The organism is Paenibacillus tritici (assembly GCF_013204885.1).
GTDB classification, from domain to species: domain Bacteria; phylum Bacillota; class Bacilli; order Paenibacillales; family Paenibacillaceae; genus Paenibacillus_AQ; species Paenibacillus_AQ tritici.
Map to the genome: position 1 here is coordinate 1 of NZ_JABMKX010000011.1, position 57,074 is coordinate 57,074.

Consider the following 57,074-nt stretch of genomic DNA (forward strand, 5'->3'; position numbering starts at 1 on the left):
CCTATCCAATAGTCTCCCCTTTTTCAAAAAAAACGAAACGTAATTTTGGGGCGGTGGGTCTTTTTTTGTCAAAATCCAGTCTGCGGCGCATTTTCCGATACTTTTATTTTCGTATTAAACCGAACACAATTGGAATGGGTACGCCACGTAAGCCAAATGTAATCGAAAAACCGAACACAATTGGACTGGGAGTGCCACGTAGGCCGAATGTAATCGAAAAACCGAACACAATTTGAATGGGTACGCCACGTAAGCTAAATGTAATCGAAAAACCGAACACAATTGGACTGGACGCGCCACGTAGGTCAAATGTAATCGAAAAACCGAACACAATGGGACCGGGAGCGCTACGTAAGCCAAATATAATCGAAAAACCGAATACATTGGGCTGGTGCGAGGTACATGGTTCAAATGTAATCTAAAAACCGAATACAACGGGCTGATGCGACGATAGGCGCTAACTCTATTTGGCTCCAGCTGAAATTATGGGATGACTGAAGCTAATAGGTTACGTCAGCCATCAGCTGCACAGGTAGTATAAAATGTATAACCAAAGTTAGTTAACATAATTAATATTATGTTAACTAACACACGCGGATAAATTCTAACATCAGCAATAACATCAGCAACGGCAAAAACATCACCATCGCCAAAAAATCCCCAAACCCAGCTCCTTCGCTTGGTTTGGGGATTTTAAATTTCAAAGGCTAAGATTACGCTGTTCACTCGCTTCGGCAAGCTCCCGGATACGGAGCCTTTTGTGCGCTGTAATCAGGAAAGGCAGGCCAAGTGCGGTAGTCAGCGCCAGCGGAACGAACACTGCAGGTCCATTCACAGCCCCGAACTGATCCAGCAGCAGGCCCCCAAGAATAGGTGCCATAACACTGCCCAGATTATTGAAGCCGATGGTGCCGAAATAGGTGCCTTTCCACTCCGGCTTGGCAATCCGGTCGATCAGCATATCCATCATCGTGAAGAGCAGAACCTCACCGATTGTGAATATCACCACGCTGAACATCAAGAGAGCGACCCCGCCGGACAGACCGAACAGCAGCAGACTGAGCGCAACGCAGATATTGCCCAGGATCAGCGGAATAATCGGCGGGAATTTGCTGGCTGTCCGTACGATCGGATACTGCACCACCAGGACCGTTACCGCATTCAGCGACAGCATGTAGGAGAAGATCTGACTGCCATTGCTGAAATGGGTATTCATCGCCAGATACTGGGCCAGGGTCGAACTGAAGTGGCCGTAACCGAGCACACAGAAGATCGTCCCGAGCAGCACAGGCAGGAATACCTTGTCGCGTCCGGTGGTAGCAAGTGCTTCGAGCAGCTTCGGCGTCCGGACTTCCCCATGAACCGGCAGGCTGGTACGGTGTACAGAGAATTGCAGGAACAGGACAAGTCCATAGGCGATATAGACGATTCCGGCGATCATGAACGGGAAGGTCGATTTGGCCGAACCGAGCTGCAGGCCGATAATAGGCCCAAAGACCACACCCAGGTTCACCGCTGCATACCGCAGATTGAAGACCAGCAGCTTGTGCTCCGGCGGGGTAATATCCGACAATAACGCCCGTGAGGTCGGTTCAAATACGGCGCGGCATAGCCCATTGAGCGTATTTACGAGGAAAAAGACCCATAAATGCTGTGCCGCAGCGAATCCGAAGAATACACAAGCCCAGCCGAACACGGAGACCAGCATTACGATCCGCCGCCCGATGATATCGGAAATATAGCCGCCATAGAAGCTGACCATTACCCCGGCCAGCGAGCTGACAGCTACTGTGAATCCCGTCTGGGTGGCGGAAGCGCCAAGAACCTGCGTCAGATAGATGGATAGAAAAGGAATGCTCATGGAAGTGACCAGCCGGCCAAACATCGTTCCGATGATGATGGTCCAGGCCAGAGGATGAATGTGGCGCAGATGTTGTTTCATACGAATCCGTCGTCTCCTAGTCAGATGTTTTGAATTTGTGAATGCTTCTTGTGACTTTATTAAGTATAATTGTACAGATAAAAGGGGGAAGTAAAAGTGTAAGGATTTCATCTGACTTTTCACCTTTAAAGGAGCATGGATATATGGACACCAGCAGCACGCATTATCTCTGTTTGGCCGCAGCGTTGGCCCCGGCCTCTAACCTCCAGCAGCCGATTCCGGTAACGATTGAGCAGTTGACCGGCATCTTGTGCTGCACGCCGCGTAACGTGAAGTTTATCCTGCGGAAGCTGGAGGAACAGCATTTCATTACCTGGGTACCCGGCAGAGGGAGAGGACACCGCTCGCTGTTGACCTTTTCACGCCATGTGGATGAGGTACTGGAAGAGAGCTTTCAGGAGCTGGTCAGCAAAGGCCGGATTAAGCCTGCCATTGACCTGATAGGCCAATATCAAGTGAATGAGCCGCTTAAAGAACGCCTGCTGGCGGTTCTCGACAAGCAAATGGGCTTCTGGAGTGAACCGGGGTCCACATCCGGGCAGGAGGTGCTGCGGATTTCCCGTAACCGTTCGATGGAGAAGCTCGACCCGGCTATCGTGTATACGGCTTTTGAAACTTATCTGCTGGGTCATATTTGCAGCACCTTAATCACCTATGATGCTGAAGCAGGAGTATTCCTGCCGGGCCTCGCCCACACCTGGGAGGTGAATGAGAGCAGTACGAGCTATCTGTTCTATTTGCGCAAGGGGGTGAGGTTCCACCACGGACGAATGATGACTTCACGGGACGTCCAAGGAACCTTACAGCGCCTGAATGATCTTGCCAGCCCGGTGATCGGCCATTTCAAGGATATCTGTCATGTCGAGCTGGAAAGTGATTACCGTATCCGCTTTGATCTGGTGCAGCCCAATCTCTTCTTTCTGCATCTGTTCAGCTCGATTTATATGTCGATTCTACCCTTTGATGTGGATTTCACCCAGCATCCGGTGGGCACAGGGCCGTACCAGGTGCTGAATCTGAGTAAAGATGAGCTGGTACTCGGGGCCTATGACCTCTATTACGGCATCCGCCCGCTGCTCGACCGGGTCGAAATCTGGTATCTGCCTCATTTGGCGTCGAGTGTACGTCAATATCAGCTTACGGATGCCAGTACAAGCCCTGGTAACACGCCGATAACAGAAGAGGATCAGAGCCATAGTATTGATTATCCGGCTGTCGGCTGCCGCTATATTCTGTTTAATTTCCAAAGAGAAGGCGTGCATCATCATCCGGCTGTCCGTCAGGCTTTGCGGATACTATATCATCCGCCTGCTATGATCCGGGAGCTTGGGGGCAACCGGATTATGCCGGCCAGCAGCTTCCTGCCCTGGTGGAGCAGCCGGCATCCATTCCCGGAGGGGCTGCCGCAGGAGGCACAGGCGCTGCTCCAGGCGGCCGGTTACAAGGGAGAGGTGCTGAAGCTTGCCTTCCGGGTCCAAAAAGAGGATCAAGAGGAAGCCCTATGGCTGCAGGAACGCTGCCGGAGGATTGGCCTACAGCTTGAACTGTATGCTTTTACCGACTATGATCGCCCGGATATTATGAGTCACGCAGATTTGCTGATCGCTGAGGAAGTACTGGAGGATGACTGGCAGTGGGGGATGATCAATTATTTCCGCAATGAATCGAACTATCTGCATGGTCTGCTGCAGGATAGTCAGAAGTTGACGCTGACATGGTTGCTGGAGCCGTTCGCCCGGCTGGCTGCTGAGGAGAGGGCGGCGCTGCTGGATCTGGGCGAAAGTAAGCTGCGTGATAATTGCTGGGTACTGTACGGCTGCCATCTGAACAAAAAAGCGCAACTGAGCCAGAACCTGCTCGGACTCCAGCCCGGCTCCTTCGGATTTCTGGATATCTCCAAGCTATGGGTGAAATCGGGGTTTCAGTAATTCCACCGCCAGCACACTGCAAGCTGATAGAAATTCGCCGCACGGGGTATATAGAAACATAGACCACGGCGGAAGCCGTACGAAATCAGCTACGGAGGCGTTTGCCGGATTTCGGTATATGAGCTTAAGGAGGCTGCCGGAGAATGGAGCAGACAAGCGAGAGTATAAGAAGTTTGATTAAAAAAGGTAATAAATCCTCAGGATCGGCGGCGATTGGCAATACAGGGATTGCTATTGTCAAGGGAATCGCTTTTGCCCTGACAGGGAGCGGGTCCATGTTCGCCACGATGATGCATTCCATTGCCGATGCCGTCAATCAGATGTTTGTGTTCACAGGCAGTGTGCTGGCTGAGAAAAAACCGACCAGGCGTTTCCCCGACGGATTCGGACGGGTGATTAACCTGTTCTGTATGGTGGCTGTAATTGTGGTTACTATTATGGCGTATGAGACCATGCATGAAGGCTTCCACCTGCTGAGACACCCGGCAACCGATTCGCAAGGGTACTGGATTAATGTGCTTGTCCTTGTATTATCCATCGCGGCTGACGGATTTGTCTGGGTGAAGGCAATGAATGAGGTGCTGCACGAATCGCGGGTAGAGGCCAGGGGATTACGGAAATTCACGGCATCGCTGAAAAATGTGAAAAGAGCCGCCCCGCCTACCCGGCTTGTCTACTACGAGGATCTGGTTGCAACCAGCGGCGGACTGCTTGCTATGATTGCCATTCTGGTCACCGCTTTTACAAACTTCAAGCTGCTGGATGGGGTGAGCAGTATTCTGATTGCGTTCATGATGATCGGCGTAGCCTTCCGGGTCGGGTACGACAATATGGTCGGATTGATCGGTGTGGCAGCACCGCCGGAGATTGAAGAGCGGGTAGCACGAATTATTCTGGACGACCCGTGGGTGACGGATATTTATCAGATGCGGATTCTGCAGGAAGGGCGTTATTATCATGTGGAGGGTCTGATCGAGCTGAAACGGGGATTGACGCTGGCGGATGCCGACGATATTAAGTTCAAGGTAAGGGACAAGCTGCTTGCCGACCCGCATATATCCGATGTAACGCTAGGTATTCTTGAAGATAACGGTATTCAGGACTGGGTGCCGCAGCATGATCTGCAATGAGCCTGAATCCAAGGCTGCGCATTCAAAAGAGAGTAGATTGTGAAACGGCTGCTGCCCCGCTTGGGACTGGCAAGCCGTTTCTTTGTGCTGGAGGAGCTGTGATTAACTCACACCGCCGCCTGCTGCTTGCCGTCACATTTCTTGCAGACCGTCAGCTTTTCGCCTGCCGGACCTTTGCCGAGATACAATAGCTTGATCCGTGTGCTCCCGCAGATCGGGCAGGTGCCCCTTGCTTTGGCTGGAGTGTTCCAGAGTGCTTTGCCGCGCTTGTTCTTGGACATGAGCGTTCCCACCTTTGTGATGTATACCCCTATCCTATGCCTAGAGAGGGGCAGCGGTTCCCTCTGAATTTGTTAATTTACTCCATTGTATTAATCTGGTAGACTGATTTTATATAATAATGATTTGGAGGAAATCTAGTGGTAAAAGCATTGAAATGGATCGCTTACATAACTATTGCTGCTGCCTTTATTGGGGGTATTGTGGCAGGTAACATTTTCGGACCCGAGCCAGAATTTTCATATGATGATAAGGGCTTCGCCTGGGGACTCATGATAATGACCTGGGTAGCCGGGGGAATCTCCAGCATTTTCGTTTTGGGATTCGCAGCCTTACTTCAGCACATTGAATACATGTCTGAACGGCTTTACAATATGGAAGAGTTAATGCGGCGGCAGAAGGAAGTAACCGAACATGGGTTTTCCCAGTTCTCTCAATCTTCATGAATCCATATAAATGCCTTGCCTGGTATGGTCCGGGCAGGGCATTTTACTATTTGGGTAGCTCTGTTTGGAGATAATCGCAAATAGGGCAATGAAGCAAGCCGCCGGATGCTATGGATAGTGGAGAAAGTAGAAGCAGTTGGATTTTCTCCACTTGCTGAGGAACAAATGAACCCCGGTAGAACAGCAAGTGGATAAACAACACTTAAATAATCGCATTTCACCCCAAGCAGCTGAAACCACCCGTAGTAGTTGGAGTTTTTCCACTTGCTTACCCGTAATCCTCCGAAATCCACAAACTAAGATACATTATTCGACTTGCTTGTTGCACCAGTGTAGCCGGCGTTCCCGGTGTCCCGTTATCCCCTGGCGTCAGGATAATACGAATTTCAGTCCTCAAAACACCCCAAAAAAACAGCGTATAACATAAATTATACGCTGTTTCAGTTCTGATGGATTTTTATATGAGTTCTCGCACTAGTGATTGGCTTAAATAGAGCAATTTTAGTAGAATAATAATACAAAAAACTAATGTGGAGGTATTCCGTTGATACATAACAGCAAGCAGCATAAATGGAGATCGGATAAGCTGTCTCATCTGGGATCATCCATCTTCGCCGAGGTAGCGGCGTGGAAGTCGGAAGCGCGTCAATCCGGAATTGAGGTGATTGATCTTGGAATTGGCAGTCCGGACCGGGCGCCTCTGCCCGAGATCCGTCAGGCTTTGAGTGAAGCAGTGCTTCGGGAGAATAGCTATTCCTATCCCTCCTCCAAGGGAAGTACGGCCTTCCGCAATCAGGCGGCGGGATGGATGAAGTGGCGGTTCGGCGTAGATGTTGACCCGGAGGACGAAATTGTGTCCTTGATGGGTTCACAGGATGGATTGGCGCATCTGGCACTCGCTGTCTGTAATCCCGGTGATCTGGCGATTGTACCGGACCCCGGCTATCCGATCTATTCGGGGGCACTTGCTATAGCCGGTGTTAGAGCCTGGCCGTTGCCCCTGCTTGAGGAGCATTCGTTCCGGCCTGATCTGGAGAGCATTCCTGAAGAGGTATGGCGTGAAGCTTCATTTATACTGCTCGGTTTTCCTGGCAATCCGATCTCGGTTACCGTGGACCTGGCTTATATGGAGAGAGTCGTAGAACTGGCCCGCAAATGGGATGTGCTGGTCGTACATGACCTGGCCTATTCAGAGATGGGGTTCGACGGCTACCGGCCGATCAGTATTCTCCAGGTACCCGGCGCACTGGATACGGCCGTTGAATTTCATTCCTTCTCCAAAAGCTTCAACATGGCCGGATGCCGCATCGGCTTCATGACGGGCAACGCCCAGGCCGTCGGGGCGCTGCGGGAACTTAAGAGCAATGTGGACTACGGCGTTTTCGAGCCGATTCAGGAGGCGGCGGTTATTGCGCTGGAACGGGCGATGGCCTCAGGGCCGGATCAGGGAGTGGCCGCTCTGTATGAACGGCGGCGCAATGTGCTGGTAGAAGCCCTGGCCCGTGAAGGCTGGAAGGTTCCTTTACCGGCAGCAACCATGTTTATCTGGGCGAAGCTGCCGGAAACCTATGGTTCTGCGGGAGCAGGCGGAAGATCGCGAAGTTTCGCCCGTGACCTGCTGCTGTCAAGCGGAGTAGCGGTTATACCGGGAGATGCTTTTGGCAATCAAGGAGAAGGTTATGTACGGATAGCGCTGGTAGAGGATGAAGTGCGGCTTCTGGAAGCCGCCCGTAGAATCGGGGAGTTCCTGCGTACGAACACCTAGGCTATAGAAGAAGTACTAAAGAAATTAACGAAAAGCAAAAGAGAAGCGGAGGGGGAATTTGGAACTGTAGGAGCGGTAGCGACCGCCTGAAAGCTTTCCGTAGGAAAGCTAGCTTCGGAAGCATTAGCAGTCACCGGATTTCATCCGCGAAGAGCGGATGAAATCAAGAAATCTGGTGACAACAGCGGCCGGAAGTCCAAATGTTCACCGCAGCGACGACCAAGCTTAGAGTTCAAAACTTAAGTACGTCTTGTATAGGCGATTATTGATATTCTTCAGGCAGGGGAACGGCTATTATGCGGTGTTCCATTGGAATCAGTGCCGTTCCGTTCACGATAGTAATCCTGCCGAAGCTGGGCGATGTGGCCCCGCTCTTGATCATTCCCAGCAATGCGCCAGTATCGGAATGGTTAACCGAGATCGTACCGTTTCTGTAAATGGCGAATACGGCGTGCCCGGCGCGCTGCAGATGTTCAACCGGTTCAGCGGCGTGATCGAACGCAACCACACTGTCGTCTGCAAGCTTGACACCGCTAATTAGCGTCTCATGCTGAAAGAAGGCCATTCCATCCGCAGGGCCGGACAGCCATTTGCCGTAGCTCGCATAGCTTTTGACGGTTGCTTCGGTATCCGCTCCCCGTGTTAAGCGCGTAAGGACAGGTTCACCTTGCTCGGGGATTCTGTCAACCGAATAGATATAGGAATTCTGGAAAGTAGTCGCATAGCTGCCCATGTTGGAGGTGTCTTTGAGCAGGTTATAATTTTCCTTGTCCGAAAGCTTCCCTGTAGTAGGGTTCAACTTCACCAGGGTCAACTGATATCCCGGCACAGCTTCAGTAGTATTGCCCTTTACGGCTGCGGCCTGCTCCCGCAATACTAATTGTCCTTGTTCAGAAGCCACATAGTTGTACAGACCTTCAGTTCTCCAGAGACGTTTGCCGGTGAACGGATCCAGACCGAAGAATTGCGTGCGGATATTATCGACGGTGCTGGAAACTACGAGCGCACCGGGATATTCACCATAAATGGAGCCGGCGTACATAGGGATATCCTTGTTGACCCACAGCCTTTTACCGGTAACGGGGTTATAAGCTGCTACACCGCCGCTCTCATTGGCAAAATAGATCATACCATTGATCAGACGGGCTTGTCCGCCAACCTCCATCGGGTGCTCTGATACCTTAACCTTCCAGATCAGCTTGCCGGTGGCGGCGGATAATTTGACCAGCTGTTCTTGATTGTCGATGAAAAATATGGAGTTAGCTGTGACGATCTCGGGATGCGCACCCTGTTTGTAAGACCACTGAGTTTTGCCGGTAGCTATATTTTTGGCATAAAGCGTATTCTTGTGTGAGTAGTAGAGGATTCCGTTGATAACCGGCAGCTTGCTGGCATACATCCCGGCGCCATCCGTAGATACTTGCCACTTCAGCGGAAGCAGTTGAGCAGCGGAGGGTGCAGTGGTTGAAGGTGAAAGGGAGGCTGCTGCGTGAGCTGTACCAGACATGAAGTTTGGTGAAGAGACAGGGCTGGATGCGGCCAGCAGCGAAAGTGTGAGTAAGCTGGTGAAGATAGGTTTGACGGACAACAATAGATTCAGCTCCTTGTAGTAGGTTGTTCTGATTATTAAGACGCCTGCGCGCGGGAATGGTTGCTAAATTAAGGAAGACAATAATGTAACCATTGCGAAAATAAAAGTTAACATAATAATTATTATGTTAACTAAGTAGTGCCCTGCCCTAACCATGAAGCGAACAAGCCCGCTCGGAGATTCCTCCAGAACGGGCTTGCTTCCATTTCATTAATATAGTGATCTCACAAGAGGACTTTATTGCTTAAGCCAGGCCGTTGCCAGCAGCAAGGCTCCTTTATTGGCATGGGTATCCGCCAAGGCGTTAAGCATCACGAAGTCGTGGATGATGCCCTGGAACCGCACTGCCGTAACAGGCACTCCCGCTTCGCGAAGCTTGTCCGCATAAGCCTCACCTTCATCCCGCAGTACATCGGCTTCTCCGGTGATGATCAGGGCTTCCGGCAGACCGCTTAGCTGCTCCAGACTGGCCCGCAGCGGTGAAGCGGTAATCTGGGCGCGCTGATCAGGATCGGTAGTATATTGATCCCAGAACCACTTCATCCCGTCCCGCTGCAGGAAATATCCTTCAGCGAACTGGTGATAGGATTCTGTATCGAAGGACGCATCGGTTACCGGATAGAAAAGCAACTGTTTGGAAATGGCCGGACCGCTGCGTTCCTTGGCCATCAGGGTAATGGCAGCAGTCATGTTGCCGCCGACACTGTCTCCGGCAACTATAAGCCTGGACGCATCGAGCCCGTATGTGGCGCCTTCCCCGGCGATCCATTCCAGAACCGCGTAAATTTCTTCAATGGCGGTTGGGTACTTGGCTTCCGGGGACAGGCTGTATTCCGGAAATACAACGGCATATCCAGTACCTGCTGTCAGCTCGCGGATTAGGCGGTCGTGGGTGTGGCTGTTGCCGAATACCCACCCGGCTCCATGAATATAGAGAATGACCGGGAGAGAAGTACCGGAAGTGCCCACCGGCCGGACAATACGAACCTTCACTTCGCCGCCGGGACCGCCTGGGACGGTCAGATCCTGAAGATCTGCTTCGGGCTTCTCAATGTCGCCGGACTGGACGGTATTCACCGTTTCCCGGCCCTTTTCCGGACCGAGGTCGGGCAGAAAGGGAGGCTTGGCATTATCATCAGCAAATTTCTGGGCTGCGGGTTCGAGAACAATTTTCTTGTTATCTGGCATAGGTTACAGTCTCCTTCTTCTATCTGAGTTAGGTCAAGCTCTCCTTCATCCATAACCACCTGACACTTTTCTGAAACTTAAGAGCGAATGGTTCGCCCGGTTACAGCGCCTTCCGGGAATTCTATACCGGTTCTTGTATTTGATTATAGAGTATCAGATAATAGATCCATTGGAAAAACGGAATTATCGAATAGTATCTATGGTGTATTTCCTGATCCGAATCTGGAAATCTGGAGTATCGAAGCGATTAAGCAGAGAAACATGCTGCGCAGTGGAGAGCATCCGAAGCGGAGGGATACAGAGCATGAACGAGCTGGAATCATTTTACGAAGAAGAACTCGATGCCTTTCTCATCTGGATGAAGGACGCCGGGTATACAGCATACACCCAGAAATCGTACCTGGCCGATGTGCGGGAATTCCTGTCCAGCCTGAAGGGCAGAGAACTCGCTAGTGTCAAAAAGCTGCATGTGGTCTCCTACCTGACCTCGGTCCGGGAACGTGGGGTCAGCGATGCTACCCGTAACCGCAAGCATGCTTCGGTGAACTGTCTGTTCAAGGCATTGTCGGAGCTGGAGCTGCTCACAATCAACCCGGCTGCAGGCATCAAGAAATCCAAAACCGAAAAAAACCGTGAGCCGGTCTATCTGGATGAACAGGATCTGCAGCGGTTTTTGTCTGCGGTAGACGGCAAATACAGAAGCCGCAATCTGGCGGTCTTCTTGCTGATGTCTTACATGGGACTGCGGGTAGGGGAAGTACACACACTGAATCTCAGTGATTATAATGTAGACAGGCGTTCCCTCCGGGTCTTCGGCAAAGGCCGCAAGTGGCGTAACATTCCGGTTCCGGAGGATATTGCTCCTTATCTTGACCAGGCGCTGAAGGACCGGCTGGCCCCGTGGCGCAGCAAGGAAGAGGCCATGTTCATCTCACAAAAAGGCCGTAGGTTATCGATTCGCGGAATTCAAGGGATCGCTGCGGATACCTTCAGCCGTTTCCAGAGTGAAGTGCCTTCGTCCCAGCAACGGGCGTATTCCAGCCATAAGCTGCGGCACTCTTTTGCCACCATGCTGCTGCGCAAGGGAGCGGATCTGCGGACCGTACAGGAGCTGCTGGGCCATTCTTCCATTCAGACGACTACGGTATATACGCATATTACCAGCCGGGAGAAGGAAGAAGCGATGTCCAGACTGCAAATCAGCAGCCCTGATAAGCTGACCGGAAGTCTGTAATCAACTGTCCAGTATACTTCGCACTTCAACTATGAACTTTTGTTCAAAATATCACACATAAACGACATGAAATGTGCGATTTTATAATGACAACTCCGCTATGTCTTGCTAACATGATATTTAGCCCGTTAACGCGTCTTCGCGGTTTGTGTGTAATGGCAATGCGAAATAGCCGCCAATCCTCAGGGATTGGCGGCTGGCTTGTTCTGTCCGGAATTATAGCTCCAGCTTGGAGATTTCACCCTTGAGCTTGTCAGCGGATTGCTGGAACAAGCTCTGTTCTTCTTCGCTGAGCGGAAGATCCAGGACTTCACGTACACCGGAGCGGTCCACAACACATGGCGCGCCGAGGAACACATCGGAGACACCATTATAGTTGTTCAGCAAGGTGGATACATTAAGAACGGAACCTTCATTGTTCAGGATAGAGGAGACAATGCGGTCCAGGGCCAGAGCAATGGCATAGGATGTTGATCCTTTGGCGTCAATGATCTCGTAAGCGGCGTTCTTCGTGTCCTCGAAGATTTCTTTGCGTTCGGCTTCATCGAAGCCCAGATCAATCCCCGCAACATTGGAGAGACTCCAGACCGGCAACTCGGAATCGCCATGCTCCCCGATGATCTGTCCATGGATGCTGCGCGGGTCAATTTCCTTGTGCTTGCCGATCAGGTAACGGAAACGGGCACTGTCCAGCACGGTTCCTGAACCGATAACGCGTCTGCGGTCGAAGCCGCTGATCTTCAGGGTGGCATATGACAGGATATCGACCGGGTTGGTGGCAATCAGCAGGATGGCATGATGATTGTATTTCGTGATTTTTTGGATGATATCTTTGAAGATCGAGATGTTCTTGCGAAGCAGGTCGATCCGGGTTTCTCCGGGTTTCTGAGAGGCACCGGCTGTGACTATAATGATGTCGGCATCGCGGCAATCCTCATAGGTACCGGCCCATAGCTTCACGCCCCCGACAAAGGGCATGCCATGGTTCATGTCCAGCGCTTCACCCAGCGCCTTCTGATGGTTCACATCGATCAGTACAAGCTCAGGCATACGCTTACGCAGCAGCAGGGTATAGGCTGTAGTGGTTCCGACTGCGCCGGTACCGATCACCACAACACGATTGGGCTTAAATGGGGCCATTGTTAAATCTCCTCCAGCAATTGTATTTTGAAATTTCGTCCAATCTTATCCATCATAATCTCTAGGGATAGTGTTTTCAAGCTGTCCGCTTTTAATCCATTACCCCAAAAGGGACAAGTTAACAAAGCTTTTCGTATTATCCACTTAACCACTTGACAGGAGCGAACTGAAGTATGGATTTATTTCGCAAAAAACCGCTGGCCATTCCCCAGAATGCCGGAGCGGAGAAGCTTAGCAAAACACTGGGCGCACTCGATTTGACTATGCTCGGTGTAGGTGCCATAATCGGCACCGGGATCTTTGTAATGACGGGAGTGGCTGCTGCTGAGCATGCCGGCCCGGGCCTTGTCCTTTCCTTCATCATAGCGGGGATTGCCTGTGTGCTGTCCGCTTTGTGTTATTCTGAATTCGCATCTACCCTGCCTGTGTCCGGCAGCGCCTACGCCTACAGCTATGTGGCATTTGGCGAATTACTCGCCTGGGTGCTCGGCTGGGACCTTGTCCTGGAATACGGGGTTGCCGCAGCAGCGGTAAGCAGCGGGTGGTCCGGTTATTTCCAGGGCCTGCTGGAAGGCTTCGGGATACATTTGCCCACAGCTTTGTCTGGAGCGTATAATGCGGATAAGGGAACGTTCATTAATCTGCCTGCTGTCATCATTATTCTGCTGATCTCCTATCTGCTGACACGCGGGGTTAAGGAGACCGCCCGCTTCAACGCAGTGATGGTTGCCATTAAGCTCTCCGTGGTGCTCCTGTTTATTATCACAGGCATATTCTATGTGAAGCCCGAGAATTGGACTCCATTCCTGCCGTTTGGGATTCATGGCGTGATGAATGGCGCGGCCACTGTATTTTTTGCCTATATCGGCTTTGATGCTATCTCGACGGCCGCAGAAGAGGTGAAGCGTCCCCAGCGTGACCTCCCCATCGGGATTATCTCATCGCTAGCTATTTGTACAGTCCTCTATATCGCGGTTTCCCTGGTCCTGACTGGCATTGTGCCTTATCAGAGCCTGAATGTCACTGATCCGGTGTCCTTTGCTCTGCGTTTTGTTGGCCAGAATATGGTTGCCGGACTGATCTCCATCGGGGCTATTGCAGGGATGACTACCGTGCTGCTGGTCATGCTGTTCGGCCAGACCCGGCTGCTGTTCGCCATCTCGCGTGACGGGCTGCTGCCGCAGAGCTTGTCCAAGGTCAGCCCCAAGACGCATACACCGGTTCGCAGTACCTGGATGGTAGGCAGCCTTATTGCCGTGCTTACCGGCTTTGTCCCACTGGACCGGCTGGCTAACCTGACCAGTATCGGTACCTTATTTGCCTTCCTGGTTGTATCACTCGGTGTGATTATGCTTCGCCGTACGAAGACAGATCTCAGAAGAGGCTTCCGTGTTCCTTGGGTTCCTCTGGTTCCAATCCTAAGTGCGGCGGCCTGTGGTTACTTGATGTATAATCTCGGAACAGAAACCTGGATCGGCTTCGCAATCTGGGTTGCGATAGGACTGGTAATCTACGCCCTGTACGGATACAAGCGAAGTAATTTGAATACGAAGAAATAATAACGGAAGAGGAGAGAGGGCATTGTCATCCCAAGCTTCAGGTTCCAAGGTTCTAAGAATGGCATTGATGCTTCTTATGACACTGTTAGTGCTCTCGGCATGCTCATCCGCCCCTCCGCCGGAGCCGACCCGTCCCCCTCAGCCAACGGAAGCGCCGGAAGAGGGGCAGATGATCACGGTCATCACTCCGGATAACAAGAATGTCGATACCGAAAGCGTGCCGAAATACCAGATTCAGACCCGGCTGACGGATTTCAGGCTGCTGAACTCTTCAGCAGGACTGGCCTGGGGAGTTACAAGAAACGAACTGCGTATGTATATGACGCTGGATAATGGAAAGACCTGGGTGAATATCTCGCCTGCTACGAATGTGCAGTTTCTGAATAACCCGGTATACGGCAAGGAGATTTTCTTCACCGATCCCGGACACGGCTGGATTATACGAAGCTCGTTCGGCTCAACCGAGACCGTGGTGCTGCGCACAACGGATGGGGGACACAGCTGGCAAATCTCTGCTTTTCCGGATTCCAACAATCTGTCCGCCATCTATTTCAGCTCACCCTCGCATGGCTGGCTGATGACCAAATGGGATGCCAGTGCGACGAAGGAGAGCAAAGCCCTGTATGCTACTAAGGATGGCGGAGCGACCTGGAGTCTGGTTATGCAGAATGAGCAGTATAATCCGAATCTGCCGAGCACTTCGATTCCGCATGCCGGGGTCACGACCGGGATGATCTTTAATGACGAGAGACATGGTTTTGTTACGCTGCAGACGGGAGCCCTGCCCAAGATCTTTATGACGAGGGACGGGGGGGCGACCTGGGTATCCGGTTCTGAATTCCTGGTCAATGACAGCTTTGTGGGCTGTGACCGGGTGGTGACGGGTGTGCCTGAATTCTTCGGCGAGAATGCTAGTGGAGGATGGATGCCGGTAGGCTGTCAGAAGGAAAAGGAAGGCAGCATGATCTACAACGGCTATTTTACCGCTAACGGGGGAGAGAACTGGAAGTTTAGCGGGTTCGGCCGGCCGGCGTTGTCCGGGATGAACCGGCATATTGCTCCTGACTTTCTGAACTCTAAGGTGGGATGGTCACTGGAAGGTGATCTGATCTATAAGACGGTTGATCAGGGACTGACCTGGACCGCGCTTCCGGCCAGCAGTGTGCTGCAGTCCAAGCTTCTGGAATATCCTGAGGTAGTGAAGCTGCAATTCATCTCCAGCGATGTAGGCTGGCTGCTGATCGCGAAGGAGGAGGACCGCAAATCCATCCTGCTGCAGACGACTAACGGCGGCGTGAGCTGGCGTGTAATGTAGTAAGCTTAGGGGTTGTCCGTTAACGGGCAGCCTCTTTTGACGCTCCTAAAGTGCCCAAATTCACCTCCGCCAACTTTTCCCTGCTCCACTTGCTGATGAATGAATAAACACAGCTACAACCGTAGTTGGAAAAACAACACTTAAATTCGTCCATTCCACCCGTAATAGCGAAACGAACGATATTAGATGCTGTTTTTCCACTTGCTCTGGTCTATCCCTATGAAATGGGCAAATTAAGCTACCTTTTTCCACTTGCTTGCTACCTGGGAGGGCGGTACCCTCCCCGAGCCCTGGGAGCGGCGGCGTGAGCTGGAGTGTAATGTAATATGTGTAATGTAATATGTGTAATGTAATACGTGTAATGTAATATGAAGGGGCTGTCCGGTTAACAGGCAACCCCTTTAATATAAGGAAAAATCTTATTTAAAATTTTCTTTAAAAATGTGAAAAAAATCACATGACAAATTTTAAATCCTGTGATATATTTAACACATAGAGAACAAGTTACTTTTTTCACAAACTTTCACCCCGAATAGGAGAGATTAAAATGACAACTTTTGAAACGGATTATATGACTAGAAACCTGCTGCAATTGTGCTACAACTGTGATGACGCTCACCTGTGTGAAACCGAAGAACAATGCAGAGCCTGCTGGGCAGAGAACGGAATGCTGCCGGAAGAAAGCAATGAAACCAGACAATTGTTAGATCTCGTACATGCTTAAGGTGATCGCCTCGCGGGTATTAATGAAGGCCATTTAGCTTCCTGGTAAGACCGGGTTCTGAATGGTCTTTTTGCTGTGCACCGCTTGGGAATACAGAGAGAAGCTTCTCCCGGTGCTGTCTTGCAGACAAGAGGCATATACATGTAGAGAAGCCTGTAACAGCAGGTAAGCTAACTACTTGGGAATAAGGGGGAAGAGACAATGGGAAGTGATCCATCCTGGATGTTCGATTTTACAGGAACGGTATTGCCGGTCTTTGTCGCTCTGATCGTGGGGATCATCGCTGTATCAGCTGGCAGAGGACTGCTTCAGTGGAGCCGGAACAACAACGCCCCCCTGCAGTCCATTCCCGCCCGTATCGTGAGCAAGCGCACAGAAATGCGCCAGCAGTCTCAGGAGGATAATCTCTCCAGCCGGACCAGCACAACCTACTATCTGACCTATGAAGCTGAGGATGGGGTGCGGCGGGAGTTCAAGGTGGAAGGTCATGAATACGGTATGAGTGCGGAGGGGGATAGAGGCGTGCTAACCTACCAGGGCACACGGTATCATGGCTTTCAGCGGCGTCCTCATTACTCCACGGCGGAGTAGCCGGAGGGTATTCTTATCATAGAAAGTTACGTTTCCCCCTCGTTCCTTCACAGGAGCAAGGGGGTTTTTGGTTTGAAAAAACTTGGGCGCAGACTGTCACCTCTTGGGCGAATGCACATACAATACAGCGAGCAGCTAAAGAACAACGGAGATTTGAGCAGGGCGGCATGGCTGTCGTCACTGTCCATGAAATGAATGCAAGGAGGAGAACGCGTGGCTGTCATCAAAACAAACTCGGAGGACGTAAGGGTACTTGCGCGGCTGATGCGGGCAGAGGCTGAAGAGGACGGGGAGTCAGGTATGCTGATGGTCGGCAATGTCGGCGTGAACCGGATTCTTGGCAATTGCCTGGATTTCAACAACATCCGCAGTGTGAATGACATGGTGTACCAGAGCCCCGGAGGCTTTGAAGCGCCGCAGAAGGGATATTTCTATCAGCGGGCACGGGAAGCCGATATCCGGCTGGCGAAACGTGCCATTAATGGAGAAAGAACCTGGCCTGCCTCGAATGCGCTCTGGTTCTTCCGGCCTGTCGGAGACTGTCCGGCGAACTGGTACAATCAGCAGAATACCGGCCGTTACAAAGCCCACTGCTTCTTCACTCCGACACAGGCAGATTGTCCGGCAGTATTCTAGGCAAGAAAGAGATGGTTAGTACACTTTTAGGAGGTAATCCGTACATGATCGTTCAACCGTACCGCCCAGTTCCTTATATGATGGGCAGCAACCCCGCAGGCAGCATGAACAATATGGATAACATGAGCAATATGAACAACATGAATAACATGAACAATATGGGACACATCGGAAATATGGGGCAAATGGGCCAGATGGGCAAAATGGGAGCCATGCCGCCCCAGGTGAGCAGCGGCAGCCCCATGATGCCTGGCGGAATGGTAGTCTCTACCGCTGCACCTGTGTTTGAGCAGTCCTATATTGAGAATATTTTCCGGCTGAATCTTGGTAAGGTAGGTACCTTCTACTTCACTTATGAGAACAACAAAGACTGGAATGCCAAAGTCTATACAGGCGTGCTTGAAGCTGCCGGCCGTGACCACCTGATCATCAGTGACCGGGCTACAGGACAGCGGGTAGTGCTGCTGATGGTTAACTTCGATTATGCAACCTTTGAAGAGCCGCTTGTCTATCAATATCCGGGAGTTATCGGGAATCCGCTGGGTGTACGTAACTGCTGATAAGCTTTTCTGACCATTTATCCATAGATTAACCCAAAAACGGCTGTCCCCCTTTGTTTAAAGGCGGTCAGCCGTTTCTTTTGCTGCCTTCCTTACATATGCTGTATTTTTCGAGGGGACACGCATGGTTGCTGTTTCACCTAATATATTTATATAATGAAAGTATTATTTATAATTCGTGATTCATTACAGGAGATGAGGGCATTGGGGAGTTGATACGCAAGGAAGCACCTGGCGTTATCCAGTCTGACATTTTGAGCAAACGAAGGAGGTGGGCCTATCCATCCGTACAGGTTACGGTGGATAGGAGTATAAATTGAGCGACCCTTTACCCGGTATATTACATGTAGGACTTATTATTTTGCTTGTGCTGCTTAACGGTTTCTTTGTTTCGGTTGAGTATGCGATGGTGAAGGTGCGCAGCGGGCGCATTGAGTCACTGATTGAAGAAGGCAGTAAGAGAGCGTTAGCTGCAAGAAAAATCGTCCATAATCTGGATGGCTTCCTGTCCGCGTGTCAGCTTGGGGTTACCCTTGCTTCACTCGCACTGGGCTGGCTGGGTGAACCGGCCGTGGCCACGATTGTGGGGCCGCTGATTATGAAGCTGGGCTTTGGCGAGACCTCGGTGTTTGTCATCTCTCTGATTATAGCGTTTATGTTCATCACCGTTCTGCACATCGTACTTGGTGAGCTTGCGCCTAAGACCATTGCTGTGAATAAGGCAGAGGCTGTACTTCTGTTAACCGCGGGACCGATGAACGTGTTCTACCGGATTATGTTTCCTTTCATCTGGGTAGTGAACGGGCTGGCCCGGGGGCTGCTGCGTATCTTCCGTCTGGCACCGGCTTCCGAGCTGGCGACTGCGCATACGGAGGAAGAAATACGCATTCTGATGCAGGAGAGCAACAAAAGCGGTCTGATTGACAACACGGAAATGACGCTGGTCGATAATATTTTTGGATTTGCCGACACGATGGCCCGGGAGATTATGATTCCGCGTACAGAAATGATATGTCTGAACACCCATCTGGAGACGGAAGAGAATCTTGAGATTGCCTTCGACGGGATGAGAACCCGTTATCCGGTCTGTGAAGGAGACAAGGACCATATTCTTGGCTTCATTCATATTAAGGATATGATCCGGGACAATGCTCCGAAATATAATGAATTGATCCGTCCCATCCTGACTGTACCGGAATCCATTCAGATCAGCGCCCTCCTGAAGGTCATGCAGCGTGCCAAGACGCAAATCGCCATTCTAATTGATGAATATGGCGGTACCTCGGGTATGGTTACGCTGGAGGATATTATGGAGGAGATTGTCGGCGAGATTCAGGATGAGTTCGACGAGGAGCGCCCCGGCATTGAGCAGCTGGGAGAGGATGAGTTCTCGGTGGATGGACTGATGCTGATTGAAGAGATCAACGACAAGCTTGGCATCCATATGGAAACCGATGATTACGATACGATAGGCGGATGGCTGTATTCCAAGCTTGAAGTCAACCCGCCGCAAAAAGGCCAGACGATTGAGTTTGACAATCATTTATTTGTCGTAGAAGAAACAGACAACAAGCGGATTTCGCGGATCAAGCTGCTGAAGCTGCAGTTTTTGACAGAGGAAGCCGGAGCATAAGCTGCATAATTTACACTAAGCACGGCGCTATTATGGCGCTGTGCTTTTTTTGCATGCCCAAATGTGGCGATCCTCCGATTCGGGGGGAATGGGGGCGGGTAAGGAGTGTAAATAGATGAAATATATCCGATTCAAGAAAGGGGCGGGAGCGTTGGAGCATCCTCATAACACTTACAATGATCTGCTTGTCCTCTTATCGGTTGCGATAGCTTTTTTGTCCTGCTTCACAGCACTGGATCTCACAGAACGGCTGCTCCGCAGCCAGCGGGGCCCGCGTTATATATTATTAATCTCCCTGGTACTCGGTACCGGAATGTGGAGTATGCATTTCATCGGGATGCGCGCAATGGATATGGGCGTTCCGGTGTCGTATGATCTGCTGCTGCTGGCGTTCTCTCTGATCATTCCTGTGGCAGCTTCTTATATGCTGTTAGTGATGCTTAATAACCAGCGTACCCGCAGCAGGATTTATCTGGGGCTGGGCGGCCTGTTGTTCAGCAGCGGCATTCTGATTATGCATTTCAGCGGCATTCTGTCGATGAAGCTTACAGCAAGCTATGAACAAGGCGCTTTTTCCATGATTCTGTCGGTAATGTTCGCCTTGATCGTCCCTGTTATTACCGCATCCTACGATCCCAAGTGGCTGGAGAAGGACTACAATATGTTCAGCTTCAAAAAACTGCTGCTTGTCATCACCTTGACCGGCGCATTCACAGGCATCCATTATGCCGCCATGGCGGGTGCTTCCTTCCCTATGGTTGAGCCGTCCAATGCTACCCGGCGAATGCTCTTCCTGAATGATTCTGTGCTGGGGCTGCTCCTGGCCGGATCATTCTTGTTCATTGTGTCGATCGTTCTTGCCCTGCTGTACAGGGACCGGCAGCGGGTACTCCAGGCGGCTGCCTTCAATGAGCAGCGGTATACTGCCTTATTCGAGCATAGTCCGGATATGGTGATGTGCATTGATCCGGCCCGCAAGAAGATCATCAGTGTGAACCCTTCCCTGCGGAACACAACCGGATACGGCACAGAAGAGCTGGGGAATTATAAAGCGATACTGTACAGTGAGCGGGATGAAGCAGCCGTCAGGGATGCCGTACTCCGCGCCTCGCGGGGCCAATCCTCCAAGCTGGAGCTTAAGGTCCGGACCAAAGGCGGCGAGCAGCTTATCTGCAGCGTCACCGTGTTTCCTTTGCAGCATCATACGGAACAGCTGGTCTATATCGTAGCCGAGGATGTCACTACCCTGATGAAGTTTCAATATGAGCTGATGGAGGCGCGGGACGCTGCTGAGAGTGCAGTCACGATGAAAAGCGAGTTCCTGGCTACCATGAGCCATGAAATCCGCACACCGCTGAATGGTATTATCGGGATCAATCAGCTATTGGCCGAGGAGATCAGCAATCCTGAACATCTGGAGTTGCTGCAGCTCCAGAGCACCAGCGGCCACGCGTTGCTGAAGGTCATGAGCGATATTCTCGATATCTCCCGTCTGGAGGCGGATAGCCTGGCCCTGACGAAGGATGATTTTCAGCTGAAGGCGCTGTTGCAGGGCTGCATGGATCTGTTCATGGTGAGCACTCAAGACAAGCCGTTATCGCTTGAGCTGGAGATGGAAGAGGGGCTTCCCGACAACTTCGCCGGAGACTCGCAGCGCCTTCGCCAGATTCTGATCAATCTGATTGGCAATGCCGTGAAATTCACTCCATCCGGCACGATAACCGTTAAGGTAGAGTCCTATGGCGTCAGAGAGAGCGCTCAGTCTCTGCAATTTATGGTGCGTGATACCGGGATTGGCATTTCACCGGATAAGCTGCAGCTGCTGTTTCAAACCTTCTCCCAAGTGGACGGGTCACATACCCGCAAATACCCCGGCACGGGTCTGGGGCTTGCGATCTGCAAGAAGCTGGTGGATTTGATGCAGGGAGAGATCTGGGCGGAGCCGGCAGAGGGGGGAGGCACCCAGTTTTTTTTCAGAATTAAGCTGCAGTCGCTGGAGCATTCACCGGAGCTGTTCTTCGGCAAAGAGAAAGAGGATGGGGGAGCGCAGAAGACGACGGAAGCTGTATAATACAGGTTTGCCAAAAAGAGAGCTTTGATTATATACTTTGAAAGTAACTATTCTTTTATCACGACAGTCCAGAGGACGGAAAGGAACTCTCTTTGAGCAAACCAAAAAAGAACAATGTCACGGTTCCCCAGATGAGCAAGCAGGAGAAGCGCAAGGCAGAGCTGGAGCAGCAGAAGCAGAAAACGAGAATTCTGATCGTGAGTACAGTGGCCATCGTCGTTATTATTTTTGTCGGATTATATCTGCTCGCCTCTAAGGACAGCTCAGCCCCGGGCTCCACGGCTGAACCGGTTAATTTCAATTACAGTGAGATGATACGCTTAGGCAAGGAAGATGCCCCGGTCAAAATTGTGGAATTCGGCGATTTCAAATGTCCGGCCTGCGCCCAGTTCACAGGGATCATGAAACCGCAGATCGTGCAGGAGTATGTGAATCAGGATAAAGCGGCCTTTTACTTTGTAAACTTAGCCTTCCTTGCTGCGGATTCCAAAACAGCCTCGCTTGCAGCACTTTCGGTCTATCATCAGAACCAGGAAGCCTTCTGGAAGTACTTCGATGCGATGTATGCCAACCAGGGGAATGAGGACAAAGAATGGGCAACACCGGACTACCTGGTAAGTCTCGCCAAGCAGTTAGAACTGCCGGTGGACTACGATCTGCTGCGCAAAGACATTGAAGACCGTACCTATGCAAGTGAACTGAACCGGGATATTCAGGTCGCAACCGACGCTGGAGTGACAACTACACCTACCGTGTTCGTGAATGGAGTCAAGGTGAAGGAGCCCTTCAATATGGAGGAGATTGATGCTCAGATCCAGGCAGCAACGGAAGCTGCGGCAGCCCAATGACAGCCTTCTCTGCCTTCTGCCGCCGCAACTGTCTCTACTTGGCCTGGTTTGTCTGTGTTATTGCTGTAGCGGGAAGCTTATATCTCAGTGAAGTTCTGGGGTATGAGCCCTGTAAGTTATGCTGGTTCCAGCGGATTTTCATGTACCCGCAGCTCTTCTTGCTTGGAATAGCCACCTACCGGGGGGACAAGCGTATTATCCCTTATGTTCTTCCCCTGAGTCTGATCGGCGGCAGCATCTCTATCTATCATTATGCAGAGCAGAAAATACCGGCACTCAGCAAGGTGCTCCCCTGTACAATCGGCGTGCCGTGCAACAAAGATTATCTGAATCTTTTCGGATTTATAACGATCCCTTTGCTTGCACTTATTGCGTTCACACTCATCGCCATTCTGCTATGGACAGGACGCAAAGAGGAGACTGTAGAGTAGAAGATGTCAGGCAGGCTGAAGCGGTGAACATTCCTTTAAATTAAGCGGAAATTAATGTTCAAAAAGACTGTAAAACCAAGCGATATAGGGATAATGAAAGAGAATGAAAGATCAAGACATACCGGATCATGGATTTGGTGGTTTTGGATGCTTTTCATTCTTTTTTCATTTGTTTCACCGCTTTACGGAAGCCGTATTGTAGCTTAATATTAGTCCTTGTGAGAAGTTGAATATGCGCTGAATTTTCCGGTAGGAAAAACGGGGGAACCAAACTTGGCCCAGTGCCAAAGGGGTGAATCGGAAGCGGGTCAGAAGACTCGTAACCGTAGGGCTACCACAGCCCGAATCCGCCAGCTAACCTCGTAAGCATTAGTGGGATAATGACCATGCACATCAAGGCATGCGGATCATTTCCGTATGCTTATTTTGGTGCCTGCATTTATGAAATCCACTTATGAAAACAGCGCACGGAATTTCCGTTTCAACTTAACAAAGAGAGGAACTGTTACTACAATGGTAAGCAAGGTAAAACGGCTATTGATCGGGCGTCCGATGAAGTCGAACGAACTCGATCATGAAAAGTTATCCAAGGTGAAAGCACTGGCTGTCCTGTCTTCTGATGCGCTCTCGTCTGTAGCCTACGGAACAGAACAAATTCTAATCGTACTTGTGGCCGCCGGGTTCACAGCTATCTGGTACTCATTGCCAATTGCATTAGCCGTCTTGGGCTTGCTGGCCATTCTGATTTTGTCCTACCGGCAGACGATATTTGCTTATCCGCAGGGCGGGGGCGCCTATATTGTTGCCAAGACCAATCTCGGGGTTCACACCGGCCTGCTGGCTGGCGGCTCTCTTCTGGTGGATTACATTCTGACTGTGGCGGTAAGCGCCTCGGCGGGGACGGATGCGATCACCTCAGCCTTTCCAAGTCTTCATAATCACACAGTTCTTATAGCAGTATCTGTAATTCTACTTCTAACGATTGTCAATCTGCGGGGGGTTACCGAATCCGCTTCATTCATTGCCATCCCGGTATATCTGTTCGTAGTCTCGATCTTTGTGCTGATTATCTCGGGTGTCTTCAAGTATATAACCGGCGGCGCCCATGTCCATGTTCCTGAGATTGGGTCGGCGGTATCGAACGTCAGTATGTTCCTGCTGCTGAAGGCGTTCAGCTCCGGCTGTTCTGCCCTTACCGGGGTTGAAGCAGTCTCCAATGCCATCCCTAACTTCCAGGCGCCGGCGGAGAAAAATGCAGCCAAAACGCTGATGCTGATGGGTCTGATTCTGGGTGTAATGTTCACCGGAATTACGCTGCTCGCTTACTGGTATGGCATCATGCCGGATGCGAAGGCAACGGTGGTCTCTCAGATTACGGAATCTACCTTTGGCCGTGGTGGATTATACTTTTTCATCCAGGGGATTACGGCAGTCATCCTGTTCCTGGCGGCGAATACAGCCTATTCGGCCTTTCCGCTGCTGGCGTTCATGTTCGCCAAAGATAAGTATCTGCCCCATGCCTTCATGGTACGCGGCGACCGGCTGGGCTTCTCTAACGGGATTATCTTCCTCGGCGTCATGTCGGCAGTGCTTGTAGCGGCTTTTCACGGAAATACCGAAGGATTGATTCCATTATATGCAGTAGGGGTATTCATTCCCTTCACACTGTCGCAGCTTGGGATGATGGTACAGTGGTACAGAACCAGACCAAAAGGCTGGCAGAGCAAATTCGCCGTGAATACGGTAGGGATGCTTACCACATTGACCATAACCCTGATCTTCATTATTACCAAGTTCTCCAGCGTGTGGATGGCCTTCATCTTCCTGCCGGTAGTCATCATTGTGTTCCACCGGATTCACCGCCATTATATGAATATTGCCGATCAGCTGCGTATTTGTCCGGCTACCGATAAGCCTTGCATCAAAGGCAGTACCGTTGTAGTTCCGGTGGCGGGTGTCACCCGTGCGGTGCTGCATTCGATCAGCTATGCGAAGTCACTAACCAATAATGTGGTCGCGGTCTATGTAGGGTTCGATGAAGAAGAAATTCACAAGATGGAGCAGAAGTGGGAGGAGTGGAACCCCGGAGTGCGCCTGATTGTCCTGCGCTCCCGTTACCGCAGCATTCTCCGCCCGCTGGTGAAATTCATTGATACGGTAGAGTGGAAGACCGCTTCGACGGACCATATCACCGTACTGATTCCGCAGTTCGTGACCAAGCACTGGTGGCAGGCCGTGCTGCATAATCAGACCAGCCTGTTCATCCGCTCTTATCTGATGAATCAGAAGGATATTGTGATTGCAACGGTTCCGTATCATTTGCACAAATAGACTTTTTCTCTACATGTATAACGGCTGTTTCCGTAGCTTACGGGAACAGCCGTTTTTGGTTGGACGGCAGGAAAATATAACAGAAAGGTGACTTTTCAGTTGACATAGAGAATGAGAATCAATATCATCAGTATGTACGATGCTAAGGCAACAGGTACCAGTGCTAAACATAAAGGTACATATCAGGAGGGGTATTCAATGTTTTTGTTCAACCTGCAAGGATCAGGAAGTGTGAAGCTGGCGGTAGCCGGATTTCTGACCACAACATTGCTGCTGTCCGCTTGCGGAAATAACAATAGTAATGCAGGCGGTAACGGTGCTGCGGCAACTACTGCACCTTCCGCAACTGTAGAAGCCACTGCGGCACCTGCAGAGTCAGCCGCACCTGCTGTGGACAAGACCGTCACAGACGCAATGGGACATAAGGTCACCATTCCCGCCAATCCGCAGCGTGTAATTGCTTCTTATCTGGAGGATTATCTGGTTGCACTCGGCGTGACTCCGGTTGCCCAGTGGTCTACTAAGAACGGTACGCAGGATTACCTCGCTGCTGAGCTTAAGGATGTCCCGCCGATCAGCTACGACCTGCCACTCGAAGCGGTTACCGGCTTCGCGCCAGATTTCCACATCGTCCAGTCGGAAGGCACCGTTCAGAATGGGCTCTATGACCAGTTGAACAAAATTGCGCCAACCTATGTACTCGGCGATGAAGTCAGCAGTGACTGGCGCGCAGCCTTGCTCAAGATAGGTGAGCTGCTGAATAAGACTCCGGAAGCGGAGAAGGCTATTGCAGACTATGAACAAAAGGCGGCTTCCGCCAAATCTGCTGTCTCTGCTGCAATCGGCGATGATTCAGTAGCCATTCTGTGGCTGGTGTCGAAGAACTTCTTCATCGTTGACGAGACCCGCAGCAGCGGTGCAGTGATGTATGGCGATCTTGGAGTGAAGCTCCCGAATCTGGTGACCGAGATACCTGCGGAGTCCAGAGCACCTTGGAATCCAATCTCACTTGAGAAATTGTCTGAGCTGACTGCGGAGCATATCATTCTGGTAAACAGTGACAAGGCAGGCGGAGCTGAGATTACAGAGGGCGCAGTCTGGAAGGGGATTCCGGCCGTCAAGGCAGGGAATGTTCACGAATTCAGTGCAGATACCAGCTGGCTGTATAGCGGTCCTATAGCCAATTCCAAAACAATTGATGATATCCTGAGCAGTTTTGTAAAATAAATTTTTTTGTCAGCTGGAGAATAGGGCAGGCCTTTATAACCCCCCGGGTATAAAAGCCTGCTTTTTGTCTATTAACGGGTTGAACAATATTCATATCTTTGCGATAATGAAAATGAGAATGATAATCATTTGTATCCTCTATAATCCTGATAAGGAGACGGCTTATGGCTTCATCTACACATTCTACTCTACAAGCTCCTTCTGATGAAGGGAATACACCTGTCCAGTCAAGGCCGGTTGCCGCAGCTGCTATTCTGGTGCTGGGAATAGCTGCGATCCTCTTCGGCCTGATGGTATCCGTATCGGTTGGCGCGGCGGATATCCGGCTGGCTACCGTATGGGAGGCGGTCTTCCGGTTCAATCCCGAGCTGCCGCAGCATCAGGTTATCCGGGAGCTGCGAATTCCCCGGGCTGCCGCAGGAGCACTGGTCGGCGCATGCTTTGCTGTTGCCGGTGCGATTATGCAGGGGATGACCCGCAACCCGCTGGCGGATTCCGGGCTGCTCGGTCTTAATGCCGGAGCGGGTGTCGGACTGGCCCTGGCCTTTGCCTTTGCGCCTTCGTTGTCCTTCACGTACATCATGATGTATTGCTTCATTGGAGCGGCTGTGGCCTCGCTGCTGGTATTCGGCATCGGCTCACTCTCCCATAGCGGACTAACTCCGCTCCGGCTGACCCTCGCGGGTGCGGCAGTGAGTGCTATGCTGCTTGCGGTCAGCCAAGGCATCGCCATTCTGTATAGCCTCTCCCAGGATATCGCATTCTGGATGGCAGGCGGGATTGGGGGAGCGAGCTGGAAGCAGCTGCGGATTATGTTTCCTTGGGTCGCGGCAGCTCTGATCGGTTCGCTGATCCTTTCACGTTCCATTACGCTATTAAGCCTGGGCCGGGATGTTGCCGCCGGTTTGGGCCAGCGCACCCGTCTGGTACAGACCGCAGGGATGATTATAGTGGTCATCCTCGCCGGAGCGGCGGTCTCCACCGTGGGCCCGATCGCTTTTGTCGGATTAATGGTTCCGCATATCACGCGTTATCTGGTTGGGGTGGACTACCGCTGGATTATTCCCTGCTCCGCGGTCCTTGGAAGTATCCTGGTCCTGTTTGCCGATATTGCTGCCAGAATGATTAATGCACCCTACGAAACACCGATAGGTGCCTTAATTGCGGTACTCGGTGTACCGTTCTTCATCTATCTGGCCGGTAAACGCAAGGGGGAGCTGCAATGAACAGGTTCCTGCCGTTACCTCCGGATAAACCGCGCCGTTCAAGAGATGTCAGTATTCTGATACTGCTTGCTGCGCTTATCGTCATTCTGTTTCTGGTCAGTATGAATACCGGCTTTATGCGGTTATCGCCGCTCGAAGTTCTACATACCCTGTCCGGCAACGGAACCCGGCAGCAGCAGCTGATCCTGTTTGATTTCCGGCTGCCGCGGATAGTGATATCCCTGCTCATCGGTGCGGGCTTCGCGGTAGCCGGTTCCATTCTGCAAGGCTTGTCGCGCAATGCTCTCGCTGAGCCTTCCACACTCGGGATAAACGCCGGAGCCGGATTCGCCGTGCTGATCTTCATCTCATTTGTGCCGGCAACGACAGCCGCCCCCATCTTCGTGCTTCCGCTGCTGGCGCTGGCAGGGGCTTCGCTTACAGCCGCACTGGTCTATTTCCTGTCTTACAGGAGAGCAGACGGGCTCTCACCGACTCGGCTTATCCTGATCGGGATTGCCGTGGGTGCCGGGATTTATGCGTTTCAGCTGATCCTCTCCTTGAGACTGGACCCGCAGAATTATCAGTTCGTGGCCATCTGGCTGGCCGGCAAAATCTGGGGCGGAGACTGGCGCTTCGTGCTGGCCCTGTTACCCTGGATAATGATCTTTGTGCCCTTCGCATGCTACAAAGCCCGGGTACTCAATGTACTGAACCTGGGTGATGAGACCTCCAAAGGACTTGGAATGCCGCTGGAGCGGGAACGTCTGCTGCTCTTGGCTACAGCTGTGGCTCTGGCAGGCGCCTGTGTCTCGGTCAGCGGAGGGATCGGGTTTGTCGGACTGATTGCACCGCATCTTGCCCGCAGACTTGTAGGCCCGCGTCATCAGATCATGCTGCCCGTGGCCGCTTTGAGCGGTGCCCTGCTGCTGCTCACGGCAGACACTATCGGGCGCTGGATTCTGCAGCCTGCAGAGATACCTACAGGTATCGTGGTGGCGATCATCGGAGCCCCGTACTTTTTATATCTGTTGGCAAAGTCGAAGGCTTAACTATAGGTATTGATAAATGAGGTTTGCATAAAAATTAAAAATTCAAGGAGTGAAGATCATGTCGGATCGTTTAAATACGGAACAGCTGAGCATCGGATACGCGGAAGCATTGATTGTAAAGGGGCTGAATCTGTCACTGCCGACCGGGAAGATTACGGCACTCGTCGGGGCGAACGGTTCGGGGAAATCTACGATTCTTAAGACGATGGCCCGGATCATGAAGCCGAAGAGCGGCAGCGTCATGCTTGACGGGAAGTCGATCCACAATCTGTCCACCAAAGAGGTGGCCCGGCAATTGGCGATTCTGCCGCAGAATCCTACCGCCCCGGACGGCTTGACGGTATCGGAGCTGGTGGGCTACGGCCGGTACCCGCATCAGAAGGGCTTCGGCAGCCTGACGCCTGAAGACCGCAGCATTATCGCGGAGGCGATCGCAGTGACCGGAATGAACGAGTTCCATGACCGGCCGATCGACCGGCTGTCCGGCGGACAGCGGCAGCGGGCCTGGATCGCTATGGCGCTGGCGCAGCAGACGGATATTCTGTTCCTTGACGAGCCGACAACGTTCCTGGATATGGCCCATCAGCTTGAGGTTCTGCAGCTGCTGCAGAAGCTGAATGAGAAGGAAGGCCGGACGATTATAATGGTTGTGCATGATCTGAACCACGCCTCCCGGTATGCGCAGCACATGGTAGCGATCAAATCGGGCAATGTAATTAGTGAAGGCCCTCCGGTTGAAGTCATGACACCGGGAGTACTGCGTGAGGTATTCGGCATTGAGGCGGATATTGTACCTGATCCGCGTACCGGTGTGCCGCTGTGTCTACCCTACGAGCTGGCCGCATACAAGGCTGTCGGGCTATAGCTGTAGGCTTGATTAGGCAGAATTACGGAACGGAGCGTGGTCGTCAGCATGAATGAATTCCTGATTCAAGAATACAGCACCAAGTTCGATCTCCATCCTGTAGTACCGGAGGGAGCTATGTATTCCTTCAATGGAGCTGAATTGGTGGGAGCAGAAGGTATGAAGACCTTCATGGAAGCGTATCGTCCGTTAATGAAGGCGCTTGACGATAAAGCTGCCGGGGCGTATTTCGGCGGTTATCTGACCCATATTGCACTGGCCGTCCAGTATTCGGTTACCGGCTTCTTGTGCGTGCCGGACTTCAGTCTGGGCAATCTTAACCTTCATCTCATTCCTGCGGACGGTTACTGCCGTATTGCGTTCTCACTTAGCGAGTGGAAGCTTGAACAAGCCCCGGCAGATGAACAGAGCCGGAAGGCTTGGCGGAATGATGTATATACCGGATTCTATCAAGCAACTGCCGGTCCTCTGATACGCGCGGCTTCAGAGGTGAGTGGTCTTTCGCTTGGGGAAATCTGGGGCCAGCTGCCGACCAAATTCAATTATTATGTGGAGTCCTTCGCCGCAGAGCTTACAGATCCTGTTCTTCTCCACCGGATGGAGGAAGATTACGCTTATCTGAAGGACGGGCTGCCTGCCGCTGTATTCGGGATGCCACGGAATCCGTTTCAGGTCAAGGTACGGAGAATAGAGTCACTCCCAAGCCCGGAGAAGACGGTACAGATGCGCAACCGCTGCTGCATGTATTACCGGACAGAAGGCGGGCGGCTGTGCTACACCTGTCCACGAATGAAGGAAGAAGAGCGGGCCGCGCGGAGGGAAGAATACCGCCGGGAGCAGGCTTCGGCCGGGGGATAGGTTATAATTGGGAATTATGAAACATAATAATGCTGTAAGCAGCTCACAAACCGGCTCCTGTCATTGACAAGGCAGCCTGTTCGTTGTTAAAGTTGGGGTTGCTGAATCATCTTTTTCAATAGAGTTAGGAGCATGAAGAATGAATATTGACAACATATATGAGGAACTGCAGCAGCTGGTCACCGCAGGCTCGCTGAAACGCCACGAGAATCTTAAGGATCTGGTATATACCCGAATGGGCGGCGACGCGGATATTTGGGCTGCTCCGATTACATATGATGAAATTCAGAGAATATCTGCCTATGCACATACTCATAATATCCCGCTTACGGTACTCGGGAATGGTTCGAACGTCATCATCCGTGACGGAGGCATCCGCGGGATCGTCCTTCAGACCTCGGATCTGACCGGGATGGGACTCCGTGACGGCCTGCTCTATGCGGAGTGCGGAGCGAAGATTATTGATGTGTCGAGGTATGCGCTGGCACAGGAGCTGACCGGGCTGGAGTTCGCCTGCGGTATCCCCGGAACAGTAGGCGGGGCACTGTATATGAATGCCGGAGCCTACGGCGGTGAAGTGAAGGATGTGCTGCATAGCGCGCTTGTGATCGACAAGGACGGACAGCTCATTACCATGCAGGGCGACCAGCTTCAGTGGGGGTACCGCAAAAGCATCTTTGCCAGCGGAGAGTATATTGTGCTGGAGGCCCGCTTCGCCCTTCAGCCGGGTGATCCTGCCGCGATTAAGGCCTCCATGGATGAGCTGACCTATCTCCGCGAATCCAAGCAGCCGCTGGAGTATCCCTCCTGCGGCAGTGTCTTCAAGCGGCCGCCGGGCCGTTATGCCGGCCAGCTGATTCAGGAGAGCGGACTCCAGGGAACGCGTATCGGGGGCGCTGAGGTCTCACGCAAGCATGCCGGCTTCATCGTCAATGCCGATAATGCCACAGCCAGCGATTATATCGGACTGATTCAGCATGTTCGTTCTACTGTCAAAGATAAATTCGATGTAGAGCTGGAGACGGAAGTGGAGATTATCGGGGAAGAATTATAATGAAATGAATAGACGTATTGAAGGCCATGGGTACACTCGCCCATGGCCTTATCCTGCCTTCCCGGAGGGTGGGCTGAATCAGCTCAAGGCAATCGAGTATACGGCTCTGTCCGTCTTCAGCTCGGCCTTGTCTTCAGCAACAGCATTCAGCTTAAGTCCGCTCACGGCAATCTCGTAGCTGGGCTGGGGAAGCGGAACCAGCTCTCCGTCCGCATTCAATGTATTTCCTGAGCCCCGGAGGATCAGCGCACTGTCCAGGTATTCATCAATTACATCCTCGGCGTTGCGGTAGTCCACGGACTCCAGAGTAAAGTGGACGGTATCGAGATCGTCCAGCTCCTGCTTGGTAATCACCAGGGTGGCTTGCTTCTGTGCTTCAAGCCAGTCGATAAGCTTTTGAACATTTTGTTCCATATAGGGTCCCATCCTTTGGTTAATAAGAGATTGTTAATTCTAAGTTACCCTTTTCCGGGCAAATGAATCCATATCCCCGGCGCCCGATTGTTTGCCGTTCTTCTATAAGGTGTAAACTACTTCTATGCACTTCTATTCATTATTACATAACCGGGGAAGGTGAACCTGATGTGGAATGCACTAATGTGGGGCGCTATTTCCGGCTCTGCCGTATTGCTCGGGGCACTGCTGGCCTTATTCCTGTCCATTCCGGGCAAGCTGATCGGCTTCATTATGGCCTTCGGGACAGGTGTGCTGATCGGGGCGGCTGCTTATGAGCTGCTGGAGGATTCTGCAAGTGACGGAGGGCTGACTCCGACGATTATCGGTTTTACCGCTGGAGCACTGGTGTTCACGCTGTTTGACTGGCTGATCTCGCGTAAAGGCGGAGCCGGACGCAAACGCTCAGCCAGAGCTTCAGGGAAGACGGAGGCTAAGGGCGGCGGATTGGCTATTTTTGCCGGAACGGTACTGGATGCCATTCCCGAGTCAATTATGATCGGCGCGAGTCTGATTGCCGGCCAGGGAGTAAGTGTGCTGCTGGTCATTGCGATCTTTATCAGTAATATTCCTGAAGGGTTATCCAGCACCGTAGGGCTGAAGCAGGATGGCTACGGCAAAAGCAAAATTATGCTGCTGTGGCTCGGTGTATTAGTAATCTCGACCCTGGCCTCAGGGGCGGGGTATACGTTCATGGATCATGCGAGCGGGTATACGGAAGCGCTGATTGCTTCTTTTGCCGGGGGAGGGATTATTGCGATGGTGTCCTCCAGCATGATGCCGGAAGCCTATGAAGATGGCGGACCTCTAACCGGATTCATCGCTGCCATGGGGCTGCTGTGCTCGCTCATTCTGGATCAGCTGTGAGGGTTGTCAAGTCTCCTTATGTCGTGGTATAGTTCAAGACGCACCATATGTGCAATCCTAAGTATGAAGAAGAAATCTGCGCCCGCCGCGCAGGAGAGGTTCGCAAACTCCCTCTATAAAAAACTAAGACCATCTTAGTAGAGCCAGGTTTCGAAATCTCGTTCTTCTTTCCAGTTCAGGCCTTGAGCCTAGGGAAAAGAGAGGGGTTTTTTGTCATGTCAGAAGGCAGAATGAAAGAGGAAATGCAAGAGGTTACCCTGCTGGGCAACCAAGGTACGCAGTACAAGTTCGGCTATGATCCGGAGATTCTGGAGGCGTTCGATAACAAGCATCCCGGCCGCGATTATTTCGTCAAATTCAACTGCCCGGAGTTCACCAGCCTGTGTCCGGTTACGGGACAGCCGGATTTCGGTGTGATGTACATCTCGTACATTCCCGATATCCGCATGGTGGAATCCAAATCGCTGAAGCTCTATCTGTTCAGCTTCCGCAACCATGGAGATTTCCACGAAGACTGTGTCAACATTATTATGAATGATCTCATCTCGCTGATGGAGCCCCGCTATATTGAAGTCTGGGGCAAGTTCACGCCGCGCGGCGGCATCTCCATTGATCCTTACTGCAACTGGGGGCGTCCGGGAACCAAATATGAGGCTATGGCCGAGCACCGGCTGGTCAACCATGACCTGTATCCCGAGAAAGTGGACAACCGTTAATCCAGTGAAGTTATGCTCACAGAGCAATAGGAGGAGAGAATTTACGATGAATACAAAAGCACTGGTCGTCTTCAGCGGCGGCCAAGACAGCACCACCTGCCTGGCGTGGGCTTTGCAGCAGTTTGAAGAGGTTCAGGTGGTTACTTTTAATTATAATCAGCGTCATGCGGCTGAGATTGAGGTGGCCCAGGCCATTGCCGCGAAGTTCGGCGTGAAGCAGCATATTCTGGATCTGGGGCTGCTGAACCAGCTGGCCCCGAACGCTTTGACCCGCGATGATATTGAGATCACCGCCGGTGAAGGGGAGGAGCTGCCCAGCACGTTCGTGGATGGCCGGAACCTGCTGTTCCTGTCCTTCGCGGCGATTCTCGCCAAGCAGCTGGGGTACGCCAACATCATCACCGGCGTCTGCCAGACAGACTTCAGCGGATATCCGGACTGCCGGGATGTATTTGTGAAATCGCTCAATGTCACCCTCAACCTGTCGATGGATTACGAGTTCGTGATTCACACGCCGCTGATGTGGCTGGACAAGAAACAAACGTGGAAAATGGCCGATGAGCTGGGCCAGTTCGACTATATCCGCGAGCAAACCCTAACCTGCTATAACGGAATCATCGGCAGCGGCTGCGGCACCTGTCCGGCTTGCCTGCTGCGCCAGCGCGGCCTGGAGCAGTATGAGGCGGAGCGCCGGGAGGCGGGATTATAATGCTAAGCGAAGTATCGGTCTGCAAAATTTTCACCTTCGATGCTGCCCATCAGCTCATCGGGCATAAGGGCAAATGCTGCAACGTGCATGGGCATACGTACAAGCTTGAGGTGGTGCTGAAGGGGGTTCCGTCCGCGCTGGCAGGCCAGTCGGATGAGGGGTTCGTCGCTGATTTCAGCGACATCAAGGGGATGGTGAAGCAGACGGTCGTGGACCGGCTGGATCATGCTTTTCTGGCCATGGGCAATGAGACTGTGCTGAAGACTCTTATGGCATCCGGCTCCAAGGTAGCGCTGCTCTCCTTCCGGACGACGGCTGAGAACATGTCTGCCTACATCGCTCATGAGCTGAAGCGGGCTTCCCTGCCGGTCTATTCGGTCAAGCTATGGGAGACTCCAACCTCTTGGGCGGAGGTGCTGGCTGAAGATATTCCTGATGAGGGGCCGGCTTACCGTCTGTATGGAGGCTGCGACGATGAGTAAGATTCCGGTCATTGAAATGTTCGGTCCGACGATTCAGGGCGAAGGGGCGGTCATTGGCGTCAAAACAATGTTCGTCCGCACCTACGGCTGCGACTACCGCTGCGGCTGGTGTGATTCCGCCTTCACCTGGGACGGCTCAGCCAAAGATAAAGTGACGATGCTGGAGCCGCAGGAGATTCTCTCCGGGCTGCTGGAGCTGGCCGGGGAGAACTTCAATTGTGTTACCATCTCCGGGGGCAATCCCGCGCTGATCGGGGAGGCGATGGGTGAATTCATCTCATTGCTCCATGAACGGGGCATCCAGGCGGCTATTGAGACCCAGGGCAGCCGGTGGCAGGATTGGTTCAGCGAGGTTGATGTGCTGACCATCAGTCCGAAACCGCCAAGCTCCGGGATGAAGACCGACTGGGATAAGCTGGACGAGATTATGGGTAGAGTGGCTAACAACGGCAAGGCTGCACATAGTCTGAAGGTGGTTATATTTGACGGGGAGGATTATGAATATGCTCGGAAGGTGCACTTCAAGTACCCGGAGGTTCCGCTGTTTCTTCAGCCGGGCAACGATAATGTCACCGAGGAAGGCGACATATCGGGCCGACTCTTGGGCCGGCTGGAATGGCTGTTCAACCTGGTCATTGCCGACCCGCAGATGAACCGTGCCCGGGTGCTGCCGCAGCTTCATGCGCTGATCTGGCATAATAAGCGGGGGAAATAAGGCTGGCACATGATATATGGAATGAAGACCGAGCTTCCGCAATGCGGAGGTCCGGTCTTTTTCGTATAGTCCCCCGTTCCGCCTGCTCTTCCTTCGGAGTGCTCGCATCCAATTCCTTTATCCTGGTGATCCCGGATACGCTTCCAGAGTGAATTATCAGTTATAATATTAGGGAGTATAAGTGCTTAAATGCCATGATTTCAGCATATGGAGGAGGGAATGTAATGGAATTCAAAAGCCCGCAGATTAATCTGTATGTCACAGATTTAGCCCGTTCAAGAACATTTTATGAAAAGCTAGGGTTTAAGTTGACTTTCACTGCGGAAATAGAGGGTGAAGCCGTGCATCATGAACTTGTGCTGGATGGCTTCAAGCTGGGGCTGGCCAGCAGGACTTCAGCGAATAAGGTGCATGGGCTGACGCCTGGAACCAATACTGGCAGCGAGCTGGCTCTGTGGACAGAGGATACGGATCTGGCGCTTCAATACCTGCTGGAGAACGGCGGTACACTTCTGTCGGCAGCACATGATTTCCTGGATGATCTGCGGTCCGCATGGATAAGTGATCCGGACGGCAATCCGGTCCAGCTGGTATGCAGACGCTTGGCGCCGGAATTGTGATGCTGCGTTCAGAACAGGAGATCGTATTCCCATGAACCAAGTGATTAATGCCATGAAGCCAATCCGCCGGTCCAAGCTGAGGATGTTTGCCGGCAAGCGCTATTTTACCTGGAAAAGATACTGGAAATGGATCACTGCACGCGGCATTCTCGCCAAAGAACAGCTTACAGAAGCACTGCCCTATGAAGCAGCCAGCCACGCGACACCGCTAATGCGGAAACTGCGCAATGTGGATATGCAGCTTCAATACAACAAAGTAACAAACCTGCGCCTCGCGGTCGCAAGACTTGACGGCCTCGTGATTCACCCCGGCGAGACCTTCTCCTATTGGCGCAGGATCGGCAAGCCGACGAGGAGAAAAGGTTACCTGGACGGCATGGTCCTGCATTATGGCGGTTTCCGTTCCGGTACAGGCGGAGGACTCTGCCAGCTCTCCAATCTGATCTATTGGATGACGCTGCATACTCCGCTAACGGTTACCGAACGGCACCGGCACAGCTATGATGTTTTTCCCGACGAGCAGCGGACCCAGCCTTTTGGCAGCGGGGCTACCTGTGCTTATAACTATCTGGATCTCCAGCTTAGAAACGATACACAGTATACGTACCAGCTGAAGCTGTATTTGGATGAGACCCATCTTCATGGAGAATGGCGTTGTGACGGACAGCAGCTCTACAACTACGAAGTGTACGAGGAGGGTCATCGCATCAGTCTGGAGCCTTGGGGCGGTTACATCCGGCGCAATGCGATCCGCCGCCGGGTGCTGACGCATACCGGTGAACTGGCGGACGACGAGGCGGTGGCGGAGAATCATGCGCTGATGATGTATTCACCGCTACTGCGCGGATAAATCTTGAGGATTCGGGGGTATAACATAGTAGAGCGTGGAATTTAGCAGCCTGCTAAATTTATAATCCTACTACCGAAGGAGTGACCCCAACTATGAAGGCAGTAACCTACCAGGGTAAAAAGAAGGTCGAGGTTAAGGAAGTCGCCGATGCGCGGCTGGAGAAGAAGGATGATATCATTGTACGAATTACCTCAACGGCCATTTGCGGATCGGACCTGCATATCTATAATGGAGAAATTCCCGGCATGCATGATGATTACATTATCGGGCATGAGCCGATGGGGATTGTTGAAGAGATCGGTCCGGAGGTGACCAAGGTGAAGAAGGGGGACCGGGTGATTATCCCTTTTAATGTAGCCTGCGGACAGTGTTACTTCTGCCAGCATGAGATGGAGAGCCAGTGTGATCACGCCAATGAGGCCAAGGATACCGGCGGTTATCTGGGCTATTCCGATTCTTATGGCGGTTTCGCGGGAGGACAGGCTGAGCTGCTGCGTGTGCCTTACGGCAATTTCGGGCCTTTTGTCGTCCCGGAGGATGCTGAAATGGAGGATGAGAAGCTGCTGTTCCTCTCGGATATTGTGCCTACCGCCTGGTGGGGCGTCGAGAATGCCGGGGTGAAGCCTGGGGATACGGTGATTGTGCTTGGCTGCGGTCCAGTAGGCCTGCTGACTCAGAAGTTCGCCTGGATGAAGGGCGCCGCCCGTGTCATTGCTGTAGACTATATCCCCTACCGGCTGCAGCACGCGAAGCTGACCAATAATGTGGAGATTGTGAATTTTGAAGAAACGAAGGACGTTGAGCTGTACCTGAAGGAAATCACACGCGGCGGGGCAGATGTGGTCATTGACTGTGTAGGCCTCGATGCCAAGAAGACGGTTGTAGAAAAAGTAGAGACCGCCTTAATGCTACAGGGCGGTTCCCTGGGCGCTTTCCGCATCGCGTCAGAGGTAGTCCGCAAGTTCGGTACCATTCAGCTTGTGGGAGTATATGGGCTGAACTATAACCTGTTCCCGCTCGGTCATCTGTTTGAACGCAATATTACGCTGAAGATGGGACAGGCACCGGTCATTCATTACATGCCTCAGCTGTATAAGATGATTAAGGAGAATAAGTTCGATCCCACAGATATCATCACCCACCGGCTGCCGATCAGCAGAGCGGAGCATGGGTATAAGGTATTTCAGGAGAAGGAAGAGGACTGCATCAAGGTAGTGCTTAAGCCGTAGGCTGGAGCAGCTTACACAGGATATAGACTGATAAAAGGCAAGGAACCTGTCTTTGGGCAGATTCCCTGCCTTTATTCGTGAAAATATGCTGCTTTTTTCGGCAAATTGCGTTAAATTAACATAATGAGTCTTACAACCAATGAAAGGGCGTTCTGCTATGCGTACCAACAAACCGCCCGTTCCTGTTCCTCTGCTGATGGTGATCGGAATTGTGGCTATTTCATTCTCTTCGATCTTCATTAAATGGTCGTCTGCTCCAGTGTCGGTCCAAGGGATGTACCGGCTGCTGTTCACCTCGCTGCTGATGCTGCCGTTCGCCCGTCCTTATAGCGGCGCAGCTTGGGCGCTGCGGCTGAAGGATTGGCTGCTGCTCGGAGTCTCCGGTGTAATGCTGGCCTTTCATTTCCTGCTCTGGATGGGCTCGCTGAATTATACTTCGGTGGCCAGCTCGACGATGATCATGGCCTTGGAGCCGTTATTCATTATGCTCGGTGCATACATACTGTATAAAGAGCGAAACAGCCTCTCTGCCATGCTGGGTATGGCTATTGCCATTTTCGGGGTAGCCTTTATCGGCTGGGGGGATATTGGGCTGTCCGCCGAGAATCTGAAGGGTGACCTGTTATCGGTGGGCGGAACGGTTGCAGTAGCGGCACATCTGCTGATCGGACAGAAGCTGGTGGCACGTATGCCCTCGTATCTGTACAGCCTGATTGTGTTTATCTCTGCGGCTATCGTATTTGCCATCTATAATCTCGTAACCGGCACGCCGTTCTTCGATTATCCGGCCCGGGAATGGGGCATCTTTGTCCTGCTGGCGGTAGTGCCCACTGTCTTCGGCCATATTCTGTTTAACTGGCTGCTGCAATATGCGTCGGCAACGACCGTCTCGATGAATATCCTCGGAGAGCCTGTCGGCGCAAGTATTCTCGCGTTCCTGCTGCTGGGTGAGCAGCTCAGCCGTCTACAGTGGGCGGGAGGCGTGCTGGTAATGGCCGGGCTGGGCGTCTATCTGTATGCCGGGCGCAGGAAGACGGCCAAGCTTCAGGAAAGTCTGCCGAATGCGTCATAAGGGCAGCACCGTGGCTTTGATTAACTAGAACATAACTAAAGGGGTAACGAGCAATGAATGAACAAGATCAGAATGAGAACGAACCCGCAGGACTGGACGGCGGGGCTGCTCCTTCCAGTGAAGAATTGTGGAATGAGGATACTTATGCAGCCTGGACGGCCCGGTTCGGAACCCCTGCCGAGGCAGCGGGGAAGCTGGCCGCAGATCCTGCGGGGAAGCTGTTTCCGCTGAACCGCTATTTCGGTGAAGTGAAGGGCCGCAGGATCATGAATCTGATGGGCTCGAACGGCATGAAGGCCGTGGCGCTCGGGCTGCTTGGGGCGGAAGTCACCGTAGCCGATTTCTCGGAGGCCAATGCCCGGTATGCGAATGAGTTGGCGCAGGCGGCCGGGGTGCAGCTCACCTATATTGTGTCGGATGTGCTGGCCCTGCCTGAAGCTGTGCTCGACAACACCTATGATCTGGTATTTGCGGAGATGGGGATTGTGCATTATTTTACCGACCTGGCTCCGTTCATGGCTACAGTACAGCGTCTGCTTGCCCCGGGCGGGACGTTCGTCCTGCGGGATTTCCATCCGGTAACGACGAAGCTGATCTCCTCCAAGGGTTCAACGGCCAAGGTGCGTAAGCATAAGGTAAGCGGAGATTATTTCGATACGGCGCTTGAAGAGAAGCAGGTGTCTTATTCCAAATACATGCCATCCTCAGGAGCCGCCGCAGAAGCAGACAAGCCGAACACAGTCTACTGGCGGCGCTGGACACTGGGCGAGATTGTTACGGCAGCTGCGGCTGGTGGACTGATCATACAGGAGCTGGCAGAGGAGCCCAACCTGTCGTCGGATGTCTACGATAAGGGAATTCCCAAGACCTTCACCCTGGTAGCAGGAAAAAGATAAGCTTCACTTCCAGACGGTATCTTGGCCGCGCAGTTACATTCCTGCGCGGCGGGGATACCGTTTTGTTTTGTATATCCGCCTGTTGTTGGATCAGTCACCAGCCGCCATCTCCGCAAAAGCCTTCTGCAATGGAGAAAGTGTATAATCCTTGCGCCAAGCCAGCACAAACGCGCCGTCTCCGGGATGAATTCCCGGCAGCCCGGCATAAGCAAGACGCCCCGCAGCAACCTCGGCGGCAATCCCCGATTTAGAGAAGATACCCACCATTCCGCCTGTATACAGCATGCCTTTGACAGCCTCCGGCGAGCCCAGGACTGCGTGATTCCATACTCTCACGTTATTCAGCTGCGCCCATTGGTCTGAGATTCCGCGCAGGTAGGAGGCGGCTTCATGCTGAACCCAAGGCTCGCGCGCTACATCTTGCGCGGTAAGCTCCGGCAGAGCGGCCAACGGATGCTCTGGAGCAAACACCAGCACCGTCTCATCCGGGGCGATCACTTGGGTGTGGAAGGAATCATCCTGGCCTTCTGTACTATGCAGCACCGCGAGCTGGATCTCCCGGCTGCGCAAGCGCTCCCGGATGACGTCATCCGGCAGCACAGACAAGAAGACATCGATCCCGTTATGCTGCGCTGTGAATTGAGACAGCAGTTTGGGCACAAGATAACTGGCAGGGATATCACTGGCCGTAAGCTCCAGATTCCCCGAAGCCAGCGAGGTGAACTGCTTGACGGTCCGCTCCGCTTCTGCGGTCAGCGAGACAATGCGGACGGCATACTGATACAGGGCGCGGCCGGCATCCGTCAGCAGCACCCGGCCGCTCCGGTACTGGAACAGGGAAGCGCCCAGCTCACTCTCCAGACTCTTCATGTGGAAGGAGACGGTAGGCTGCTTAAGATCCATCTCGGCGGCTACGTCTGTTACTTTTTTATATTTTTCAATGAGGACTAAGATTTGTAACTTTACAAGGTTCATGAGGATTCCTCCGTGGATGTGGCGATAAGCTGCTGATTGTTGATTCAATATAGAATATATCTATAACACTATACAAATTATATTATAACTTTTATCTTCCGTTTTACAAACTCAGGACTTTTATCTAACGAACGGGCCCTAGAATAAGAAGAGTCAAGAGACGCCAATAGAAATGCAATCATGCTTCCCAAGCGAGCTTTGTACGAAGCAGGACAGAATGCAGCAGGGCACTCACCAAACCTTAGGAGGAACAAAAACAATGCAATTCAGAAAATCGTGGATCATGGCTTTGGCTCTTACAAGTGTAGTAGCACTTTCGGCATGCGGTAACGGGGGAAATAAAGCTACAACCAATAACGGAGGAAATACACCGGCTGCAACAAATACAGAATCCGGCAGCGGTGCTAAATTAAGCGGTTCGATCCTGGCTTCGGGCTCCACAGCCCTTCAACCTCTCGTAGAGCAGGTAGCTGAGTCATTCATGAATGCCAATGCAGGCGTGGACATTCAGGTTCAAGGCGGCGGCAGCGGAACTGGCTTGACCCAAGTCTCTGAGAAGCAAGTGGATATCGGGAACTCGGACGTATTCGCAGAAGAGAAGCTGAAGGATGCGGCTAAAGCGGCAGAGCTGGTGGATCATCAGGTGGCTGTTGTAGCGATTGCGGCAGTAAGTAATCCGGCAGCAGGCGTTGACAGTCTGACCAAGCAACAGCTGGTTGATATCTTCACCGGCAAAATTACGAACTGGAAAGACGTTGGCGGTGCCGACCAAGCGATCCAGATCATCAACCGTCCGGCAAGCTCAGGTACACGTGCTACCTTCGAAAGCTTTGCCCTTGGCACCAAAACGGAAGATCAGAAGGGTTCGATCCAAGAGGATTCTTCCGGTACGGTTAAGAAAATGATCGGCGAAACGCCGGGCGCTATCGGTTACCTGGCACTGTCCTACCTGGATGATTCCGTAAAAACACTGAATTACGACGGTGTTGAGCCTTCTGTAGATAATGTAATTGCCGGTAAATATCCGGTGTGGGCTTACGAGCACATGTACACCAATGGTGAGCCGAATGAAACGGTAAAAGCTTTCCTCGACTACTTCCTGACGGACGAAGTGCAGACGGGCGACGTAGTAGAGCTTGGCTACATCCCGGCTTCCAAAATGCAGGTATCGCGTGATGTTGCAGGAACCGTAACCCCTAAATAATATTCATGGATTCACTAAGTACCATCCATTAGAACTTCAGTGTGATTAGAGGCGGATACTTTCTGCCTCTCTTTTCACTTTAGAAAGAGGGAGCAACTTGAGGGTGAAATCAAAAAATTCGCGGCTTGAAAAACATCATATAGAGAATTTAGTCGGACGCATTTACATGTCCTTTTGCGTGCTGCTATTGGTTGTCATTATTGTATCCATGGTCTATTTCGTAGCCTCCAAAGGGATTGCCAACTTTGTTAACGGTGAAGTGAAGATATCTGAATTCCTGCTGGGCACCAAATGGGCGCCTGAAGCCGATACGCCTTCCTACGGAGCATTTCCCTTCATCTCCGGGTCGTTCCTGGTTACCCTGCTTGCTGCGCTGATTGCGAGTCCGCTCAGCATATGCGCTGCGCTCTTCATGACCGAGATTGTTCCGGGCTGGGGCAAAAAGCTGCTGCAGCCGGTTATTGAGCTGCTGTCAGGCATTCCATCCGTCGTCTATGGATTCGTTGGTTTAAGCGTCATTGTGCCTTTTCTGCGGGATACGCTGCCCGGTCAGGGCATCGGGGTTGCTGCAGGCGCGCTAGTGCTGTCGGTCATGATTCTGCCGACCATTACCAGCGTGGCTGCAGACGCGCTTGCTTCTTTGCCGCAAAACTTGAAAGAGTCTTCCTTTGCGCTCGGTGCCACACGCTGGCAGACGATTTCCCGGGTCATTCTCCCGACGACCTTTCCGGCTATTATGACAGGGGTTGTACTTGGTATGGCCCGTGCATTCGGCGAGGCCCTTGCCGTACAGATGGTTATCGGTAACGCACCCTTCATACCACACTCATTGTTCGAGTCTGCATCCACGCTCACCAGTGTAATCACGCTGGGTATGGGCAATACGACGATGGGTTCACCGCAGAACAACGCGCTATGGAGTATGGCGCTGGTGCTGATGCTGATGACCTTTGTATTCGTACTGCTGGTAAGAATGCTCGAAAGGAGGAATAAAATTTGAAGCCGAGAACTGCTGACAAAGTAGCCACTGCCGTTATCGTAACGTTTGCTTTACTCATTGTAGCCATCCTGATTAGCTTGCTCGGATATATCCTGATCCGCGGGATGAATCACATCAGCTGGGACTTCCTGACTTCCGCACCGCAGAAGATCCGCGCAGGCGGAGGGGTCGGGCCACAGCTGTTCAACTCTTTGTTCCTCCTGGTGCTGACCCTGATTATCACCGTGCCTCTGGGGCTGGGTGCAGGAATCTTTATGGCTGAGTATGCCCGTCCCGGCAAGCTGACGAACTTCATCCGTCTGGTTGTGGAAGTATTGTCTTCCTTCCCTTCAATTATCGTCGGCCTGTTCGGCCTCTTGTTAATCGTCAACACCTTCAATCTCGGATTCTCTCTGATCTCCGGAGCACTCGCGCTAACCTTCTTCAACCTTCCGCTGATGGTGCGGATCACGGAGCAAGCGTTCCGTACAGTGCCCAAGCAGCAGAAGGAAGCCGGGTTCGCACTCGGTTTATCCAAATGGAAAATTGTGACCTCGGTATTGCTCCCGGTAGCGCTGCCGACCATTATTACCGGTACGATCCTCTCGGCCGGACGCGTGTTCGGGGAAGCGGCAGCGCTGATGTTCACAGCGGGGATGAGCAGTCCGCGCCTGGACTTCAGCAACTGGAATCCGCTTAGCCCTTCCTCACCGCTTAATCCGTTCCGTCCGGCGGAGACGCTGGCGGTGCATATCTGGAAGGTCAACAGTGAAGGGCTGGCACCGGATGCGCTGCAGATCGCAGCAGGCGCTTCGGCCGTACTGGTGCTGACCGTACTGATCTTCAATCTGGCTGCACGTTACTTCGGCAGATTCATCTACCGCAAGCTCACCGCATCTAAGAGAATGAACTAGACTTGGATCAGCACAATTTCAATAAAAGTCTGTAGGAGGAATATAAGATGGGAATAGCGGAACCAGTGGTGCGTGAATCGTTTCAAACAGAGGAACTCAGTATTTTTTATGGCACATATGAGGCGGTAAAAGGGATCAGCCTTCCGTTTGCCCAGAATACGGTAACTGCATTGATCGGCCCGTCGGGCTGCGGTAAATCCACCTTCCTCCGGTCACTCAACCGGATGAATGACGATATTTCCGGCTCTACAACCAAAGGCAGCATCTGGATTGACGGAATTGATATTAATGCTTCGGGAACCGATGTAATCAAGCTGCGGCAAAAGATCGGTATGGTCTGGCAGAAGCCGAACCCCTTCTACAAATCAATCTATGACAATATCGCCTTTGGCCCGAAATACCACGGGGTTAAGGGCAAACAGGCGCTGGACGAGATCGTGGAGAGCAGCCTGCGCCGCGCCGCCCTGTGGGACGAGGTCAAAGACCGCTTGAAGGACTCGGCACTGGCGCTCTCCGGCGGACAGCAGCAGCGTCTGTGTATCGCCCGGGCACTGTCGGTGAACCCGCAGATTCTGCTGCTCGATGAGCCGGCTTCAGCGCTTGATCCCGTATCGACCGGCAAGGTGGAGGAGCTGATTAAGGAGCTGAAGGAGGAGCTGCGCATCGTTATCGTGACCCATAACATGCAGCAGGCCGCGCGGATCTCGGATTATACAGCGTACTTCTATCTGGGCTCCCTTGTGGAATATGACAAGACCGAGAAGGTATTCACCAACCCGGAGAATCAGATGACTCAGGAATATATTATGGGCCGTTTCGGCTGAAGCTTAGAGATTCACAGGGCACCATCCATTGCGGGTGGTGTTTTTTTATAAATATAGAATTTATATATTGCACACGATAACTTATTCTTGCAAAACTAATGTAATTAGTTTATATTTTAACTAATGACATTAGTTTTGAGGAGGATTCTTATGAGAGTGACGCAAGAGGGTGATTTGTATCAGCTTACCTGGCTGCCGCGAATTTTTCCGGTGAATTGCTACCTGGTGGAAGAAGAGCAAGGACTTACTTTAATAGATGCGGGGATGTCCTATAGTCTGCAAGGGATTCTGAATCAGGTTGCTAAGATTGGTAAGCCGCTGACTCGGATTATTCTCACTCATGGTCATATGGATCATGTCGGGGCGCTGGATGCGCTCAAGAAGCGGGTTCCGGACGCCAAGGTCTATATCTCGGAGCGGGATGCGGCGCTATTGGCCGGTAACCGCTCACTTAGAGCCGATGAGCAGCAGACCCCTATCAAGGGCAGCGTACCCGGCAAAATAGGTACCAGACCCGATGTACTGCTGCATGACGGTGATACCATCGGCTCCCTGACCGCGATCAGTACTCCCGGACATACTCCGGGATCAATGTCTTTCCAGGATCAGCGCAGTGGAGCCCTGATTGTCGGAGATGCGTTCCAGACCTTCCGGGCAACGGCAGTCTCCGGCAAGAAGGTCCCCTGGTTTCCTTTTCCGGCCATGGCGACCTGGAGTCTGGATCAGGCGCTGAGGAGTGCGTACAAGCTGATTGATCTGGCCCCTACCATACTGGCTGTAGGCCACGGGGATCTGCTGAGGGACCCGGCAGAGGCTATGAAGCAGGCGGCGGCAGAGGCCGGGAGACTGGTTGGGGAAGGGGCACAGGTGCATGGCTAGAGCAGGACTGGATAGACACACGCTGGTACTGGCCGCAGCAGAGCTGGCAGACGCACACGGAATGGAGGAAGTTACGCTTGCTGCGCTGGCCGCCAAGCTGGGCGTACGTTCTCCGTCGCTCTATAATCACATTAACGGACTCCCGGGGTTGCGCACACTGCTGGCGGTGCATGGTCTGGAGCGGCTGTATGAGGTCATGTCTGCGGCAACGGAGGGTGTCAGTGGAGAAGCTGCGGTTCATGCCATGAGCCAGGCCTATATTGGATTCGCCAGGCAGCATCCGGGACTGTACCAGACGACCCTAAAAGCACCGGAGCAGGGAGACACCACTCTGGAAGCGGCAGGGGGGAAGATCCTGTCACTGATCCTCCAGGTGTTATCCGGCTTTGGGTTGGACGAGGAAGGGAAGCTGCATGCTGTCCGGGGACTACGGAGTATTCTGCATGGCTTCTCGACTCTGGAGCAACAAGGCGGCTTCGGAATGCCGCTGGATCTAAGTGTCAGTCTTACCAGGCTGATCCGCACTTATATTGCCGGAATCCGCTGTATGGGAGCGGAAGCAGACAGCCCGGAATGAAATAAAGAGCAATCTCCAAGTGAGGTTGCTCTTTTGGTTACGGCTTATTTTGCCTAACGGTGTAGACGCAGTTTCTTCCTCCCTTTAGGATGTACTCCCCCCGTTCAATATGAACATCATCCCCTAGAACCGTTTGGAATAAATGTAACTCATTCTTACATAACCCGGTACACACAGCAGCAGCTTCACAGATCGGACAATGCTTCTCGATGAATAAGAGACTGCCATCCTCCTGCTCCTTAACCTCGGCCATATAACCTTCATGGGTGCGAATCTCGGCCAGTTTCTCCAATTTCTCTCTAACCTCCGCTGCGGCGCCAAGATGCTGAAGATATTGTTTCTGCATTTTTTTATTTCGAACATCCAGCAGCTTGTCCAGCCCTTCATTGCCAAAAGCTTCCTTCATCGAATGGATGAGACTGATGGATAAATCCGAATATCCGCTTGGGAAAAAACGATTAGCCGCGGGAGTTAATATCCACAGCTTGGTGGGGCGGCCCATGGGACGGGGCTCTACCACATTCGTAACCAGTCCTTCTTCTTTCAGCGCATTCAAATGCTGACGAATAGCCATTCCTGACAACGAAAATTGAGAGGAGAGTGCTACAACATCCATGCCTCCGCGCTCCTTCAACAGATCAATGATCGCTCTTCGGGTACTGATGGAGACATCCTTTTTGATTTGATTCCGGCTCATGGTGCACCTCCTTTTTGAAGCAACTGAATCTGCATCTCTCCCTACATTTTAAACAAAAATGTTGACAAAGTCAAAGCTGGACTGTAGCGTAGACATTATAAACCAAAATGTTTACTAAGTATCCGGAACTATGAACTTACACCAAAGGGAGCGGCTCTCGCTACATTCATACCCTGTTTAATCGAATGGGGTACCACAAACTAAATTAGGCTTGTACAGGAGGATTGAAGATGAACGTTGAGGTCAGTGAGCTGGCATCAGAGAAAATCGCCGAAATCTTATTGAGCGCAAATACCCGGGATTCTTTTCTTAGAGTAGGTGTTGAAGAAGGGGGATGCAGCGGATTGTCTTATACCCTTGTCTTGGATGAGCAGCACACAGAGGAGGATATGGTATTCAATAAAGATAAATTCAGTATAGTCGTTCACACGAAGAGCATTCCCTATATTGATGGTCTTGAAATTGACTATGAAGAAAGCGGAATGATAGGCGGATTCACTATGAATAACCCTAATGCCAAAGTCTCCTGTGGATGCGGGGCCAGTTTTAGAATGGCTAACTATCGGGGGGAAGTTAAAAAATGTGATTGATTTTTAAACAAAATCTCCTAATGAGCATCGTTCAGGAAGTGAATTTGCTCATTTATAGTGATAAGCTTAATCTGGTGTACAAGCCAGATTGAACTAGGAGGCGGAATTACGTGGGCAGAACAGAGAAGCATGAAGGCGTGACTACCTTTGAGGAGATGGCTGAGGTTGTCGGCAGGCTGGGAATTGTACCGCTGGCATCCCTGATCCCGGAGCATCCGTCCGTGAACGGGCTGACGCTGGCGGAGAATTGGCATACCGATACAGAGCTGGACCCTTGGGGATGGCGGGTCAGATTTCCCGGAGAAGGGTTAGCCGGATACGGAAAGTTCATCAAGAAAAAAGCTGTCCTGGTATCCCGCGGGTGGCTGCCGGCTTATCTGGCAGCGGCCGGGCCTCAGCAGTCTCTGGAAGAACGGTATGAGAGCGGTCTTGCCACTAGAGAAGCGCTGACGCTGCTGCAGATTATCCGGGCCAACGAAGGGATAGAGACACGCCAGCTGCGTTCGATAGCCGATATGAAAGCCAAGGAGAAGAAAACAGCGTTCGACAATGCGGTAACGGAGCTGCAAGGGTCTCTGGACATTGTGATCTCGGGAGTCAAACAGCGGCTGAATGCGGACGGGGAGCCGAACGGGTGGAACAGTACCTCGTTTGAAACTGCGGGGCACTGGATGAAGGAAGCGGGAATTCAGCCCTTCGAAGGAACCAGGGAAGAAGCGGTCACGTGGCTGCGTTCTGGAATGGACGGTAGCTGGGCGCCGGAAGCCATTGCCTGGATCAGCAAAGTGCACGGCTGGAAATAAAAGTGCAGGGCTGAAAAAAACGATAACGGCAGTCTCCGGGTTTATCCCGGGGGCTGCTTTTTTTAGCTTCTACTTGAAGAAATAAAAACGGCTAATCCATCTCCCGCAGGAACAGACTGGCCGTAAGCGCTTACGAAACTGCTTGTATGTTGAAGCTGGAGCAAGCTTATAGCATAGGGGCGAGGTAGGCAATCAGGAAATACAAGAAGCCGAACAACAGCATAATATAGGCAGTATACTTGATTGCGTCGGAGGCCACGATACTTAAGTCTTTGGGAGCCTGGACTTCCAGACGTTCCTGTTCAGTCGAATCCACTTCCTGGTTATAAGAATCTTTCATCGGGATTCCCTCCTAATATAAGTGTTTTGGTAAGCATAAGCTTCCTTAGTCGCTTCGGCCAATCGGCATCTGGCATTGGAAGGATACGCAATAAGTTTGGTGTGCGGGACTTGTAAATACTCTTCTTAATTGTATTGTGACATATTTGTGAATTAAATTCAACAATATTGTGAATATTTTTGGACACAACTTCAAATTTGGGCACAAGCAAGACAAACAGCCACCCCGGGTCCAGAGGCGGCTGTTTGTTTTTGATGTGAAAATCAGGATAGTATGTCTATTGTACTTTGTACATTAGCTGATCTCTTAAAGCCCCGGAAAAATGAATCTATTGCACTCTGTACACTAGAATTTTGTGAAAAGGGGGTTTTTAGGCCATTATCCGGAAATCTATTGTAGGAAATACAACAGAAGGTGTCAAAGCAGGCTATTCAGCAAATTCTATTGCAGGAAATGCAATTACACCAAAAGCCCCGCCAGTCTCATATGAGAAAGGCGGGGCCATCTTACCAGATTACAGGTGCACAGGCTTAAGCCCAGTCCCCGTTACGGAAGACGGGTTCTGCCGAACCGTCATCGGCAATCCCGTCGATATTCATCTCCGGCGAGCCCATCATGAAATCGACATGAGTAAGGCTCTGGTTCATGCCCCGCTCGGCCAGTTGTTCCTTGGTCAGGTTGATGCCATCCTGCAAGGTGAAGGCGTAGGAAGCACCAAGTGCCAGATGGCAGGAGGCATTCTCGTCATACAGCGTCGTGTAGTAGAGAATACCGCTCTCCGAAATCGGGGAATGGAAGGGCACGAGAGCTACTTCACCGAAGTAGGCTGCGCCTTCATCCATTGCCAGCAGGGAAGCTAAGGCATCCTGGCCGACCTCTGCGGTATAGTCAGTGACTTTACCGTTCTCCAGGGTCAGGGTGAAGCGGTCGATGATGTTGCCGCCGTAGCTGAGCGGCTTCGTGCTGCGGACAGTGCCGTTCGCTCCAGTCTTCAGCGGAGCGGTGAATACTTCCTCCGTCGGAATGTTCGCCAGGAAGGACATTCCGCGGCTGTTCACCGCACCGGCCTGACACCAGATATGGCCTTCAGGCAATTCGATCGTCAGATCGGTGCCTGGAGCAGTGTAATGCAGCTTGCGGTATTTCTTGGCGTTCAGGAGTTCACAGCGCTGCTTCAGTCCGGCCAGATGGCTGCTCCAGGCTTGCAGCGGATTCTCCTGATCGGCGCGTACAGCCTTGAAGATGGCGTCCCAGAGCAGTTCAATCTGCTTCTCCGGTGCAGCGTCAGGGAATACTTTGGCTGCCCAGGATGGGGAAGGGAAGGCGAGGCCGCTCCAGCTGACATGGTTAGCCATCAGCATCTCACGGTAAGCGGTCATAGCCTGGCCGGCCGTCTTCTGATGGTCGGCGATCCGGCTGGCCTCTACGCCGCTCAGCAGATCCGGGTTCGCCGAGATAATCGTCAGGAACGCAGCGCCGTTCCGCGCCAGGTCCTCTAACTCATCGGCCTGCCACTTCGGCGGCTCCAGGAAGCTCTCGGAAGGCGCAAGATCATAACGGGTGCGGGTGACGAATTCATCGGAATAGTTAACCTTAACGAGCTTCGCGCCTGCTTCATAGGCTTGTCGTACGATCAGGCGGACCAGTTCGGCCGATACAATATCCGCATTGACGACAAGCGTTTGGCCGGGTTGAATATTAACGCCGATTTTTACAGCGAGCAGTGCGTAATTCTCCAGCTTTTGTGTGAAATCCAGCATGGGTTCAGCTCCATTCATGATCTATTGAAATGCAATAAGCTAAAGGAGGGCTTCAGAATGCCCAGTTGCCCTTCAGGAATACAGGCTCACGGGTACCGTCAGCGGTGATTCCGTAAATATCCATCTCAGCGGAGCCGATCATGAAATCGACATGGGTTACACTGTTGTTGAGGCCGCGGGCAGTCAGTTCATCCTGCTTCATTTCTTTGCCGCCTTCCAGACAAAAGGCATAGGCTGTGCCGATAGCCAGATGGTTCGAGGCATTCTCGTCAAACAGGGTATTGAAATAGAGAATACCAGATTCTGAGATCGGGGACTTATGCGGAACGAGTGCGACTTCCCCGAGATACCTCGCGCCTTCATCCAGGCTGATCAGATATTCGAGGGCTTCCTGGCCTTGCTCGGCGCTCACGCTGGTGATCTTGCCCTGTTCAAAAGTGATCGAGAAGCCGTCAATAATATTCCCGCCGTGGCTTAGCGGCTTCGTGCTTCTGACTGTTCCGTTCACACCGGTTTTCTTGGGAGCGGTGAATACTTCTTCGGTTGGCATATTAGCGACAAAAGAATGACCTTTGGCATTGATGCTGTCCCCTTGAGCCCACAAGTGGCCTTCAGGCAGCTCGATGCTAAGGTCAGTTCCAGGGGCTATGTAATGCAGGCTTTTGTATTTTTTGGCGTTCAGGACATCGGCCTTCTGCTCAAGGGTGTCGAGATGCTCCTGCCAGGCAGCCACAGGGTCCTCACGGTCCAGACGGACGGTATGGAAGATGGCTTCCCACAGCTTGTCTACGCGCTCACCTGCAGGGACGTCAGGAAAGACCTTGTCTGCCCACGGCTGGGAGGGGATAGCCACAATACTCCAGCTGACTTTATCGGACATCTGCAAGTCACGGTATTTCGTAAGCGCTGCTCCCCGTGTCTTCTGGAAGTTCGCGATCCGCTCGGGGTCAATGCCTTTGAGTGCATCCGGATTCTCGGCAATCACATTCAGGAAGGCGGCGCCGTTCTCGGCAAGCTCGGTCATCTCACCCGCATACCAGGTTGGGGCCTTGGTGAATACTTCAGGTGCGGCATGCTCGAACTGCTGGCGGGTGATGTATTCATCACTCCAGTTCACCTTGACCTGGCTTGCGCCGATGGCATAGGCTTTGGCGGTAATCAACCGGACGAATTCGGCTGCGGTGATCGGGGCGTTCACGACCAGGATTTGTCCCGGCTGAACATTCACACCGATTTGCACCGCCAAATCAGCGTATTTACTTAGCTTGGATTGAAGCTCTGTTTCTGTCATTGCGAATTCCTCCATTACCCAATTTTTAGCTCTGTACAAGCATTGTACTAAATTATTAACCGCAGGATGAAAAAAGTCAATTACAGCGCAAAAGGAAAGGAATTGCTGACAGAACAATGTTATACTGAATCGAGTGGGCATGATCAGATGAAAGGAAGGAAAGAGGATGAACCTGGAAATCACCAAAGCAGAAATGAAACGCGTAGAGGATAGAAGTTTTGTCGGGAGAACGGTATTTACATTGGAGAATCATCATTCTCCGTATGAGATCACTTTCTTCAGCTCCCGCGGAACCGAGTGGGATTACAGCCTGAGCTTCGCCGGTGAGCCGGGAAGTGAGGAGCAGTTCCTGGAGGTGGATGCACTGCTGGAGAATGACGATGATCTGTACAATCAGCTGCTGGATGCAGCGCTCGATACCCAGGAGATCCCGGAAGAGGAAGCCTAGCAGAGGTCAGATTAAGACTAGTACAGCGTCAGATTTAAACTAGTGGATGGAGCTCTATAATGCCTGAAGGGGTAAAGGAGTACAGGAGGGGGTGGAGGTCCTCCCTTCAAGTGGCATTCCCAGATGATGATGGGAGTTGTTCATTCGGGCGTTTGGCAAGGCGTAACGGACTGAGGCGCACGTATTCCGGATGAAAGTCACCCCTTGTGCAAAGGAACGGACCCCATGGAGCTTATTCTTGGAATTTCTACTCTTAAATCTCTTGTAGAGAGTCGATAAGGGCTACTCCGTCCGTTAAACCGCAAAACGTGGCGTTTTCCAGGGAATAGGGTCTCTCAAGTCTGTTAGGAGCAAACTCAGCCGGGCGCGTAGTTCCGTGGTTCGGAACCTCCGGGGTTCAGCGCTATGGCGGCAGACTTAAGTGCACCTCGTACAACTAAAACATCGGATTTCCAAGCGGTTATCTGTTTAGATGTATTTCGTACATTTATAACTCCAGCTTCTGCTGGTTCTCACCCCTTCGGGCGGATTTAGTTGTACAGACTGCAGGTATACGATGCCCATATGTCTTTTCACTGTTTTTAAGTGTACAATCTACAGCTATCGTTGCAATGGACCTATTCAAAAAAGCGACCCCATCCTGGCATATGCCGAGTGATGTAGAGGGTCGCTTTTTTTAAAAGATAAGAGTATATATCTTGCACACGATAACTCATCCTTCTAGTGCTACTTGCTCACAGGTTCTGCTCTCCTTAACCGATGGTAATATTACCTTCTGGATACCGGTACAGCTCCTTACTGTTCTTCGGTTTGAGGGCATAGGCCAGTGTAAGCGGTCCTGTCCGGCCGACGAACATTAGAATAATCACCAGCACCTTGCCGATGGTGGTAAGCTCTGTGGTCAGTCCCATCGTGATGCCTGAGGTGCCGAAGGCGGATACGGCCTCGAACAAGACGCTCAGGAAGTCGGCACTTTCCGTTACAGACAGGAGCATGGTGGAGATGACCACCAGCATCAGGGACAATAGCGTCATCGTTATGGCCCTGTAGACATTCTCCTTCGAGATCCGGTGGCGGAACATTACGATATCTTCTTTGCCCCGGAGCTTGGCGTAAGCGGTGCTGGCCAGAATGGCAAAGGTGGTAATCTTGATCCCGCCGCCGGTGGAGCCGGGAGCGGCCCCGATGAACATCAGCAGAATCATCAGGAATTGTGTCGATTCCCGCAGCAGCGGAATCTCGATGGTGGTTACGCCTCCTGAACGGGGTGTAATGGCCTGAAGGAATGAGGCCATAATCTTACCACCGGCATGAAGCGGCTTCAGCGTAGCGTTCCATTCAAGCCAGAAGAAGATAACCGCACCGATGAGAATGAGCGCAGCGGAAGTGGTAAGTACCACCTTGGAGTGAAGTGTCAGCCGCTTGCGCTTGGGGAAATCTATAACATCCGATAATACAATGAAGCCGATACCGCCGAGGAAAATCAGGAGCATGGAGGTAATATTCACAATAGGATCTTCCACATAGCGGGTTAATCCGCTGAAAGGCCCGTGAACGTCGCCGAACAGGTCGAAGCCTGCGTTGTTGAAAATCGAAATACTATGGAATATTCCGTAATACGCTGCTTTGCCTAAAGGCATATCTACTATAAATCTGGCGGCCAGCAGAATGGCTCCGGTCAACTGGATCACCAGTGAATAGATAAGCACCCGGCGGATCAGCTTCACAATGCCCTGCATGGAATTCTGGTTCATGGACTCCTGCAGCAGCAGACGCTCCTTCAAGGAGATCCGCTTGTTCAGCACCAGCGTAATCAGCGTAGCCATCGTTACGAACCCAAGACCGCCGAACTGGAACAGGACCAGCAGCACGACCTGCCCAAAGGTCGAGAGCTGCGTTCCCGTATCAATGACGGCAAGTCCGGTTACACAGGTCGCAGAGGTTGCCATGAATAGCGCATCAACGAACGAGATTCTTCCGCCGGTAGAAGCCGCAGGCAGGGATAACAGCAGGGTGCCGGCAGCGATCAGCAGTACAAAGCCTAGTGACAGTATTTTGGGCGGCGTCAGCTTCAAATGCCCAAAGAAAAGGTTAGCCAAGTTCATTCTCCTGACAATAGGGATAGGATCTGACAAGATTATAGCATAACTTATATTCCCGTCACCAAACAGGCAGGAAATTGACATATTTTATCGAAATGGTTAAAGGCTGTACCTACTACTTGCACTTATAGAGGAGGCTCTACTTGCTGTGACAAGTCCCATAAGGAATCAGATTGGCGCGGTCTTCATCCCGGTTAGTGATATCGAAAGATCCAAGAACTGGTATTGTGGTCTGCTCGGACTGCCGATGGACGGCGAAGTGTTATTCGGACATTTGTATGAGGTGCCGATGCAGGGGCCGGGAATCGTACTGGACAGCAAAATTTTCACAGCCGAAGCCGTACTGAAGGTACCATCCTTCCATCTGCTCACAGAGGATATCGACGCCGCTTATGATTTTGTCAAAGCCAGCGGGGCGGAGATCCTTACGGATATTGAAAATGACCACTGGTTCAACTTCAAGGACCCGGACGGAAATGTGCTGATGATCTGCCGATTAATCACTTAATTAACTAGGTTAATTATAATTGTTAATCACATTAATTAATGATGTTTAACTGCATTAACTATACTGCAATATCCGCGAAAGTTCAGCAAAAAGGGCGCCTCCCGGTAATTACCGGGGAGCGCCCTTTGTCTAAATATAAGCGGTTATATGTTGTTCTGTATATCAGAATCATCGGACGAAAGATCAATCTCGATCTCCACCTTACGGATACGGTGGCGGTTCATCTCGCGCACAGTCAGTGTGACATGCTCATAGGTGAGACTTTTGCCGACAACCGGCTCCTCCAGATGGCTGTACAGCCATCCTCCGATGGTGGTGACTTCCTCATCGTGGAAATCAAGCTTGGTGAGATCCTTGATCTCCAGGAGAGACACGTTGCCGTCGAACAGATAATGGGTCTCGCTCAGCTTCTCCACATTCCTGCGTTCATCCCCGTCGAACTCATCGCGGATCTCACCGACGATCTCTTCCAGGATGTCCTCAATCGTGATCAGGCCGGAAGTACCGCCGTATTCATCGAGCAGCAGGGCGATATGGACACGCTCCTTCTGCATACGGGTTAACAGGGTCTTCACCGGCGTAACTTCAGATACAGTAAGAATAGGAAGGATCAGGCTTTTGAAATCGAAATCCGGGTTGTTGTCGTATTGCAGGTAGAGCTGCTTGGTATTGATCATACCGATGATATTATCTTTGCTGCCGTCGGCAACAGGGAACCGCGTATACTGCTCCTTGCGGATAATCGCAATGTTCTCCAGCAGCGAGTGGTCGGTGAACAGGCAGACCATATCTGTCCGGGGAACCATAATTTCCTTGGCGAGCATTTCATCAAAGGTGAAAATCCGGTTAACATAACCATATTCCGCTTTGTTGATTTTGCCGCTCTCGTAGCTCTCGGACAGGATCAGGCGAATCTCGTCTTCACTGTGGGCGTCGCCATGTTCACTGGCCGGCTTCATTCCGAACATACGGACGAGCAGGTTGGCGGAACCGTTCATGATCCAAATCAAAGGGTACAATATTCTGTAGAACCAAATAATCAGCGGTGCGGTAATCTGACCAATTTTCTCCGGAATGTTGATAGCGGCTGTCTTCGGCGCAAGTTCACCGACAACGACATGCAGGAATGTGGCGATAATGAAGGCCAGTGCAAACGCAATAGGCTCGCTAACGCTGTGACTCAGGTTCGTAAGGTCGAACAATGGCATCAGCATCTGCTCAAACGCAGGCTCTGCCAAAGCCCCGATTCCGAGTGCAGTAATGGTGATCCCAAGCTGACAGGCTGACAAATATCCGTCGAGGTTAGCAGACACCCGCTGTACCGCTAGCGCATTCTTCTTCCCGTCGAGTACCATCTGACTGACCTGGCTTCCCCGTAATCTCACTACTGCAAATTCCGTTGCTACAAAAAATGCGGTTAAAATAATCAAAATTGCCACGAGCGTCAAACTAAGTCCTATACCCATATAATCTTTACCATCCCTTTCGTTCCTAAAATAGGTTATACTCATATTATGAGTTCATATGAACCTATTGTACGAACTTTTCAATGAAATATCAAATGTGGAGGGTTGCCAGCTATGGAAGCTTTTACACTAAGCCGGATAGAAATGTCCGGACTCTTACTGTCTCTAAGTCCAGACTCGGAGCGGAAGCCGCTCCATATTCTGCAGGAAGCCTGGACCAAATTCCACCGGGAAGAGGTGCGGAAGGGAACGTCGCTGCCCGCATTTCTGTCTACAGATATTCCCCCGATCCTGCAAAAGCTGATCAAAGGCGGCGGCGTCAAAGGGCTGTCGCTTGGCGAAATTGCTTCGCTGGGCAGTCTGATTGAGTATTCCACGTTGTCTGTCTCCGCTATGCAGAACTGGGTGAAGCGTGATTTCAAGGAATATCTCGGTGCCCCGCGCGAGGGCAAGAAATATTCTATTAATCAGGCGGCCATCCTATTTATAATTGATGACCTTAAGG

56 protein-coding genes and 2 riboswitches (1 of these 58 running past the window's edge) are annotated in these 57,074 nt (G+C 51.9%); of the genes, 43 read left to right on the forward strand and 13 right to left on the reverse strand.

What is annotated here, in order from left to right:
- Nucleotides 1–700 precede the first annotated feature (700 nt).
- Nucleotides 701–1,942, reverse strand: a complete 1,242-nt coding sequence (locus tag HQN87_RS19880) for an MDR family MFS transporter (RefSeq protein WP_173136930.1) — start codon at nucleotides 1,940–1,942, stop codon at nucleotides 701–703.
- Nucleotides 1,943–2,085: 143 nt separating this feature from the next.
- Between HQN87_RS19880 and HQN87_RS19885 the strand changes: the two genes are divergently transcribed.
- Together HQN87_RS19885 and HQN87_RS19890 are read left to right on the forward strand one after the other, a co-directional pair.
- On the forward strand, nucleotides 2,086–3,870 hold the full coding sequence (locus HQN87_RS19885) for an ABC transporter substrate-binding protein (protein WP_173136932.1): 1,785 nt from the start codon (nucleotides 2,086–2,088) through the stop codon (nucleotides 3,868–3,870).
- A 143-nt stretch (nucleotides 3,871–4,013) separates the two neighbouring features.
- Complete coding sequence (locus HQN87_RS19890; RefSeq protein WP_173136934.1) at nucleotides 4,014–5,000, forward strand: cation diffusion facilitator family transporter; 987 nt, start codon at nucleotides 4,014–4,016, stop codon at nucleotides 4,998–5,000.
- A 107-nt stretch (nucleotides 5,001–5,107) separates the two neighbouring features.
- Here the strand turns inward: HQN87_RS19890 and HQN87_RS19895 are convergent, their stop codons facing one another.
- The gene (locus tag HQN87_RS19895; protein ID WP_173136936.1) at nucleotides 5,108–5,281 is read right to left on the reverse strand and encodes a hypothetical protein; all 174 of its coding nucleotides are present in this window, start codon (nucleotides 5,279–5,281) and stop codon (nucleotides 5,108–5,110) included.
- A gap of 138 nt (nucleotides 5,282–5,419) precedes the next feature.
- Between HQN87_RS19895 and HQN87_RS19900 the strand changes: the two genes are divergently transcribed.
- Nucleotides 5,420–5,725, forward strand: a complete 306-nt coding sequence (locus HQN87_RS19900) for a hypothetical protein (protein ID WP_173136938.1) — start codon at nucleotides 5,420–5,422, stop codon at nucleotides 5,723–5,725.
- A gap of 544 nt (nucleotides 5,726–6,269) precedes the next feature.
- Nucleotides 6,270–7,490: an aminotransferase class I/II-fold pyridoxal phosphate-dependent enzyme gene (locus HQN87_RS19905; RefSeq protein WP_173136940.1), complete on the forward strand. Its 1,221-nt coding sequence runs from the start codon at nucleotides 6,270–6,272 to the stop codon at nucleotides 7,488–7,490.
- Between the two features lie 262 nt (nucleotides 7,491–7,752).
- Here the strand turns inward: HQN87_RS19905 and HQN87_RS19910 are convergent, their stop codons facing one another.
- Both HQN87_RS19910 and HQN87_RS19915 read right to left on the reverse strand, forming a co-directional pair.
- On the reverse strand, nucleotides 7,753–9,081 hold the full coding sequence (locus tag HQN87_RS19910; protein ID WP_173136942.1) for an outer membrane protein assembly factor BamB family protein: 1,329 nt from the start codon (nucleotides 9,079–9,081) through the stop codon (nucleotides 7,753–7,755).
- A gap of 237 nt (nucleotides 9,082–9,318) precedes the next feature.
- Nucleotides 9,319–10,269, reverse strand: coding sequence for an alpha/beta hydrolase (locus tag HQN87_RS19915; protein WP_173136944.1), 951 nt, complete (start codon nucleotides 10,267–10,269; stop codon nucleotides 9,319–9,321).
- 304 nt (nucleotides 10,270–10,573) lie between these two features.
- On the opposite strand from HQN87_RS19915, the gene HQN87_RS19920 reads away from it, so the two are divergent.
- A complete protein-coding gene (locus HQN87_RS19920; RefSeq protein ID WP_173136946.1) occupies nucleotides 10,574–11,503 on the forward strand; it encodes a tyrosine-type recombinase/integrase in 930 nt (309 codons plus the stop codon).
- A gap of 216 nt (nucleotides 11,504–11,719) precedes the next feature.
- On the opposite strand, the gene HQN87_RS19925 is transcribed toward HQN87_RS19920, so the two are convergent.
- Nucleotides 11,720–12,643 carry an L-lactate dehydrogenase gene (locus tag HQN87_RS19925; RefSeq protein ID WP_173136948.1) on the reverse strand — a complete coding sequence of 308 codons (924 nt, stop codon included), beginning with the start codon at nucleotides 12,641–12,643 and terminating at the stop codon, nucleotides 11,720–11,722.
- Between the two features lie 173 nt (nucleotides 12,644–12,816).
- On the opposite strand from HQN87_RS19925, the gene bcaP reads away from it, so the two are divergent.
- From bcaP to murB, 17 genes are all read left to right on the forward strand, one after another.
- Nucleotides 12,817–14,202 carry a branched-chain amino acid transporter BcaP gene (gene bcaP, locus HQN87_RS19930; protein ID WP_173136950.1) on the forward strand — a complete coding sequence of 462 codons (1,386 nt, stop codon included), beginning with the start codon at nucleotides 12,817–12,819 and terminating at the stop codon, nucleotides 14,200–14,202.
- A gap of 76 nt (nucleotides 14,203–14,278) precedes the next feature.
- Nucleotides 14,279–15,517, forward strand: a complete 1,239-nt coding sequence (locus HQN87_RS19935; RefSeq protein WP_173136951.1) for a WD40/YVTN/BNR-like repeat-containing protein — start codon at nucleotides 14,279–14,281, stop codon at nucleotides 15,515–15,517.
- Nucleotides 15,518–16,064: 547 nt separating this feature from the next.
- Entirely contained in the window at nucleotides 16,065–16,241 is a 177-nt protein-coding gene (locus HQN87_RS19940) for a hypothetical protein (protein ID WP_173136952.1), read from the forward strand.
- A 201-nt stretch (nucleotides 16,242–16,442) separates the two neighbouring features.
- A complete protein-coding gene (locus tag HQN87_RS19945; protein ID WP_173136953.1) occupies nucleotides 16,443–16,832 on the forward strand; it encodes a DUF2500 domain-containing protein in 390 nt (129 codons plus the stop codon).
- Between the two features lie 213 nt (nucleotides 16,833–17,045).
- The gene (locus tag HQN87_RS19950; protein WP_211719903.1) at nucleotides 17,046–17,468 is read left to right on the forward strand and encodes a cell wall hydrolase; all 423 of its coding nucleotides are present in this window, start codon (nucleotides 17,046–17,048) and stop codon (nucleotides 17,466–17,468) included.
- A gap of 158 nt (nucleotides 17,469–17,626) precedes the next feature.
- A complete protein-coding gene (gene gerQ / locus HQN87_RS19955; RefSeq protein WP_246553746.1) occupies nucleotides 17,627–18,028 on the forward strand; it encodes a spore coat protein GerQ in 402 nt (133 codons plus the stop codon).
- 316 nt (nucleotides 18,029–18,344) lie between these two features.
- On the forward strand, nucleotides 18,345–19,661 hold the full coding sequence (locus tag HQN87_RS19960) for a hemolysin family protein (protein WP_173136957.1): 1,317 nt from the start codon (nucleotides 18,345–18,347) through the stop codon (nucleotides 19,659–19,661).
- Nucleotides 19,662–19,776: 115 nt separating this feature from the next.
- On the forward strand, nucleotides 19,777–21,732 hold the full coding sequence (locus tag HQN87_RS19965) for an ATP-binding protein (protein WP_173136959.1): 1,956 nt from the start codon (nucleotides 19,777–19,779) through the stop codon (nucleotides 21,730–21,732).
- A gap of 92 nt (nucleotides 21,733–21,824) precedes the next feature.
- Entirely contained in the window at nucleotides 21,825–22,580 is a 756-nt protein-coding gene (locus HQN87_RS19970) for a DsbA family protein (RefSeq protein WP_173136961.1), read from the forward strand.
- Nucleotides 22,577–23,011, forward strand: a complete 435-nt coding sequence (locus HQN87_RS19975) for a disulfide oxidoreductase (RefSeq protein ID WP_173136963.1) — start codon at nucleotides 22,577–22,579, stop codon at nucleotides 23,009–23,011. Before HQN87_RS19970 ends, HQN87_RS19975 begins: the two co-directional genes overlap by 4 nt.
- Before the next feature lie 225 nt (nucleotides 23,012–23,236).
- Nucleotides 23,237–23,395: riboswitch (cyclic di-AMP (ydaO/yuaA leader) on the forward strand.
- A gap of 129 nt (nucleotides 23,396–23,524) precedes the next feature.
- Nucleotides 23,525–25,342: an APC family permease gene (locus tag HQN87_RS19980; RefSeq protein WP_173136965.1), complete on the forward strand. Its 1,818-nt coding sequence runs from the start codon at nucleotides 23,525–23,527 to the stop codon at nucleotides 25,340–25,342.
- A 198-nt stretch (nucleotides 25,343–25,540) separates the two neighbouring features.
- Entirely contained in the window at nucleotides 25,541–26,569 is a 1,029-nt protein-coding gene (locus HQN87_RS19985; RefSeq protein WP_173136966.1) for an ABC transporter substrate-binding protein, read from the forward strand.
- A 164-nt stretch (nucleotides 26,570–26,733) separates the two neighbouring features.
- Nucleotides 26,734–27,795: a FecCD family ABC transporter permease gene (locus tag HQN87_RS19990; RefSeq protein ID WP_173136967.1), complete on the forward strand. Its 1,062-nt coding sequence runs from the start codon at nucleotides 26,734–26,736 to the stop codon at nucleotides 27,793–27,795.
- Entirely contained in the window at nucleotides 27,792–28,826 is a 1,035-nt protein-coding gene (locus HQN87_RS19995) for a FecCD family ABC transporter permease (protein ID WP_173136968.1), read from the forward strand. The genes HQN87_RS19990 and HQN87_RS19995 overlap by 4 nt, the downstream gene beginning before the upstream one ends.
- A gap of 58 nt (nucleotides 28,827–28,884) precedes the next feature.
- Complete coding sequence (locus HQN87_RS20000) at nucleotides 28,885–29,691, forward strand: ABC transporter ATP-binding protein (protein ID WP_173136969.1); 807 nt, start codon at nucleotides 28,885–28,887, stop codon at nucleotides 29,689–29,691.
- 48 nt (nucleotides 29,692–29,739) lie between these two features.
- Nucleotides 29,740–30,549 carry a (2Fe-2S)-binding protein gene (locus tag HQN87_RS20005; protein WP_173136970.1) on the forward strand — a complete coding sequence of 270 codons (810 nt, stop codon included), beginning with the start codon at nucleotides 29,740–29,742 and terminating at the stop codon, nucleotides 30,547–30,549.
- A 139-nt stretch (nucleotides 30,550–30,688) separates the two neighbouring features.
- Nucleotides 30,689–31,603, forward strand: a complete 915-nt coding sequence (murB, locus tag HQN87_RS20010; RefSeq protein WP_173136971.1) for a UDP-N-acetylmuramate dehydrogenase — start codon at nucleotides 30,689–30,691, stop codon at nucleotides 31,601–31,603.
- A 78-nt stretch (nucleotides 31,604–31,681) separates the two neighbouring features.
- Here murB and ymzB read toward each other — a convergent pair whose 3' ends face one another.
- Nucleotides 31,682–32,017: a protein YmzB gene (gene ymzB / locus HQN87_RS20015; protein ID WP_173136972.1), complete on the reverse strand. Its 336-nt coding sequence runs from the start codon at nucleotides 32,015–32,017 to the stop codon at nucleotides 31,682–31,684.
- 168 nt (nucleotides 32,018–32,185) lie between these two features.
- On the opposite strand from ymzB, the gene HQN87_RS20020 reads away from it, so the two are divergent.
- The 10 genes from HQN87_RS20020 to HQN87_RS20065 all read left to right on the forward strand — a co-directional run bounded on the left by HQN87_RS20020 (nucleotide 32,186) and on the right by HQN87_RS20065 (nucleotide 40,212).
- Complete coding sequence (locus tag HQN87_RS20020) at nucleotides 32,186–32,923, forward strand: ZIP family metal transporter (RefSeq protein WP_173136974.1); 738 nt, start codon at nucleotides 32,186–32,188, stop codon at nucleotides 32,921–32,923.
- A gap of 89 nt (nucleotides 32,924–33,012) precedes the next feature.
- Nucleotides 33,013–33,056: riboswitch (PreQ1 riboswitch) on the forward strand.
- An 82-nt stretch (nucleotides 33,057–33,138) separates the two neighbouring features.
- Nucleotides 33,139–33,639, forward strand: a complete 501-nt coding sequence (queF, locus tag HQN87_RS20025) for a preQ(1) synthase (RefSeq protein ID WP_173136976.1) — start codon at nucleotides 33,139–33,141, stop codon at nucleotides 33,637–33,639.
- Nucleotides 33,640–33,685: 46 nt separating this feature from the next.
- Nucleotides 33,686–34,348, forward strand: a complete 663-nt coding sequence (queC, locus tag HQN87_RS20030; RefSeq protein WP_173136978.1) for a 7-cyano-7-deazaguanine synthase QueC — start codon at nucleotides 33,686–33,688, stop codon at nucleotides 34,346–34,348.
- Nucleotides 34,348–34,830, forward strand: coding sequence for a 6-pyruvoyl trahydropterin synthase family protein (locus HQN87_RS20035; protein WP_173136980.1), 483 nt, complete (start codon nucleotides 34,348–34,350; stop codon nucleotides 34,828–34,830). The genes queC and HQN87_RS20035 overlap by 1 nt, the downstream gene beginning before the upstream one ends.
- Complete coding sequence (gene queE, locus HQN87_RS20040) at nucleotides 34,823–35,545, forward strand: 7-carboxy-7-deazaguanine synthase QueE (protein ID WP_173136982.1); 723 nt, start codon at nucleotides 34,823–34,825, stop codon at nucleotides 35,543–35,545. The genes HQN87_RS20035 and queE overlap by 8 nt, the downstream gene beginning before the upstream one ends.
- Before the next feature lie 224 nt (nucleotides 35,546–35,769).
- On the forward strand, nucleotides 35,770–36,165 hold the full coding sequence (locus tag HQN87_RS20045; protein ID WP_173136984.1) for a VOC family protein: 396 nt from the start codon (nucleotides 35,770–35,772) through the stop codon (nucleotides 36,163–36,165).
- 31 nt (nucleotides 36,166–36,196) lie between these two features.
- Nucleotides 36,197–37,015, forward strand: a complete 819-nt coding sequence (locus HQN87_RS20050) for a VanW family protein (RefSeq protein ID WP_173136986.1) — start codon at nucleotides 36,197–36,199, stop codon at nucleotides 37,013–37,015.
- 92 nt (nucleotides 37,016–37,107) lie between these two features.
- A complete protein-coding gene (locus HQN87_RS20055; RefSeq protein ID WP_173136988.1) occupies nucleotides 37,108–38,244 on the forward strand; it encodes a zinc-dependent alcohol dehydrogenase in 1,137 nt (378 codons plus the stop codon).
- 157 nt (nucleotides 38,245–38,401) lie between these two features.
- On the forward strand, nucleotides 38,402–39,316 hold the full coding sequence (locus tag HQN87_RS20060; protein WP_173136990.1) for a DMT family transporter: 915 nt from the start codon (nucleotides 38,402–38,404) through the stop codon (nucleotides 39,314–39,316).
- 53 nt (nucleotides 39,317–39,369) lie between these two features.
- Nucleotides 39,370–40,212: a class I SAM-dependent methyltransferase gene (locus HQN87_RS20065; protein ID WP_173136992.1), complete on the forward strand. Its 843-nt coding sequence runs from the start codon at nucleotides 39,370–39,372 to the stop codon at nucleotides 40,210–40,212.
- A 90-nt stretch (nucleotides 40,213–40,302) separates the two neighbouring features.
- Here the strand turns inward: HQN87_RS20065 and HQN87_RS20070 are convergent, their stop codons facing one another.
- Nucleotides 40,303–41,187 (reverse strand): LysR family transcriptional regulator, encoded by an 885-nt coding sequence (locus HQN87_RS20070; RefSeq protein ID WP_173136994.1) that lies wholly within the window; start codon nucleotides 41,185–41,187, stop codon nucleotides 40,303–40,305.
- A 259-nt stretch (nucleotides 41,188–41,446) separates the two neighbouring features.
- On the opposite strand from HQN87_RS20070, the gene HQN87_RS20075 reads away from it, so the two are divergent.
- From HQN87_RS20075 to HQN87_RS20100, 6 genes are all read left to right on the forward strand, one after another.
- Nucleotides 41,447–42,391: a phosphate ABC transporter substrate-binding protein PstS family protein gene (locus HQN87_RS20075; RefSeq protein ID WP_173136995.1), complete on the forward strand. Its 945-nt coding sequence runs from the start codon at nucleotides 41,447–41,449 to the stop codon at nucleotides 42,389–42,391.
- A gap of 97 nt (nucleotides 42,392–42,488) precedes the next feature.
- Nucleotides 42,489–43,391, forward strand: coding sequence for a phosphate ABC transporter permease subunit PstC (gene pstC, locus HQN87_RS20080; RefSeq protein ID WP_173136996.1), 903 nt, complete (start codon nucleotides 42,489–42,491; stop codon nucleotides 43,389–43,391).
- The gene (pstA, locus tag HQN87_RS20085; protein WP_173136997.1) at nucleotides 43,388–44,284 is read left to right on the forward strand and encodes a phosphate ABC transporter permease PstA; all 897 of its coding nucleotides are present in this window, start codon (nucleotides 43,388–43,390) and stop codon (nucleotides 44,282–44,284) included. The genes pstC and pstA overlap by 4 nt, the downstream gene beginning before the upstream one ends.
- A gap of 47 nt (nucleotides 44,285–44,331) precedes the next feature.
- The gene (pstB, locus tag HQN87_RS20090) at nucleotides 44,332–45,108 is read left to right on the forward strand and encodes a phosphate ABC transporter ATP-binding protein PstB (protein WP_173136998.1); all 777 of its coding nucleotides are present in this window, start codon (nucleotides 44,332–44,334) and stop codon (nucleotides 45,106–45,108) included.
- Nucleotides 45,109–45,258: 150 nt separating this feature from the next.
- Complete coding sequence (locus HQN87_RS20095) at nucleotides 45,259–45,987, forward strand: MBL fold metallo-hydrolase (RefSeq protein ID WP_173136999.1); 729 nt, start codon at nucleotides 45,259–45,261, stop codon at nucleotides 45,985–45,987.
- On the forward strand, nucleotides 45,980–46,564 hold the full coding sequence (locus HQN87_RS20100; RefSeq protein WP_173137000.1) for a TetR/AcrR family transcriptional regulator: 585 nt from the start codon (nucleotides 45,980–45,982) through the stop codon (nucleotides 46,562–46,564). Before HQN87_RS20095 ends, HQN87_RS20100 begins: the two co-directional genes overlap by 8 nt.
- A gap of 37 nt (nucleotides 46,565–46,601) precedes the next feature.
- On the opposite strand, the gene HQN87_RS20105 is transcribed toward HQN87_RS20100, so the two are convergent.
- Nucleotides 46,602–47,261, reverse strand: coding sequence for a helix-turn-helix transcriptional regulator (locus tag HQN87_RS20105; RefSeq protein ID WP_173137001.1), 660 nt, complete (start codon nucleotides 47,259–47,261; stop codon nucleotides 46,602–46,604).
- A 230-nt stretch (nucleotides 47,262–47,491) separates the two neighbouring features.
- Between HQN87_RS20105 and HQN87_RS20110 the strand changes: the two genes are divergently transcribed.
- Both HQN87_RS20110 and HQN87_RS20115 read left to right on the forward strand, forming a co-directional pair.
- Nucleotides 47,492–47,851: a HesB/IscA family protein gene (locus HQN87_RS20110; protein WP_173137003.1), complete on the forward strand. Its 360-nt coding sequence runs from the start codon at nucleotides 47,492–47,494 to the stop codon at nucleotides 47,849–47,851.
- 110 nt (nucleotides 47,852–47,961) lie between these two features.
- The gene (locus HQN87_RS20115) at nucleotides 47,962–48,654 is read left to right on the forward strand and encodes an AlkZ-related protein (protein WP_367272756.1); all 693 of its coding nucleotides are present in this window, start codon (nucleotides 47,962–47,964) and stop codon (nucleotides 48,652–48,654) included.
- Between the two features lie 166 nt (nucleotides 48,655–48,820).
- Here HQN87_RS20115 and HQN87_RS20120 read toward each other — a convergent pair whose 3' ends face one another.
- From HQN87_RS20120 to HQN87_RS20130, 3 genes are all read right to left on the reverse strand, one after another.
- Entirely contained in the window at nucleotides 48,821–48,994 is a 174-nt protein-coding gene (locus HQN87_RS20120) for a hypothetical protein (protein WP_173136928.1), read from the reverse strand.
- Between the two features lie 530 nt (nucleotides 48,995–49,524).
- Nucleotides 49,525–50,754 (reverse strand): aminopeptidase, encoded by a 1,230-nt coding sequence (locus tag HQN87_RS20125; RefSeq protein ID WP_173137006.1) that lies wholly within the window; start codon nucleotides 50,752–50,754, stop codon nucleotides 49,525–49,527.
- A gap of 52 nt (nucleotides 50,755–50,806) precedes the next feature.
- Nucleotides 50,807–52,045: an aminopeptidase gene (locus tag HQN87_RS20130; RefSeq protein ID WP_173137008.1), complete on the reverse strand. Its 1,239-nt coding sequence runs from the start codon at nucleotides 52,043–52,045 to the stop codon at nucleotides 50,807–50,809.
- A 166-nt stretch (nucleotides 52,046–52,211) separates the two neighbouring features.
- Here HQN87_RS20130 and HQN87_RS20135 point away from each other — a divergent pair, with 166 nt between their 5' ends.
- Nucleotides 52,212–52,493, forward strand: a complete 282-nt coding sequence (locus HQN87_RS20135; protein WP_173137010.1) for a hypothetical protein — start codon at nucleotides 52,212–52,214, stop codon at nucleotides 52,491–52,493.
- A gap of 752 nt (nucleotides 52,494–53,245) precedes the next feature.
- On the opposite strand, the gene HQN87_RS20140 is transcribed toward HQN87_RS20135, so the two are convergent.
- On the reverse strand, nucleotides 53,246–54,598 hold the full coding sequence (locus HQN87_RS20140) for a TrkH family potassium uptake protein (RefSeq protein ID WP_173137012.1): 1,353 nt from the start codon (nucleotides 54,596–54,598) through the stop codon (nucleotides 53,246–53,248).
- Nucleotides 54,599–54,743: 145 nt separating this feature from the next.
- Here HQN87_RS20140 and HQN87_RS20145 point away from each other — a divergent pair, with 145 nt between their 5' ends.
- Nucleotides 54,744–55,103 (forward strand): VOC family protein, encoded by a 360-nt coding sequence (locus tag HQN87_RS20145; protein WP_173137014.1) that lies wholly within the window; start codon nucleotides 54,744–54,746, stop codon nucleotides 55,101–55,103.
- A gap of 143 nt (nucleotides 55,104–55,246) precedes the next feature.
- On the opposite strand, the gene HQN87_RS20150 is transcribed toward HQN87_RS20145, so the two are convergent.
- Nucleotides 55,247–56,569: a hemolysin family protein gene (locus HQN87_RS20150; protein ID WP_173137015.1), complete on the reverse strand. Its 1,323-nt coding sequence runs from the start codon at nucleotides 56,567–56,569 to the stop codon at nucleotides 55,247–55,249.
- A gap of 114 nt (nucleotides 56,570–56,683) precedes the next feature.
- Between HQN87_RS20150 and HQN87_RS20155 the strand changes: the two genes are divergently transcribed.
- Nucleotides 56,684–57,074, forward strand: the 5' portion of a protein-coding gene (locus HQN87_RS20155) for a DUF1836 domain-containing protein (protein WP_173137017.1). Its footprint extends 377 nt past the window's final position; the window shows 391 of its 768 coding nt (coding positions 1–391); its start codon is at nucleotides 56,684–56,686; the stop codon falls past the right edge of the window.

Excerpts from the sequence above, each read along its gene's own strand:
- HQN87_RS19880 (WP_173136930.1), bottom strand. The coding sequence starts at position 1,942 with ATGAAACAACATCTGCGCCACATTCATCCTCTGGCCTGGACCATCATC.
- HQN87_RS19885 (WP_173136932.1), top strand. The coding sequence starts at position 2,086 with ATGGACACCAGCAGCACGCATTATCTCTGTTTGGCCGCAGCGTTGGCC.
- HQN87_RS19890 (WP_173136934.1), top strand. The coding sequence starts at position 4,014 with ATGGAGCAGACAAGCGAGAGTATAAGAAGTTTGATTAAAAAAGGTAAT.
- HQN87_RS19895 (WP_173136936.1), bottom strand. The coding sequence starts at position 5,281 with ATGTCCAAGAACAAGCGCGGCAAAGCACTCTGGAACACTCCAGCCAAA.
- HQN87_RS19915 (WP_173136944.1), bottom strand. The coding sequence starts at position 10,269 with ATGCCAGATAACAAGAAAATTGTTCTCGAACCCGCAGCCCAGAAATTT.
- HQN87_RS19920 (WP_173136946.1), top strand. The coding sequence starts at position 10,574 with ATGAACGAGCTGGAATCATTTTACGAAGAAGAACTCGATGCCTTTCTC.
- HQN87_RS19925 (WP_173136948.1), bottom strand. The coding sequence starts at position 12,643 with ATGGCCCCATTTAAGCCCAATCGTGTTGTGGTGATCGGTACCGGCGCA.
- bcaP (WP_173136950.1), top strand. The coding sequence starts at position 12,817 with ATGGATTTATTTCGCAAAAAACCGCTGGCCATTCCCCAGAATGCCGGA.
- HQN87_RS19935 (WP_173136951.1), top strand. The coding sequence starts at position 14,279 with ATGACACTGTTAGTGCTCTCGGCATGCTCATCCGCCCCTCCGCCGGAG.
- HQN87_RS19940 (WP_173136952.1), top strand. The coding sequence starts at position 16,065 with ATGACAACTTTTGAAACGGATTATATGACTAGAAACCTGCTGCAATTG.
- HQN87_RS19945 (WP_173136953.1), top strand. The coding sequence starts at position 16,443 with ATGGGAAGTGATCCATCCTGGATGTTCGATTTTACAGGAACGGTATTG.
- gerQ (WP_246553746.1), top strand. The coding sequence starts at position 17,627 with ATGGGACACATCGGAAATATGGGGCAAATGGGCCAGATGGGCAAAATG.
- HQN87_RS19965 (WP_173136959.1), top strand. The coding sequence starts at position 19,777 with ATGAAATATATCCGATTCAAGAAAGGGGCGGGAGCGTTGGAGCATCCT.
- HQN87_RS19975 (WP_173136963.1), top strand. The coding sequence starts at position 22,577 with ATGACAGCCTTCTCTGCCTTCTGCCGCCGCAACTGTCTCTACTTGGCC.
- HQN87_RS19980 (WP_173136965.1), top strand. The coding sequence starts at position 23,525 with ATGGTAAGCAAGGTAAAACGGCTATTGATCGGGCGTCCGATGAAGTCG.
- HQN87_RS19985 (WP_173136966.1), top strand. The coding sequence starts at position 25,541 with ATGTTTTTGTTCAACCTGCAAGGATCAGGAAGTGTGAAGCTGGCGGTA.
- HQN87_RS19990 (WP_173136967.1), top strand. The coding sequence starts at position 26,734 with ATGGCTTCATCTACACATTCTACTCTACAAGCTCCTTCTGATGAAGGG.
- HQN87_RS19995 (WP_173136968.1), top strand. The coding sequence starts at position 27,792 with ATGAACAGGTTCCTGCCGTTACCTCCGGATAAACCGCGCCGTTCAAGA.
- HQN87_RS20000 (WP_173136969.1), top strand. The coding sequence starts at position 28,885 with ATGTCGGATCGTTTAAATACGGAACAGCTGAGCATCGGATACGCGGAA.
- HQN87_RS20005 (WP_173136970.1), top strand. The coding sequence starts at position 29,740 with ATGAATGAATTCCTGATTCAAGAATACAGCACCAAGTTCGATCTCCAT.
- murB (WP_173136971.1), top strand. The coding sequence starts at position 30,689 with ATGAATATTGACAACATATATGAGGAACTGCAGCAGCTGGTCACCGCA.
- ymzB (WP_173136972.1), bottom strand. The coding sequence starts at position 32,017 with ATGGAACAAAATGTTCAAAAGCTTATCGACTGGCTTGAAGCACAGAAG.
- HQN87_RS20020 (WP_173136974.1), top strand. The coding sequence starts at position 32,186 with ATGTGGAATGCACTAATGTGGGGCGCTATTTCCGGCTCTGCCGTATTG.
- queF (WP_173136976.1), top strand. The coding sequence starts at position 33,139 with ATGTCAGAAGGCAGAATGAAAGAGGAAATGCAAGAGGTTACCCTGCTG.
- queC (WP_173136978.1), top strand. The coding sequence starts at position 33,686 with ATGAATACAAAAGCACTGGTCGTCTTCAGCGGCGGCCAAGACAGCACC.
- HQN87_RS20035 (WP_173136980.1), top strand. The coding sequence starts at position 34,348 with ATGCTAAGCGAAGTATCGGTCTGCAAAATTTTCACCTTCGATGCTGCC.
- queE (WP_173136982.1), top strand. The coding sequence starts at position 34,823 with ATGAGTAAGATTCCGGTCATTGAAATGTTCGGTCCGACGATTCAGGGC.
- HQN87_RS20045 (WP_173136984.1), top strand. The coding sequence starts at position 35,770 with ATGGAATTCAAAAGCCCGCAGATTAATCTGTATGTCACAGATTTAGCC.
- HQN87_RS20050 (WP_173136986.1), top strand. The coding sequence starts at position 36,197 with ATGAACCAAGTGATTAATGCCATGAAGCCAATCCGCCGGTCCAAGCTG.
- HQN87_RS20055 (WP_173136988.1), top strand. The coding sequence starts at position 37,108 with ATGAAGGCAGTAACCTACCAGGGTAAAAAGAAGGTCGAGGTTAAGGAA.
- HQN87_RS20060 (WP_173136990.1), top strand. The coding sequence starts at position 38,402 with ATGCGTACCAACAAACCGCCCGTTCCTGTTCCTCTGCTGATGGTGATC.
- HQN87_RS20065 (WP_173136992.1), top strand. The coding sequence starts at position 39,370 with ATGAATGAACAAGATCAGAATGAGAACGAACCCGCAGGACTGGACGGC.
- HQN87_RS20070 (WP_173136994.1), bottom strand. The coding sequence starts at position 41,187 with ATGAACCTTGTAAAGTTACAAATCTTAGTCCTCATTGAAAAATATAAA.
- HQN87_RS20075 (WP_173136995.1), top strand. The coding sequence starts at position 41,447 with ATGCAATTCAGAAAATCGTGGATCATGGCTTTGGCTCTTACAAGTGTA.
- pstB (WP_173136998.1), top strand. The coding sequence starts at position 44,332 with ATGGGAATAGCGGAACCAGTGGTGCGTGAATCGTTTCAAACAGAGGAA.
- HQN87_RS20095 (WP_173136999.1), top strand. The coding sequence starts at position 45,259 with ATGAGAGTGACGCAAGAGGGTGATTTGTATCAGCTTACCTGGCTGCCG.
- HQN87_RS20100 (WP_173137000.1), top strand. The coding sequence starts at position 45,980 with ATGGCTAGAGCAGGACTGGATAGACACACGCTGGTACTGGCCGCAGCA.
- HQN87_RS20105 (WP_173137001.1), bottom strand. The coding sequence starts at position 47,261 with ATGAGCCGGAATCAAATCAAAAAGGATGTCTCCATCAGTACCCGAAGA.
- HQN87_RS20110 (WP_173137003.1), top strand. The coding sequence starts at position 47,492 with ATGAACGTTGAGGTCAGTGAGCTGGCATCAGAGAAAATCGCCGAAATC.
- HQN87_RS20120 (WP_173136928.1), bottom strand. The coding sequence starts at position 48,994 with ATGAAAGATTCTTATAACCAGGAAGTGGATTCGACTGAACAGGAACGT.
- HQN87_RS20125 (WP_173137006.1), bottom strand. The coding sequence starts at position 50,754 with ATGCTGGATTTCACACAAAAGCTGGAGAATTACGCACTGCTCGCTGTA.
- HQN87_RS20130 (WP_173137008.1), bottom strand. The coding sequence starts at position 52,045 with ATGACAGAAACAGAGCTTCAATCCAAGCTAAGTAAATACGCTGATTTG.
- HQN87_RS20135 (WP_173137010.1), top strand. The coding sequence starts at position 52,212 with ATGAACCTGGAAATCACCAAAGCAGAAATGAAACGCGTAGAGGATAGA.
- HQN87_RS20140 (WP_173137012.1), bottom strand. The coding sequence starts at position 54,598 with ATGAACTTGGCTAACCTTTTCTTTGGGCATTTGAAGCTGACGCCGCCC.
- HQN87_RS20150 (WP_173137015.1), bottom strand. The coding sequence starts at position 56,569 with ATGGGTATAGGACTTAGTTTGACGCTCGTGGCAATTTTGATTATTTTA.